The following is a 54,190-nucleotide window of genomic DNA, read 5'->3' as shown; positions in this document are numbered from 1 at the left end:
ATGATATTCACGAGGGACGATCCTGCCAGGCGCGGAAAGTCACTGATGATGGCAGCGACGTCTTCACCCCCCGGCCCGGGCGTGAATCGCGCTGACCTTTGCAACTCCTGACCCCAGCGCACCGTTGACCGGCCAGAGCGCCACGGCGCCTCGTCGCCCAGGACTTGCGTCTTCCTGGCGGCGGTTCCGGCTCGACTGTCGCAGCGGTGGTCCGAGGATGAGGTCAGCGACCACGGTGCCGACCAGCTTGTCCGGGCTGATACCGACGAAAACACGGAGTACCTCTGCCGGGAGGTCGAGGTATTCCTGGCCCGGTGTTGCGCTGCTTGTACGCCTCAGAGTCGAAGGGCGGTGGTCGGCTCCCCGGCTGCCTCGCTGGAGGCGGCCGCACGGCAGCCGCCTGCGGGATTGCGTCGTCGACCTCGACATGCTGCGTCCCGTAACAGGTGGTGTCGCCCTCGGTGATTCTTGCGGTTGCGGCCGCACAGCACTGGTGGACCGTTCCGTGCAGGATCGGTGCGGCCAGGTCGGCGGCGGGCACGGCCGCCGCCGACCTGGCCGCGCTCATGACTCGCTGAACGCTGCTGATGCCCAGGTGCGGGAGCAGAGCACCAGGCGGTAGCCGTCGGGGTCGGTGATCGTCACGCCGTGCTCGTCCCAGTACGGGTTGTGCGCCGGAACACGGATACCGCCGGCCGCCACCAGGCGGCCGATCAGCGACTCGTCCGCTGGCTCGCCCAGGTAGAGGACAAGGAGGTCGTCCGCTGTCGGGGTCGGCTCCAGCGGGTTGTCGGGGTCGTGGGTCAGCTCGATGTGCCAGGCGGCGCCTGGCGGACCCAGCATGAGGAGGGCACGCATGCTCGCCGTACCGACAGGGCATCCGTTCGCCCGCCGCGCGCCCCTCTCCCTCGAGGATCTGGCTCGTGTGACCCTGTTGCAGATTCCCGAGACGCTGCCGGACTCCCTGCGCGAGGACCGTACGCCCCGCCGGACCCCCGCTGGAAGACCGATCGCACTCGGTCCGTCGGCGATGACGTTCAACGAGACGCTGACCCTCGTCGGCGCAGGGGAGGGGGCTTTCGCCGTCGGCGCCCACACAAGGCGCTACTTCGCCCGCCCCGACGTCGTCTATGTCCCCTTCGAGAACGCCGTGCCAGTGGACTGGGGCCTGGTATGGCCCGCCGACGGTGCGACAGCCCGCGTTCGCGCCTTCAGCGAGATGGCACTCGACCTGGTGCAGGCACCTGCACCAACCCCCTGAGCAGCACCGGCAGCCGGACGCCATTCGGGCCATGATGGCTGCTCCGGCGGTGGATACCGGCTCCACAGCTCGGCCTTGAAGGGGCTCAGGCCGAGGACGGACTGCAGATAATCGGGTGAGGAAGACGGCCGTCCCGACCGTGGCGCACACCTGCCCCGAATGCGGCATCGGGATGGAACTCCTGCTGACCATCACCACGTTCGATTCGGCGATGCTCCAGCAGCTCTTGCGCGGCAGGTCCGACAGCAGTCCCAGCACCAAGTCCCGCATCCAACACCGGAGTTCAACCCGCGCGAACCGGCCCGCTATCCGGAATGTGGACCTCGCACGCCTCCTGCCAGCGGGCAGGGTCTACGCTGTGACTCGCGGCCACCGCATGATCTTCAGTCTTCACACACTGATGATCAACGGTGGCCGCGCCCGTCTTCACCGCCCCTCGGTCACGACGTGCGAAGACGGGGCCGCATCCCTTCCGTGTCCCGCACGGGGCACGCAGCGTTCGCCCGCCGTCTCGTGCCAGGAGGACACATGCAACGCGGTGAGGTCTGGTGGGTCGACTTCGAGAGCGACGCCCGGTCGTGCTGCTCTCGGACGAGGAGTCATCCGGCTTTCAGGCGATGCAGGTCGTTGCCCCAGCGGGCGTCGACCTCAGCGGCCTGGGCGTCGAAGTGGCCGTAGGAGCCTCGGAAGGACTGCCCTTCGAAGGCGTGCTGCGGTTCGCGTTCCCGCGTCCAGGCTTTACTCCGTGCACATGGCTCACCACCGTGGCCCGGGACGACCTGATCGAGCGGGCGGGCGTGTTGTCCTCCGTGAAGCTCAGCGAGGTTGGAGAAGCCCTCCGTGCCGCTGGACGGAGGAGGGAGTGGACCCCGATGACAGCTGCCAGGATCAGCGAGATCAAAGCTGCCCGCCGTCTCGAAGGACTCGGGTAGCGGATGCCTGTGCTGCCCAGCTCGATCTCGTCGACGACTGACCGTCGCCCCCTCTCCACCGCACTCCAGCAACTTCCGTAGCTGTGCCCTTCTCGGCGTGTTCCGTTATATGACGTGGGGCCCGGCCTGCCCGGCCGGGCCCCACGTCAACCTCTGTTACGGGCAGCGCTCCTCACGTTGAGGATCTGTGTCTACCAGCGGTACCAGCGGCCCTTGCGGCCTGCGCCGTCCGCGGACCGCATGACGAAGCCCAGCAACCACACGATCAGCACGATCACCGCGATCCACCACAGCGCCTTCAGCGCGAAGCCCGCACCGAAGAGGATCAGAGCCAGAAGAAGAACCAGAAGCAGGGGAACCATCGTTATCAACCTCCTGACCACCGGATGCCCTTACATCACTCCTACAAGCACACAAAAGAGGAGTTTCTTTCATGGGATGAAGGGCAGGTGCGCGCCCGCTCACACTTCCCCCTCTCGGGCGTCTGATGCACCGCAATCACACAGTGACGATCACTCAATGCATGGTTGTGACCTGGGGTTTGTCGGCATGGTGAGGGGTCATGCGCACAGTCAGCACCTCGGTACCGGAAACCGAGGAGGGTGAGCAGCGTGTGCGCCAGCGACAAGGCCAGGGTCAAGGCCGAGCAGGCCGCCGGCGAGGCCGCTCTCGAAGCGGCTGTTCCGGCGCGGGGCGGTGCCCCGCCGGGAACCGGGCAGGAAGCTGCTCACACGGGCGTCCACGAAGAAACGCGGCTCGCGAGGTGACGGCGCGGCGATGTCACAGCCGGGTTCCGTTGACCACCAGTGTCACGTCGATGTTGTCACGCGTGGCACTGGAGTACGGACAGACCTGATGGGCCGTCCTGACCAGTCCGACCGCCTGCTCCTCGGTGACCGAGGGCAGCGAGATCCGCAATTCGACGCCGATCTGGAAGCGGCCGCCGCCGACGGGGATCAGTGAGACGGACGAGTCGATCTCCGCGTCGTCCGCCTTTAGCTTGCCGCGCTGCCCGACCAGGGCGAGCGTCATTCCGAAGCAGGCGGCGTAACCGATCGCGAAGAGCTGCTCGGGGTTCACGCCCTCACCGTCCCCGCTGCTGGCCGCCCGCTTAAAACACCTGGAGCGCGAGGGACTGGCGCACAAGATCACGCTTCCTGCGCCCGCTCGCACCCCCGCGTACGCCCTCACCGAGGCGGGCGAGGAACTCGGACCGGCGATCCTCGAGCTGGCCCGGTGGGGCCTGAAGTGGGCGATGGGCGAACGGCGCGTGAGCGAGACGTTCCATCCGGGCTGGGCCGTGCTCGGCCTGCGAGCCTGCTTCGACACAGAGGCCGCGGCCGGACTGCACGCGGTGTACGAGTTCTGCTGTTGGCCAGGACGGTCGCGGCTCCGATGGCGTGGCAGTCGAACTCAGCCATAGGACGAGCGTCTGCCCGTCCCGGCCACCACGGTGGGCCGTCTCGGTCGGCCTACGTCACCGAAGAATCCGCGCAGCACGCGAACCAAGCCCGCCACCGCCGTGAACGGCGCCACCAGTGTGAGGGCCAACAAAGTCCACCACGTGACACTCACGGTGTTGAACGCCCAAGCGCTCATCAGGTCTTCCTCGGTAGCGTCGCCCACCCCCATGACCCAGAACATGGTCTGCGGCACCATGACCGACCACAGCAGCCAGAAGCCGCCGATGGCGGCGGCCCACGTCCGGATGCCGCCCAGGGAACGGCGCCCGAGCCGTGCACGGAAGTACTGCAGTGCTGCCAGTGCGACGATGAGGATCACCGTCAACGGCACCCGCCACCCGTCGTCCTCCATCGCCCAATGGTGCAATTCCAGCCACCAACGCGGGTTCTTGTCCGTCGTCGGATGCTCGCGCGCCTGTGCCTTGAGGGCGGGTCCCACCACCAACAGGACGGTCATCGGCAGCAAGCCGAACAGGCTCAGCAGCGGGTGGCCCAGCAGCCAGCCGCGCACCCAGGGCGCTATCCAGCACTGCTCTGCCGGGTCACTGGCCGGCGCGGTGCGTGCCGACAGCCCCGGCTCCTTCGACGGCGGCCGGGGGGACGGCGGTGGACCCGCGTACGTCGGGTGGGGGAAGCCGGAAGGACTGGCGAAGCCGGCTGGTGTGGCGACAGCGGTCGGAGGTGGGGCGACAGCGGTCGGCGGTTCGACCGTGGGTGGTGTGATCGGGGCTCTCGGGGTCGTGGCTGTGGGCAGGTCTGCAATGGGGGAGCACTCAGTGACCGTCGGCGGAGGTGGATCCGCCGTGACCGCCGCGACCGTTGTGACCGGCGGCGGGTCGGCGGTCGGTGAGACGGCGGTGGCCGGGGGAACGGCATCGACGGGTGCGGTGGCCGCAGTGCCTGGAGGAACCCCGCCCCGGTCATGTCCCGTCCCCGCGTCCCGATCGGCGGCCTCGAGGCTGAGCAGTTGCTCGCTCCTCCGGGCGATCTCCGACGCGATGGAGGCGGGCGGCCAGTGTGCGGGTCCGGCGCCGTGCTCCTCCGTCCAGGCGCACAGTTCCTCGGGGGAGGGACGGCGCCCGGGCTGCTTGGCCAGGCACTTGCGCACCACCGCCGCGAGGTCGTCCGGCACACCGCTCAGGTCCGGCTCCTCGTGCACGATCCGGTAGTCCACCCCCGCTCCAGACCCGAACGGATTGAACCCGGTGGCCGCGAATGCCAGGACCACGCCGAGCGAGAAGACGTCGCTGGCGCCCCGTATCTCCCGCCCCCGCCCCTGCCACTGCTCCGGCGACATGTAACCGGACGTGCCGACAGGAACACCCGTTCTGGTGAGTGCCACGTCTTCGGCGGCGCGGGCGATCCCGAAGTCGATCAGCAGTGGTCCGTCGGCGGACAGCAGCACGTTCGCCGGTTTCAGGTCACGGTGGACGAGCCCGCACGCATGCACCGTGCCCAGGGCCTCGGCCAGCCCCGAGAGCAGCCGCCACAAAGCGGGCACGGGCAGCGGACCATGGCCGCGCACAGCCTCGTCGAGTGAGGGCCCCGGTACGTAGTCGGAGGCCAGCCAGGGCACGGGCGCGTCCGGGTCGCTGGTCAGCACCTGCACCGTGCCCGGCCCGGAGACCACCCGCGACGCACGGACCTCGCGCTTGAACCGTTCCCGGAAGCCCGGAGAGCTGACCCACTCCTCTTTCACCATCTTGACCGCGATCCACTTACCGGTGGGCGACCGCCCGAGATACACACGGCCCATGCCGCCCGCACCCAGGCGGCGTAACAGCTGGTACTCGCCCACCTGCCGCGGATCGTCGTCGGTCAACGCCTGCACGCTCAACACCCCCGACACCACAGCGCACTTGGACGATGTGCGAATCGTGACACCACCGCGTCACTCGCGCCACCATCCAGGCGGCCCGACCACCCGGCGGACACGGCGCGAACGCCGTCGCCTCGGGACGCCGTGCCGCCATACATCCCGAGGGCCGGTCAGCGGTCGCTTCAGCTCACGAACCATTCTGCACGGCGACCGGATCGCCGACTCGTACCGTCCTTGGTTCGACCACGTCCCGGTACGCGCCGAGGCACGACAACCGGCCCAGTTCGAGCACTGGTACACGGTGTTCGCGGGCAACCGCCCGCATGATGCCCGGGTCGGCCGGAAGCGGCACGGGTCGAAGTCTCCGGCGGGATACAACGTCCGCATCCGGGTGAGGGCGGCCGTGGTCGACGACTGGATGGTGCTGGGATCGGCGGAGCTCCTGCGGCCTGGGTTGGGCACCCCGCCTTCCGGCTGGTCAAGTAGCCCAGACAGCTTCGCTGCGGAGGTGGTGCTGGGACCTGGAACGTTCGCCAGGTCGCCTGATCATGCGGCGAGAGCGGGTCGGCCGCCCCAGCGGATGCCTTTCTCGCTGCGGATATGGGCGCGTTCCTTGCGTTGGGCGACCAGGACGTCATGGTGGCGGGCATTGGCATTGCGCCAGCGGAGGTAGCCGTGCAGGGCCCCGGTCTGCACGGTGTGGTTGGGGTGGTTCGAGTTGGCGACGGTGAACTGCCGCAGCGGTCCGAAGTGCGCTTTCGGCACACTGGCCCCCGGCATGGTGAACCGGGGGCCAGTGGTCGGGCGTGAGGGTCAGCGCTCCGTCGTGCCGCTGCTTCCGTAGGAGCGGCGCACAGCCTCGGCGCCCTTGTCGGTCTGGGCGGCGTACTTGTTGCCCGTCCGCTCATCGACCAACCGCTCGGCGCCCGCAACACCCTTGTCGGCCTGGTCCGGATGGCCCTTCGCCATCTCCTTGAGCTTGCCCGCCATATCTCCCAGCTTGCCCATGGGTACCTCCCACGATCGAGCGTGCGTTGTACTCAACGTACTCAACCGCAGGTACCCCCCAGGCCCCGCCCATCACCCCCAGGCGCGAAAGGCACGTCGATAGGGGCCGTCGCTGCCACAGGCACAGGAACCCTGGCCTCGTTCCTCCGGCGCGCTGGCGGCGCCGGTGGTCGTCCCGCCTGCATGCGGCTTGCGCATGAGCTGGGGGCCACTGGAAGCTGACTGCGAAAGACACGGCCTGAGGCTCGGCGCTGGCGGGGCTACGGGGTCGCAGGGCGTTGAGATCCGGGCAGATGGCGGTCGGCGACGTGGGGCAGGGTGGTCTTCCGTCCTTGGCTGTCGCACAGACGTACGCCCTGCCTCAATGGGGAAGATCACGCCCCTCACGCCCGTCACACTCATGCCCCGTCCCTCGGGTGGCCTACTTGGCGGCCCAGTAGCCCAAGTTGTTCCGGTTCCCCTCCGCCGCTCGGCGCGGCGCGTCCGGCGATCCCAGCAGACCGTGCGGCAGATACCCGGACCGGACACCGAGTTCCCACCCATGGACCTGGACGGCGAGGCAGGCCAGGGCGAGGGTGCCGAGGGGGAGGAGGGACCGGGGCGCGGGATCACCGGCATCGTCCTCGACGCTCTCCCGGTACGCGACCAGCCGGGCGATGAGGGAGTCCTCGAAGGCGTTCTGGTCGTCGTCGAGGAGTACGCGGAGCAGCCGCTGGTCCGCGCTCAGCGCGTCGCCGACCTCGTCGAGCCGGCGGGCGGCCTCCGCGCGCTCCCCGGCGTCGGGCTTGCGCAGCGGAACCGTCGGCCAGTCGCGGGGCAGATGCCCGGCCGCTTCGGTGAGATAGGGGCACAGGGCGTCCACGGCGGCGAGGTCAGCGGGGTCGGAGACGGAGGTGTACCGGTTGTAGGGCACGCCGTCACGGATGGCGGGTGCGTAGTCGCCGCGCAGCAGCAGCCCGATGCCCCGCTCCCAGTCCCACACATGCCCGCTGACGACACACATCTCGAACATGTCGAGCCAGGTCCGCGCGGTGGGCGCCTCCTTGACGACGTCCCGGAAGGTGATGGGCCCGTCCCCGAACTCGTCGTCGTCCGGGTCCGTGCTGATCCGCTCCCCGACGAGGGGGAACCGGAGTTCATGGTCCCCGTTCGGGAAGCACATGATGCTCAGCACTCCGTGCACACACTCCGCGGCGGTGACGGCGACCGTGCCGGCCGCAGCGTCGAGCCCCGGCTCCGTCACCGTTCGCGCGGCGACATGGTCGAGCAATTCGTCCGCCATGGCCCGGATCAGCGTCGGCGAGATGCTGTCGTACCGCGTTATCAACGGCCACTGACAGCACTAGTGCGTTCTCCAGGACGCTCTCCTGGTGCAGGCCGTGGTCCAGGGACGAGCCCAGCCGGCTAACGACACGATCGTCATCGACGACGAGGACTCACTCGAGACCCAGGTCGGTCGGGAACGCGACATCCTGCGCAGGGCCGGACGCGGCGACCACTCCTGACCCGCGAATCTTGCACGCCTTCGGTCGGGGGCGGCACAGTCGCCCCCCGCCAAAGAACGCTAGGCGCCCCGCCATGTCGTGCGGCGGGGGCCGGGTGTTGGGCATGTGGATCACCGTGGTCACGCCGACTGGATGAGGGAACGAGGCGGCGGCGACCTCCGACCGAAGGGACAGGGCGTCAAGGCCGAAACTCTCGGGCCCTGCAACCGGTTTCGTGCGACGATCTACAGGCCCTCTCGGGCTCCACCCTGCCGCAGTTCCGATTCCCCGGAGAGTTCATGCGCCGCGCCCACCTCCTCTCAGCTGCTGTCCTCCTGCTGTGCACAGCCTGTTCCGGTGGTGCGGACAGTGACGCGGAGGAGAGTGCGGAGAAGAGCATGGATCACGGGGCGGCCGTGCGTGCCGCGATCGAGAGGACGAGCGCGGACAGCGCCCGCGTGGACGAGAAGATCGAGCTGAAGTCTGCCGACAGCCCCAGAACTTACGTGTTCGCGATCGCCGGCGCGTTCGACCTGGCAGGTGACAGGGGCCGGCTAACGGTGGATTTTGAGGACAGTGGCATGGACCCCGTCGAGGAGGTCTTTGTCGGCGACACCGTCTATGTGCGGGGCTCGCGGGAGGTGGGCGAGGACAGGTGGGGCTCGGCCGTCCGCAGCGAGGCGCTCACCCGCTATTTCCTGCGGGCGCCGTTGAATGACCCGGAGCACCTGCTGCGCCAGGTGAAGGCGATGCGGCAGGTGTCGAACGAGGGCAAGGAACAGGTGAATGGCGCCCCTGCGGTGCACTACCGGGGCACGATCGACCACGCCACCGCGACGCTCCGGATGACGGCGGAGACGAAGCGAGGGCTGAACGACCTGCGCGAGAAGCTGGGCGACGACATGCCCGTCTATGCGGACGTGTGGGTCGATGGGAAGGGGCGCGCCGTTCAGGTCCGGCTGTCCTGTTTCGGCGGTGTGAAGGCCATGACGACGATGACGCTGTCGAACTTCGGGACGCCGGTGAAGGCCAAGGCGCCGTCGGCCGAGCAGATCGTCCCTGTGACGGCGGGTGAGGATGTCCTACTGGCCTGAACCGGGGGGCCTGGCACGGGCTCCTGGGAGACGTCAGGCCAGGGGTCGGCGGCGGGGGCGGCGCGGAACGCTCGGGCTCGGCCCGGACGGCTTGCGCCCGGGGCGAGCGCGCCGTGCCCGACCAGGAGCCAGGCCTTCCTCACATCTCACTTGCAATGGAGTGCGCTCGAAGTCATAGCGTCGAGGACGCAACGGCGCACGAGGCTGTGTCAGCGCCCGCTCCTGCGGAGATGCCGGGTGCTGGCATCTGTGCCTGGATGGACGGGCAACTTCGTGCCGCCCGAAGGACGATCAAGCATGCAGGGAAGGCTGGGACACGACATGCAGAAGCGCAGTCTGCGGGAATTGCAGGTATCGGCCATCGGCCTGGGGTGCATGGGCATGTCCGCCTTCTACGGAACCGCCGACGAAGAGGAGGGCGTCGCGACGATCCGGCACGCCCTCGACCTCGGCGTGAACTTCCTCGACACCGCGCAGATGTACGGCCCGCTCACCAACGAGTCCCTCGTCGGCGAGGCGATCCGGGGGCGCCGTGACGAGTATGTGATCGCGACGAAGTTCAACTACCGGATGGACGACGCTGTACCGGGCGACATCAGCACGGTCGGGCCGCAGGACGGCTCGTCCGAACACGTACGCAGCTCCGTACACGGCTCCCTGAAGCGTCTGGGAACCGACCACATCGACCTGTACTACCAGCACCGGGTCGACCCGAACGTGCCCATCGAAGAGACGGTCGGCGCGCTGGGCGAACTGGTCGCCGAGGGCAAGGTGCGCTACATCGGTTTGAGCGAGGCGAGCGCCCAGACCATCCGGCGTGCGCACGCCGTGCACCCGATCACGGCCGTGCAGAGCGAGTACTCGCTGTGGTCGCGGGACGTGGAGGCCGAGGTGCTGCCCGCCTGCAGGGAGCTGGGCATCGGCTTCGTACCGTACTCGCCCCTTGGCCGCGGCTTCCTCGCCGGGCGGTTCACCTCGCCGGAAGACCTGGACGCCAGCGACTGGCGCCGCCAGAACCCGCGCTTCCAGGACGCCAATCTGGAGGCGAACCTCCGGCTGGCGGCGAAGGTGAGGGAGATCGCCGCCGAGAAGGACGTGACGCCGGCTCAGCTGGCCATCGCCTGGGTGCTGGCCCAGGGCGAGGACCTGGTGCCGATCCCGGGTACCAAGCGCCGCACCTACCTGGAGCAGAACGCCGCCGCCGTCGACGTCGACCTGGCGGAGGACGACTTGGCCCGCATCGAGTCGGAGCTGCCCGAGGCGGCCGGTGAACGGTACGACGAGGCAGGCATGCGGTCCGTCAACCGGTAGGCGAAGGGGGCGGCGCGCACATCACACGGGGGCTCCGTAGGGAACACGGGGTGGTCATCGATCTCCTGAGCGGGGCTGTGCGATGTGAGCTTGCCCCGGCACACATACCTCGGGCAACGGCCTCCACGCGGTCAGCCTCATGCCGGAGTTCCCTGGCCTTGCCCAGCCACATCCGCTCGTCGTCGGTTCGCGGCCGGCCGTGAACGGAATCATGCTCGGTGTCCTCACCTCTTCAGGACGAGCCCGGCGAGCAAGGCATGTTCGCTCAGGGGGAGTCACCACGACACCTCACGGACGTCGGCCCGGCTCTGCGGCTGGACCGTGGCGGTGATCTCCGACCGGTGGCGGCTCGCCGAAAACGTCACCGTGAGCGTCTGCGCCTCGGTCCGGCTCGTACTCACCGTGAACCCCCGGTTCGGAACCGCCGAGATCAGGCACACCGCGTCGTCGCCGAACCGCACGGTGGCCTTGCCGCCCTCGGACGGCACCGTGTAGACGCCGGCGCCGCCTTCCTGGCACCCCGAGCCGTCCGCGCCGGTCGGTGCCCCAGGGGTACTGGTGCGGGCGGTGGGTGTCGGCGTGGGCGTCGGGCTGGGACCGGCCGCCGGCTCGCTGCCTCGGGGCGGGGGGCTGGGCCTTCGGCTGCTCGCCGACGGACTCGGGGAGGGCTTCGCGGTGGTGGGGCTGGGCCGCGGGGACTTCAGAGGCTCACCCGGCGCGGACTGCGCGACCGGCGCGGTCGGCCGGGTCGACCCCACCACGAAGTGAATCGTGAGGATGACGGCGGTGACACTGGCCGCCGTGCAGGCCAGCCATATAAACAGGTAACGCAGGAGGCGGGACACGGCACCATAGTGACGGACCGGCTAACGTGCCTGCTCATGGCCTCTGTACTTGTCGTCGAGGACGACCCCGTCATCCGGGCCGCGCTGATCGAGGTCCTGACCGGGCACGGTTACGCGGTCAGGACCACCCACCAGGGTTTCGAGGCGCTGCGCGAGATCACCCAGAGCCCGCCGGACATCGTGGTGCTGGACCTGGGACTGCCCGATCTCGACGGCCTCGACGTGCTGCGCATGATCCGGGGCATTTCCCGTGTGCCGGTCCTGGTCGCCACCGCCCGTGACGACGAGAGCGAGATCATCCGGCTGCTCAACGCGGGGGCCGACGACTACCTGGTCAAGCCGTTCTCCGGCGGCCAGCTCGCCGCCAGGCTCGCCGCCGTGCTGCGCCGGTCCGTGCCCGCCGACGTGACTGCGGCTCGGCGGCCCGTCCTGCAGGTGGCAGACCTGCGCATCGACCCGACCGCGCGCACCGCCCACCTGGCCGGCCGGGAACTGCCCCTGACCCGCCGCGAGTTCGATCTGCTCGCCTACCTCGCCGCCCACGCCGACCAGGTCGTCACCCGGCAGCGCATACTCGCCGACGTGTGGCAGCAGCCGTACGTCGAGGACCAGACGGTCGACGTCCACCTCTCCGCGCTCCGCCGCAAGATGGGCGAGAAGGCGCGAAAGCCCCGCTATCTGCGCACGGTTCGCGGCCTGGGCATCAAGTTGGTCAGCTCGCCATGAGACGTGCACTCGCCGGGATCGCCCTGGCCGTCACCTCGATGGTGGCCCTGTCCTTCCTCATCCCCCTCGCCCTCCTCGTGCGCGAACAGGCACGGGACCGGGCCACCACGGCCGCCGAGCAGCGGGCGTCCGCCCTGTCTCCGGTGCTCGCCCTCACCACCCGGCGCGCCGACGTGCAGCAGGCCGCCGCCGAGCTCGGCTCCTCCGACCAGCTCGTCGTGCGTCTGCCCGATGGCGGCTTCGTCGGCACCCCGCGCGCGCCCCGGGAGGCGCTCGACCGGGCCGTGCGCGGGCGTGAGACGCTCGCCGTGGACACCGCCGGCGGCTGGGTCTACCTCCAGCCCGTCGTCCTGCAGGGCGACCGGGTCGCGGTCGTGGAAGCCTTCGTGCCCGCCGCAGACCTCACCCGGGGCGTGGCCGCGTCCTGGGGCGTCATGGCGCTGCTCGCGCTGGGGCTGGTCGGCGGCTCGGTACTCGTCGCCGACCGGCTCGGCGCCCGCGTCGTCAGGTCATCGCGCAGTCTCAAGCGCGCCTCACTGGCTCTCGGCTCCGGCGACCTGGACGTGCGTGTCGAACCCGACGGCCCGCCCGAACTGCAGGAGGCCGGTGCGGCGTTCAACACCATGGCCGACCGTGTCCTCGACCTGCTCGCCGTGGAACGCGAGCTGGTCGCCGACCTCTCGCACCGGTTGCGCACCCCGTTGACCGCTCTCTACCTGGAGGCCGACCGGATGGGGTCGACGCCCAGCGCCCGGCGGGTCGCGGAGGCGGCCGTCCAGCTGGAGAGCGAACTGGACTCGATCATCGCCGCGGCCCGTACACCGCTGGCGTCGGCGCGGTCGGCCCGTGCGGCGGCCGGCGCGGCGAAGGCGTGCGACGTCGCCGAGGTGGTCGCCATGCGCCTGGACTTCTGGTCGGTGCTCGCCGCCAAGCAAGGACGACCCTACGAGCGCTCCCTCACGCCGCGATTGGTGCCCGTCGCCTTCCCCGAGGATGACCTTGCGGCCGTCGTCGATGCTCTGATCGGCAATGTCTTCCGGCACACCCCGGAGGGCACCGCCTTCGCCGTGCGCGTGGAGCGGGCGGATCGGCACGTGTTGCTCACGGTCGACGACGCGGGACCGGGCGTGGCGGACCCCGACGCAGCGCTCACGCGGGGTGTGAGCGTTGGCGGCTCGACGGGGCTGGGCCTGGACATCGTGGCCCGGGCGGCCGGCGCGGCGGACGGCGAACTGACGATCACCCGGGCGCCATTGGGCGGCGCCCGGGTGAGGGTGTCGTTCGTACTGGCTGACGCGGGCGGGGCCGGCGGCGAGATACGGTGACCGGGGTCAGCGACCGGCGCCAAAGTTCTGCGTCCACCAGGGGCCGCCGTCGCCGAAGTGGAAGCCCACGCCCAGCTCCTTGAAGGAGCAGTTGAGTATGTTCGCGCGGTGTCCGGGGCTGTTCATCCAGGACTTCATCACCGAGGCTGCGTCCGCCTGGCCCCGGGCTATGTTCTCGCCCAGGGTCGACCACTGGTACCCCGCGGCCTCGACCCGGGTCGTCATCGTCGAGCCGTCGGGACCGGTGTGGGACATTACGCCGCTGCTCGCCATGACGTCGCTGTAGTCGTCGGCGGCCCGGGTGAGTCGGTCGTTCGCCGTGACCGGCGAGCATCCCGCCGCGGCCCGCTCCTTGTTGACCATCGCGAGCACTTGGGCCTCGAACCCGCCACCGGACTCGGAACCCGACCCGGAGCCCGATCCGGAGCCCGATCCGGAGCCCGATCCGGTGTCGCCCGACCGCATGCCGCCGGAACCGTTCGCCGCCCCGCCGCCGCTGCTGCCCTTCGCCGTCGTCCCCGCGGGTGCCTTCGACTCGGGGACAGTCGTTTTCCGTGCACGGGGGGCAGGAGTCGCCGATTGCTTCTGCTTCTGCTTCTCCTTCGCCTTCGCGCTCGGCGAGCTGCTCGCCGTGGTGCTCGGGCTCGCCGAAGCGGAGGCGAGCGGCGCCGCACCGCCGGCGGCGTCCCCGGCGCCCGGCGTCCTGTCCGTGCTGTTCGCGACCACCCGGTCCGACGCGTCGCCGTCCTTGCCGCTGACGACGGCCACGGTGATCCCGACGCCCGCGATCGCAGCGACGGCTCCCATGGCCAGCGCGGGACCGCGCGTCTTCGGCCCACCGCGGGGGCGGGCGTGGAGGCGGGACGAGCGAGCGGTTCGGCGGGAACCCATGCAGGACACCTCGGTCTGTCGGTCGGCTGACTCGGCCCCGTGTCCGGTGGCCGCGATCGCGACCACCGGACCTGTGGGGGGTGTTCGAAAGCCTAGGACCCGGACAGGGCGGAGACTTGTGTTCGAAGGTCATCTTCAAGAAGCCTTAAGAGAGCCGCCAAAGTCCGCTGAGGAACGGTGGAAGCGTCCCGGCCTGTCACGCGCCAGCCTGGTCTCCACCGTCCCCTCAGAAGGCCCAGGGCATCGTGGCGCCGAACAAGGCGAGCGGACGGCCCACACCGGCGCAGGCCTGTCAGGCCGCCTCGGGAGCGTCCGAGGGCCGGACTGCGGAGCCCCCTTTTCGAGCCCCCGCGGCATGTTGACGGGCACGGACGATGGTGGAGTCGAGCGACATCAGACAGTGGATGTCGCCGACGGCGACTGCGTTCGCCTGGGCGGCGCGGAACATCCTCTCGAACGTGCCGTGCGCCGCCCACCGGCGAAAACGGGGGTGCAGCCTGGCCCACGGTCCGTACCACTCGGGCACATCCCGCCAGGCCGTGCCCGTACGTAACTTCCACACGATCCCGTTGAGGCCCCTGCGGTCATCCAGCCGCTTGCGCCCAAGCAACACGACACGGGCAGCAAAACGAACTCCCCCTCGGCATCGGACAGTTCTGGGCGACGTATCACCCGATCACGATCCACCATTCAAGATCATTTGAAGACACGCGTACGGGAATTGCACGACTTGGCCCGGGCGCGGAAGCACATCTCAGCCCTCGCACACCGATGGCAGGGCTCGCCCCAGCCCTTCCACGTGCAGCGTGTCCAGCCGGTGCCCGTAGGCCGACCATACCGCCGCCATTCGCAAACGCGGGCCGCACGAAGGCCGCGCCCGCAGCCCCTCCGTTTCCCGCAATGCGGTCAGCAGCGCCGTGGTGATCCGGTCGAGCGCCGGTCGCACCTCCTTCACGAGGTCGGGCCGCTCGGTCGGCCGCTCCTCCGGGTGGGCGTCCCAGCGGGCGTAGAGGCCGCGCTGCACCAACTTGTTGGCCTCGATCTGGTCGCGGAACACCGCGGTCACGGCGTCGGGGTTGAGCCCGAGGCCGACGGCCCTCGCGGCGACGTCGTCCAGGATCTGCCGCTCGCGCACCGGATCGTCGATGGGCTTGTCGGTGCCGTACTTGGCGGCGGCCACCTTGTCGGCCAGCAGCAGCCGCTCGGCGAACAGCTCGGTCACCGACCCGAGGCCGGGGGCGAGGCTGGCAGCCCGTGCCGGAGTCGACGGCACCGCGGTGGCCGGGGCGGCGCCGACGAGGGTGACGGCCGCCGTGGCGCAGACGGCGACGAGGGCGGACCGGAGTATCGGGGGGCGCACGTGGGTTCCCTTCCTTGAGTGGAGCGGCGCCAGGTCGTCGCCCGCTCCGTGCAACACCGTATCGACCACGAGCCCGACTCGCCGCGTCAACCGCTGGGCAGCGCAAATGAGTTGCGGCGTTCACGCGCCTCTGATCGTCTACGACCGCACCAAGACCTCGTCCCCGCCGGCCGTACCCCTGCGTCGCGGTGCCGGAGGAGCGCGGCATCGGCGTCTTTGAGGATGAGGCCGGACGTCGATGACTCTGCCATGGGCCGGAGCGGGGAGTCGGATCGGCCAGACCCCGGTTGTGCGGGTGCGGTCCGCAGCCCATTTCATACCCCGAGAGCGGTCCTGTTGCAGAGGGAGGCAGGCGCGGGGCGTCAGGGGGCCGTCCGGTCCAGCGACGCCCCGCACCAGCCCAACTCATGAACGACTCCTCAATAGATGCTGCGAAGGGCGAGGACATCGCCCTTGCCGAGCGCCCTGGCCTTCGTGTCGCAGGTGAACGAGTTGGTGTACATGGTGAGGTCTTCGTGTCCCGAACCGACGTGTCCCAGTCCGAAGACCTACCCGGCCTCATGAGTACCAACGGAGCGGATGTCGTATTTGTTCGCCAGCCATCGGCCAGGTCCACGAGCAGGCCACGGCGACGTGGTTGCCCTAGATGGGAAGTTGGCCTTCGCGCCGACCGAAGGCACAGTGGCCTCATGACTGAACGAGGGCTGAACCGCGATGGAACGATCGCACGCGAAGGCACATTGGACCGAGTGCCGGCAGCGTTCGTCCCCGTCGTCGATGCCGCCCGCGCTCACATCACCGAGAGGTTCGGCAGACAGAGCCTGCACAGCGCCTACCTCTATGGCAGCATCCCCCGTGGCACCGCTACCCCCGGCCTCTCCGACCTCGACCTCCAACTCGCCCTTCACAACGAGCCCACCGAAGCGGACCGGGTTGACGCCAAAGCGATCGAGGCCCTACTTGACCGTGCATTCCCGCAGATCGACGGCGTCGGGATCCTGCTGACCAGCACGCGGGTTCTGCTCAGCGACGTCGAACGTCACGATGGCGGGTTCTTCATCGCCTGCCTCTGCACCCCGTTGCTGGGCCCCGATCTTGCAGAACAACTGCCCCGTTACCGCCCCACAGCCCTACTCGCGCGGGAGACCAACGGTGACCTGGCCCGCGTGCTCCCAGGCTGGCGTGCCAAAGCAGCCGAAGCCACCACGGACGCCGATCGCCGGGCCCTTAGCCGTCTCGTCGGCCGCCGCATCGTCCGCACAGGATTCACCCTGGTCATGCCTCGATGGGGCGGCTGGACCAGCGACCTCGAACAGTCCGCCGAGCTCTTCGGCCGCTACTACCCCGAGCACGTCGAGCACATGCGTGTCGCCGCATCCATTGGCCGTGCGCCGTCAACCGACCCGGCGGTGCTCGGGATGCTCATCAACGACCTCGGCCCGTGGCTCGCAGCCGAATACACAGCCGTGCACGGCGAGAAAGTCCCGCGTCCCTGACGGGCAGGGCCGGGCCGTTTCCACGATCACCGAGTACCCCAACAGCCTCGATCTGACCCCGTAGATGCTGATGGTGGAGGACTGGAGCAGATGGCAGACGGCCGGCGTCGACGTGGACAGCTCCGAGCACGCGGACCGTCCGCGGGACTTCTATTGACTCCGCGCTCTCTGATCGCGGCTTACCCAGGAGCCGGCACACCGGGTACGAACAAGACGTTTGTTCGGGCGCGATCGGTGTACACGATGACCTGACAGAACCTTTACATCACGAAGCGGAGAGGCACCATGGGCATCATCGCGTGGATCATCATCGGCCTGCTCGCCGGCGCCATCGCCAAGGCACTGATGCCGGGCAAGGACCCCGGCGGCATCGTCATCACCATGCTCATCGGCATCGCCGGCGGTCTGCTCGGCGGCTGGCTCGGCAAGGTCATCTTCGGCGTCGACTCCATCGACGGCTTCTTCCACCTCTCCACCTGGATCGCCGCGATCGCCGGCTCCGTCATCCTGCTCGCCCTCTACCGCCTCATCACCGGCAACCGGCGTTCGCACCGTCACGCATGACCGGTTGAAGGCATCACGCCTCCTGACACACCTGGACGGCTCCCTTCCCTGTTCGCAGGGCGGGAGCCGTCAGCGTGTACGGACGGGCCCCCCAGCGGCCAGCCCGCCGGTTGCTGTCACCCAGGTACTGCGCGTCCAGCCGGCGGCGATCGGCGAGGCGGCCGCGGCCTGTGCTCTTCCCAGTGCCGACGACCTCGGGGCGGCGAACCGTGACCCAGTGCACCGGGTTCTCGGCATAGCTCTCGATACAGCCGGCATCGGACGCTCCGGTCGGCATGATGGTCATGTCGAGCGCGACCAGAAGCAGATGCAGCGGGGGAGGGGTACACCGGATGCCAACCGGAGTAGCTGAAGGCGATGCCGTCGTGGACTGCATTCCGGCTGGCGAGTGAGGTAGGGGCTGCCTGGATGTCGCTGGCCGGCTCCGGCGGGCCATGAGGTCTGCCAAAGCGATATGGATCAGACTGTCAGTGCCCGGCGCCAGCATGCTTACCTGGGACATGCCCCAGATCCTCCGTCACGGGCAGGCACTCGGCGAGCAGGTCGACGACGTCGCGCCAGGCTCGCTGCGCGTGCCGTGGGTGGTAACCGACGCCGGGGACCGTGGGGTGGTCGACCGGCGGGTGGTGAAAGGCGTGCAAGGCGCCGCCGTAGACCGCGAGGCGCCAGTCGACGCCTGCGGCTTGCATCTCAGCGGTGAACGCCTCCCGTTGTGCGGGCGGCATGATCGGGTCTTCCGACCCGACGCCGGCCCACACCGGGCAGCGAATACGCGCGGCCTCGCCCGGTCGGCCCGTGGTCAGTGCGTTGACTGTCCCGATCGCGCGCAGGTTGACGCCGTCGCGCCCGAGTTCCAGCCCGACGGCGCCTCCGGTGCCGTAGCCGATGGCGGCGATCCGGTCGGGGTCGGTCCGCGGTTCGGTGCGCAACACGTCGAGCGCAGCATGGCCGATGCCCCGCATCCGGTCGGGATCAGCGAGCAGCGGTATGCAACGGGCCAGCATCTCCTCGGGGTCGCCCAAATAGCGCCCGCCGTGAAGGTCGAAGGCCAGCGCTATATATCCCAGCTCGGCGAGAGCGTCGGCCCGGCGGCGCTCGACGTCGCTGAGCCCCATGCCCTCTGGTCCGAGCAGCACCGCGGGCCGGCGGTCGACACCGGCCGGGAGCGTGAGGTGCCCGATCATCGTCAAACCGTCCGCCGGGTACTCGACCGTGCGCGTCGTAATCGTCGTCACGAGGCGGGACTGTAGTGATCACCGAGCCCGGTCCGGCCGTTCTTCTGCCGCTGGCAGAACAACGCGCGTGTCCCTCTGAAATACGGGGCCGAGATCTCGAACGGCGTGTGCAAGCAGGTGCCCGACCGGCCGCGGCCGCCGAAGGAGTGGTTCCCCCCACAACGAGGTCGACGACCGCCCCGACTCCTCCTCCTTCCCCTCCGGGCACACCGCCGCCGCGGGGGCCTTCACCGCCGCCGTGGTACCCACGTGGCCGGCCGCCGGAGCAGCGTGTGCCGTACCGGCAGCCATGGTGGCGCTCGAGCGGGTGCAAAGCGGCGCCCACTACCCAAGTGACGTGGCCACCGGCGCCGCCATCGGCCTGGCCTGCGCCTGGCTCACCCGGCGCGCTCCGCGCCTGATTCTGCGTCACTGTCCCTGGCAGGTCGGGTGAGAGCCGGGCGGACTGGCGGAAGCAGCAGCACACTGGCAATACCGCCCGTCCTGAATTCGCCTGCTCGGGGTACTCGCGCCCTCATCGGATGGTCGGGCGCATGACGCAGTCCGGCCCGCGGGAACTCAGAGGGACGGGAGGTGACCGCCATGTCGAGCACGCAACCGCACCATGCCGGGCCCGGTCAGAGCACGGACCGCTCCGGTCAGGAGCCGGTGGGCGAGCTGGTGCAGCGGGCCTCGCAGCAGCTGACTGAGCTGGTGCGCGGCGAATTGCGCCTGCTACAGACGGAGATGCAGGAGAAGGGCAAGCGCTACGGCAAGGGCGGCGGTCTGTTCGGTGGCGCCGGCGTGGTCGGCTTCCTGATGGCGCAGGCGCTGGTTGCCACCGTGATCGCCGCGCTGGCGGTGGCGCTGCCGGTGTGGGCAGCTGGGCTGATCGTCACGGCGGTGCCGGGTGTGATCGCCGCGGTGATGGCCATGAGTGGAAAGAAGCAGGTCGACCAGGCCGCGCCGCCGGCGCCCGAGCAGACGGTCGAGAACGTGAAGGCCGACGTGGCCGAGATCAAGGAGAGTGCCCACCGATGACCCAGCCGCCTCACGACGAGCCCACCGCCGCCAGCCCCGAGGAACTGCGCGAGCAGGTCGAGCAGACCCGGACCGAGCTTGGGGAGACGGTCGAGGCGCTCGCAGCGAAGACCGACGTAAAGGCGCGCGCCCAAGAGAAGGCCGCCGAGGTCAAGGAGCAGGCCGCAGCGAAGGCCGGCGAGCTGAAGGAGCGGACAGCCGTCAAGACCGGGGAACTGAAGGCGAAGGCCGCCGACCTGGCCCGCCAGGCACAGGACCGGGTGCCCGATCCGGTCAAGGACAAGGCCGCCCAGGCCGCCAACCAAGCTCGGGCGAAGGCGGCCCAGGCCGGCCAGCTGTGGGAGGAGAAGGCGCCCAACCCGGTGCGCCAGAAGACCGCCCAGGGGGCGCAGCTGGCACGGGACAACCGCAAGGTGCTGCTCGCGGCGGGTGTGGCCGTCGTGGTGTGGCTGGCCTGCCGCCGCCGGAAGGGATGAGCCGGGTGAAGGCATCGAGAATCGCCTACAAGCCGGTCGGTCTCGCGCTCGGCGCCGTCAGCGGCATGACCGCGGGAGCGCTGTTCAAATAGACGTGGAAGATACTCGGCCACGACGACGACGCCCCGGACGCCACCGACGAAGAGCGCTCCTGGCGCGAGGTGCTGCTCGCCGCCACGATCCAGGGCGCAATCTTCGCCGGAGTCAAGGCGGCCGTCGACCGCGCCGGCGCCACCGTCGTTCGCCGCCTTACCGGAACCTGGCCCGGCTGACACGCATGAAGAGACGGGATGGCCGGTACGACACGGATACCGGCCTCCCGCTTCCGGACCAGTACCCGCACGAAGGACGCTCACAGCCATGTCCGATCAGCACGCGGCTGCCGCGCTGACCGCCGCAGCAGTCATCGCCGCAATCCTGGTCGCCCGGGCAGCAGCCCTCCACCAGGGCGGCCGAACACAACGCGCCCGCGCTGCTCACCCGCCGCGTCGCCGCAGCACACCCGACGCCGACAAGTACAAGGCCCCATCACCTCCAACCGCGCTTTCCGACGACACCTCCTCCGCCGTACGAGAGGCTGAGCAGCACGTCCGCCACTGCTGGCAGCAACTCCAATCACGGGTCGACCCGCCCGAGTGACCTGAGCGCGACACGTTAACGGGGAGGTACGGGCAGACTGCCGCACCGGGTGGCGCCTCCAAGCACGGTAATCAGCATGGTCGTGGCACCGATCGAGTCATGACGCCACGCACCTTGTGGCCGACAACCGACGGCCGAGCCCAGACGGACGACACCAATGCAGAGGACGGCCTCGGCGAGCCGGCGGCACCCGTGGTGCCGCCGCGCAGCAGGTATGGGTGAGACGTGGCAGGGCATCCGGGGTGAGGAGCCGGAGTGTCGCCCGTCGACGTCATGGACTTGAAAGGGTGTAAAGGTGAAGGGCTTCCGCAGCTTCATCCTGCGCGGCAATGTGGTCGACCTGGCGGTCGGCATCGTCATCGGAGCGGCGTTCACCGCCGTCGTCAACGGCTTCGTCAGCGCCTTTCTGACCCCGCTCGTGGGGCTGGTCACCGGTGCCACCGGCGACATGGCCCGCAAGACCTTCACAGTAGGCGCCACCAAGTTCCCCTACGGAGCCTTCATCAACGCGGCCATCAGCTTCTTCCTCCTCGCCAGCGCCCTGTACTTCCTCGTCGTACTCCCGATCAACAAGCTGCACGAGCGTCTCGCTCCCCACCACGATGTCCAAGCCCCCAAGCGGGACTGCCCCGAGTGCCTCAGCCCCGTCCCGGCCCAGGCCCGACGCTGCGCCTCCTGCACCGTCCCCCTGCCCGCGGTACCCGCCCAGGCAGAGGAGACAACCCAGCGGGCCGGGTGACCGGACCTCTGATATTGGTGACAGCCGGACAGCCTCGATGCTCAACGCTTGGCCGGGTTGCCCCCGCAAGCCGCGGCACCGGCGTTCGGCAACCCCGCCCTCTAGGCCGCGGCCCTCCCGGAGACGGGCCGGACGTCCGGGCACTCCCCGGAGCGGATCACCGCCGCGACCGAGGAGGCGTTCCATCTGCGGTCCCTCGCCCCATCCGCGGTGCCGGACACGCAGATGACGACCGTGGGCGAGGCAGTGCACCTGGTCGACGTCGTCACCGGCTCCGCTGCCGCCAAAGTTCACCGACGCCATGACAAGACCACTGCTGGTCTACTACGGGGCTAAACCAGGCAGGCCGGGCCACCGCTGCCGCAGCCTCCAACCTGTTCGGACAGCACCCCTGGCTCCCTCGACACGGGAAGCAGACGCACTGTCCCGGCCCAGCACCACCGCTGCCCGCCGGGCGCCCAGCCCGTCTCCTCCCGCCTCCAGGGCGGCGGCCATCAACGCCTGGTAGTCCACCGACAACACCTCAACCCCGGCCGCGTCGTCGCGGTGAGGCACCTATTCAGGTCGCCCGACACAGCCGGGGCGCAGCCGAGGGCCGCCGGGCGCGATCTGCGGCGGCCTTCGGTTTCACGGTGCTGGCCTGGCCGAATGACGGCCAGTTCGGTCAGGCGTCGCCGGTGTCGGTCGGTATCGCCTCACCGAGCATGGCGAGGGTCAGCACGTTGCCGGAGATGCCCCAGCCACCGTCAGCGACCTCTTCGACCAGAACCATGGTGTTGTTACGGGCGCGCTCGCCGTAGATCTCGACGTACAGCTCCGTGGTGCGGGTGACGATCTCCTCCTTCTGCTTCGGGGTGAGGGTCTTCTCGGGGACCTTGAAGTTCGCGAAAGGCATGGCTGGTTGTTCCTTCTCTCAGTGGGCGTTACAGGCAGCTGCCTGCGGTAAGCAGGCTGTCCAGTCCGATGCGGCTGAAGAAATCGACGCGGACGCGGTCGGCGACCGCGAAGACGACTTCGCTGCCGTCTCGGCTGGGGTCTATGTAGGTACGCAGCGGCCGAGCGCCATGCGCCATCGCGACCAAGCGCACGACGGCTCCAGCGACCCCGGTCACATCGGCGTCCGAAGGGATGAGCGCGGCCAGGCGCTTGCCCAGATCGCACATCAGGGGCCGGTGACGCTGGTCGCCCTGCTCACGCAACTTCGGCAGGGCGGCGAGGTTGACGCGCTGAGTACCCAGGACGTTCACGTCGTACAGGTCCGCGAACTGCTCGGCGTGAACGCCTCGGCGGCGCCCAGGACCATGTGCCCGGCATTGTGCACGACCAAGTCCAGTCGGCCGAGCTCCTCGAGGATCCGGTCGACTGCGGCGCCGGCGGAGTCCTGGCAGGTGACGTCCAGCTCGACGGCGTGCACGTCGACCTGGCGGTCGGTGCCGTAGCGCGTCAGGTCGGCCGCCGCGGTCGCGTTGCGGGTCGCGCGATCCGGCGGATGCCCGCGTACACGATGTGACCGGCGAGGGCCAGAGCACGCACGGACAGCGCCCCGATGCCGCTGGGGGGGAGAGGCCCCGGTGACCATGATGACCTTTCCGGCGTCGTCGTTCCCCATGACAGGGTCCTCCGTTGATCCATGGGGCGGTCGCGGGCGGCTCAGATGATTCCGCCGTTGGCGCGGACGACCTGGCCGTTGATCCAGTGGCCGGCCGGGGAGGCCAGGAACGCGACGACCTCGGCGATGTCGGCCGGGGTACCGAGGCGCTCCAGCGGGGGCTGGGCTGCCAGGCGGGCGATGGTCTCCTCGTCCTTGCCGTCCAGGAACAGGTCGGTGGCCGTGGGGCCGGGCGCGACGGCGTTGGCGGTGACGTCCCGGCCCCGCAGCTCCCTGGCCAGGATCAGCGTCAGCGCCTCGACCGCGCCCTTGCTGGCGGAGTACGCGCCGTAGCCCGGGAAGGCAAGCCCCACCACGGACGTGGAGAACGTCACGACCGCGCCGCCGGGGCGCACCCGACGGGCGGCCTGCTGGACGACGACGAACGTGCCGCGGATGTTAGTGCGGTGCAGGTCGTCCAGGACGGCCAGGTCCAGCTCGGCGATCGGCGCCATGCGCGCCCGCCCGGCCGCGTGCACGACGACGTCGACACCGCCGAACTCTGCTTCGGCCGCGTCGAACAGGGCCGCGACGGCGTGTTCGTCGGCGACGTCGGCGCGCACCGCGATCGCCCGGCCCCCGCCGTCGGCGGCCTCCTTCACGGCTGCTTCGGCCTCGTCCTGGTTGCCGGCGTAGCCGACCACGACGGCGTACCCGTCGGCGGCCAGCCGGCCGACGGTCTGGCGGCCGATGCCACGCGAGCCGCCGGTGACGATCGCGACACGGGGTGAGACGGAGGGCCGGGCCGGCGTAGCCCTCCCGTCGAGGGAAGTGGGGATAGGCATGACTGACTCCTGTGATGGATGCGATCGGGCCGCGGTCTCGCCGTCGCCCTGCTGCGTCCTCAACGATCGGCCGGTCCCTCACCCCTAGCCAGGGCTGCGTTTACCCAGGGGATGCCACCCCCTGGCTACGGCCTGCCGCGCGAGCGACCATGAAGGGGTGAACCTTCCAGAACTCGGCGCCTTCCTCAGGACACGCCGCGACCGCATCCGCCCCGCCGAGGTCGGCCTCCCCCAAGGCCCGCGCCGGCGCGTCCCCGGGCTGCGTCGCGAGGAAGTCGCCCAGCTGGCAGGGCTGTCAGCCGACTACTACACCGAGTTGGAACGCGGCAGCGCGAAGAACGGCGTGCAGCCCTCGGCCCAGACCCTGGCCGCCCTCGCCCGGGCCCTGCGCCTGAACGTCGACGAGCGCGACCACCTGTTTCACCTGGCCGAACGGCCGGTCCCCCCGTCGGCCACCGGATCGTCGGCACATGTGCAGCCCGCGCTTCTCGGACTGTTGGACCGGCTGTCCAACACCCCCGCGCGCGTTATCACCGACCTGCACGAAACCCTGGTGGAAAACGACCTGGCCCGGAACCTGCTCGGCAAGTCCCCGGCACACCGCGGCCCGGCGGCGAGCTTCGTGTACCGCTGGTTCACCGACCCGCAGGCGCGCGAGAGGTACCCGTCCGAGGATCACCCGCACCACTCCCGGGTGTTCGTGGCCGACCTCCAGGCGGCAGCTGCCCGGCGCGGCCGGGACGCGGAGGTCACGAAGATGATCGCCGTGCTACGCCGCCGCAGCCAGGAGTTCGCAGCCCTCTGGGACACCCACGACGTCGCGGTGCGCCGCATGGACCACAAGAAGATCGTCCACCCCACGCTCGGCGTCATCGAACTCGACTGCTGCAACCTCCTCAGCGAGGACGGACGCCAACGTCTGCTGTGGTTCACCGCGCCGCCCGGAAGCCTTGGAGCCGAGCAGCTGGAACTGCTGTCTGTCGTAGGGACCCAGGACCTGGGTGTCACCGAGGGCACGGCACCACCGGAGGGGTTGTCCGCGGCGGAATCCGGATCGCAGCGCTGACCGCGCCGCAGAGGGAGGGCTGCCCTCCCGGCAAGTCGGCCGGGGCGCGGCAGTGCGGGCGTTTCCCAGGTGGTCGCTGGGACAGTCCGAGCTGCTGGAGATCATCGACCGCATGCCGGGGTGCCGCCGTGCTCGACATCGTCAGCTGGCTGCGTAGGCGAGAACGGAGAGCGCTTGTCGTCGGTTTCGGAGAGCGGTCGGAGTCCCTGGCCATCTGGAAAGTTGCTGAGAACCGGCAGCAGGGTGATCCGCTCCAGTGAGGCGAAGAAGATCGCATCGCAGAGCTGTGCTGGTTCTCCTCGCTGGTGTCCTCGGAGGCGCTACTACCTGGATGACGGCCTCACCGGGCCCTTGTCCGGACGGCGTTGTCACGCCTGAAGGGCGGTGCACTACCGCTTCGCGTCGCACAGGTCCGCGTCGAACGGGCTCGCGTCGGTCACGTTGTCGCCGAACAGCTTCGCGCCGTTCAGCTTCGCGCCGTTCAGGTTCACGCCGTTCAGGTTCGTGTCGGCCAGGTACGCGCCGTGCAGCTTCGCACCGTTCAGCTTCGCGCCGTACAGGTTCGTGTCAGCCAGGTTCACGCAGATCAAATCCGCGCCCATCAGGTTTGCGCCGTGCAGGTTTGCGCCCTGCAGGTTTACGCCGAACAGGTACGTGTCGTGCAGGTCCACGTTGGCGCTGCCGTCGTGGGCTCGGTTCCGGCTGCCGAGTGCGGTGAGGGCTGCCTGAACGTCGCTGGCCGGTTCCCGGTTGGAGGCGTCTGCGGCTTGTCTCGGTTTCTTGGCGTGGTTGCGGATGTAGGTGGACAAGACGTTGACGATGGAGGGCTGGTCGCGGGGGGAGTCCTCCATGATGCGCTGCAGGGCGTAGATGCCGCCCAGGCGCACCTCCAGGGAGTCGTCGCCGATGTTGCCGACGGCGTTGTTGTAGCGGTCGGTGACCTGTCCTTCCCGGGTGAGGGCGTGCTCGTTGCGGGTGAGGGCCTGCTCGTTGTCGACTTGTTGGAGCGACAGCCAGGTGAAGACGATCACAGCGAGGGTGCCCAGGGCGGCGATGGTGCCTGCGGCCTGCTGGATGCGCGTCCACAGGTCCGTTGGTGCGAGGACGGCTGGCTGCTGGGCGGCGGGGGGCGGGGGCCCGGTACGGGTCCGGTGTCGTCGCCCTGGCGGGCGGGACCCGATCGGTGCGGCAGCGCGGCGGGGCACGGTACGGGTTTGGCGGCGGGCGACGCGCTGCAGACGGGCGGTGCGGCCGGAGCGGCGGGGCGGTGTAGTGGCCATGAAGACGTTGATATGGGCGGCAGCGGGCCGGTGCGGCGGGTGTTGCGAAGCTGTAGCAGTGCGTGACTGAGACAAGGGGAGTGGAGGTCGGTCGGCCCAGAGGTATCGGTGAAGGCCCGCTGAAAGCGTCGATGATGTCGGTGCGGCGGAGCAGGCATCGAACACCGCGCCGGTGCGACACATCGTGCTGACATGACTAATGTGGCTCAGTGCCTGTTCCTGATCCGGGCTCGGGCTGGAGTATCTCCGGGCGCTATCCAGAAGTCGCGCAAACTTATAGGCGGATGATGACGAGAGCGATGTCGTCAGAGACACCCCCTACGACGTCGAGCCGGGTCAGCAGTGCGTCGGCCAGCAGTTCAGGGGCGAGGGTTCGGTCCTGGGCCAGGGCGGTGGTCAGGCGTTCCGAGCCAGCGTCGATGTCCTCGTCGCGGCGTTCGATGAGGCCGTCGGTGTACAGCACGAGGGTGTCTCCCGGCCCGTAAGGGAGGCCGGCCTGGGGGCGGGGGACATGGTGCTCGCGTGTGCCGAGTGGGGGGTCGGTGGCCTGGTCCAGCAGGTCGCAGGTCCCGTCGGTGTGGAGCAGGATCGGCGGTGGGTGCCCGGCGTTGCTGTAGATGATCAGCCTGCTGCGGGTGTCGATGAGTACCTTGACCGCGGTGGCGGCCATGGCGCCGTCCACGGAGCGGGCATAGAGGCTGAGGATCTCCAGGGCTTGGGCGGGGCTGGGGATGGCGCGGATGACGGCGCTCAGGGCGCTGCGGAGCATGCCCATGACCGCGGCGGCGTGCAGTCCGTGGCCGACGACGTCTCCGACCGCCACGGCGTAGCGGTCGGGTGGCAGGTCGACGATGTCGTACCAGTCGCCGCACACGTTCAGTGACGCGGTCGCGGGCAGGTAGCGCACGGCGATGTTGCTGTGCCGGTCCAGGTCGGGGACGGAGAGCATGGCTTCCTGCAGGGTGATGGCGACCTGCTGTTCGCGGGCGTGGGCCTGGCGCAGTTCCTGGTTCAGCCGGTGCAGCTCGCGAGCCCGTGCGTACAGCTCGGCGGCCATGCCCTGCGTTCGTTCGGGCGACTCCTCGCCGAGCCGACGTGCCCGGGGTGAGTGGACGAAGGACGTGACGTCCTCTATCTGCTGGATGATCCACTTCACTGTGCCGTCAGGCGCGGACAGCGGGGTGTGGACCACCGACCACCATCGCTCCTCGAACCCGTCCTGCTGATCGGGGGCGGGAAGGTCGTACCTCTGGAGCACTGCGGTTTCCGGCTCCCTGGTGTCCAGAAGCCGGTGCAGGGAGGCTTTCAGATGCCGTTCCGCATCGTCGTCGAAGCCGGGATTTTCCGGCAGGGCGTTGAAGAAGTACTTCCCTATCAACTCGTCTTTGGTCCGGCCTGCGGTCCGCAGGCAGGCCGGGTTGACGTAGCGGATCACCAGGTCCGCATCCAGCACCAGGTGCGGGCTTGGTGTGGCGTCGAAGAACGCCGTGAAATCGATGTCCGCTGTCATCACGCGCTCTCCGAGGCCGAGCGCGACTCCTGGACTTCCAATCTACGGGCGATCCAGTGCTCGGGCTCGTTCGTTCGCGTTCGTTCACCCGGCACCGCGACCCCCGGCCGGGGTCCCGGAAGCTGTTGCCCCACAGCTGGAGCTATGCCCGCCGACCAGGCCCCGGCTCGTTCAGAGTCTCCGCCGGAGGCATCGGCAAGCCTTCTGGTTTTGCCTCACCGGAGTCGGCCGAGCGTGACGTCCGCGCGGGAAGCCGCCGCCCTGACCCGGGCGCTCACGGCCGCGGTCCATGGTTCCCGAGAGCCCGCGAACGGCCGTCTAAGGCCGCGGTGGGCGCAGGACAGGGACGCTGTCGCGGAACGCGGCGGCGTGCTTGTCGATCTCCTGGGAGTCCGGCTCCCGTGAGGCGGCGCTCAGCAGTTCCCGGTAGTGCTCCTCCAGCTCCGTGAGGGCGTGGACGGAGGAAGCGGTGCCGGCGGGGGAGAAGTCGACCCGGACGTCGCCGTCATCGACGACGAGACGGCCCGCGGCCCCGCAGGTGCCGCATTCGGCGCGGCCGGCGCGCAGCACGATCAGGTCGAGGTGGCACATCGGACAGGTGCCGGGCTCCCCCAGGAACCGGACCTCGTCGTGGGACAGGCCGAGCTGCCGGGCAACCGCGCCGCCCAGCTGCTCGGCGCGCAGCACAGCCGCCGGGTCGGTGGCTATGCCGCCCAGGCCGCCGGGGGTGGGGACCTCCATCTGGTCGGCGACGGCCATGTGCAGGGGGAAGGCCAGGGCGTGCAGAGTGGGCAGGGTGAGCGTGCGCCAGTGGGGCGACGGGCAGCCGCCCACGGCGATGAAGCCGGCCACGCGCGGCTTGAGGACCCGCGGGTCGGGGGCCGTGTCGAGGCCCAGAAGGCCGCGGGGCTCCTCCTGCTCGGCCCGGCCGTGTTCGCGGCGGGCGAGGGCCTCACGGACGAAGACCACGTCCGTGCGCGGACCGAAGGCGCGATCGATGAGGAGCTTCAACGCGCCCGGTGCGCTGCGGGTGTAGGTGGGGGAGCTGACGATCACGCCGTCCGCGTCGAGCAGCCGGTCGCAGAACCAGGCCGCGTCGTCCCCGGCGTCCGCGGTGGCGGCGGTCACCAGGGACAGGTCGGTCAGCCGTACCATCTCGACGGCTGTCCCCTCGCGCTCAGCCGCGGTGAGCGCGGCCTTCAGCAGTACCTCGGCACTGCCGTCCTCCTGCCCGCAGGCAAGTCCGAGCAGACGCATCGACGACACCTCTCTGTGTGGTCGGGGATGGGGGTTGGCCCGCCGGGCCACACGGGCTCCGGCGGACCCGACGGGAGCGGATGGCGGGGTGATCAGCCGCGCAGGGTGGCGGCCAACCAGTCGGCGCTGCGGCTGATGATCTCGGGGAAGTGGTTCGAGAGGATCTCGTAGTGCTGGCCCGGGTACTCGATGACCTCCTTCGGGTCGGGGATCCGCTCATACATCTCGCGGGCCTCCTCGACGGGGGCGACGGTGTCCTTGGAGGCGAGGATCATCAGGACCGGGGCGGTGATGCGTTCGGCGTAGGCGCGCACCTCCATCTCGAAGATGCGGTCGAGGGTGGAGATGGTGATCTCGTTCCGGAAGCTGGGCAGGTCGTGGATCATGTTCTCGACGAACTCCAGCCCCTCCTGGTCACTGAACATGACCGGGTCCCCGGGCTCCGGTACGCCGTGCAGGCGGATGCTCGCGGCCGGCTCGCCGCGCAGCTGGGCCTGCCGGTCGGCGGGGATGAGAGCTTCCAGCTCCGCGAGTGTGTCGGCCGGTTGGAGGGTGCGCGCGCTCCAGCCGCTGACCGGAGGGATGAGGCTGACGACGGCTTTGACCCGGCGGTCGGTGGCGGCGGTGAAGAGGGAGTTGGCGCCACCGATGCTGATGCCCCACAGGGCGATGCGGTCGGCGTCGACGTCCTCGCGCAGGGTCAGATGGGTGATGACGTCGCGCAGGTCCCGGCACTGCTGCCAGGGATCGAACTGCTGACGGGGTTCGCCGTCGCTGTAGCCGGTGTTGCGGTGGTCGTAGATCAGGCAGGCCAGACCGGCGTCGGTGAAGCCCTGGGCCATGGCGAACATGGATTCCGCGGGACCGCCCAGGCCGCCCTGGAGGATGGCGACGGGCGGGCGTTCGGGGCCGTCGGCCGGGCGGAACAGTTTGCCCCGCAGGGTCAGTTCGCAGACGCGGAACTCGATGTCTTCGGTGACGGGCATGGTTCTCCTCGTGATGCGGCTCGTGTCCGGGAGGCGGCGGTCAGGTGTGGCTGACGGGGAGGTCGTCGGGCAGGAAGTCGATGTCGGCGGCCCGCGGGTCGGCCGAGGCGCGCAGGATGGGGAAGACCTCGGCGCGCATCTCGGTCTCGTACTCGGCCACGGCCTCCACCAAGGGTGTCTCGCCGTGTGCGGCGCGCTCCAGGGCCCGGGCGAGAGCCGCGGCGTCGCGCAGTGCCGTGTTGGCGCCCGAGCCGAACGAGGGCGGCATGGCGTGGATCGCGTCGCCGAGCAGGGTGACCCGGCCGGCCGGCCAGGGGTCCGCCGGCTGCAGGTGACGCATGGACACCGGGAAGATCGTCGTCGGGTCGACGTGCTCGACGAGATCGGCCAGGGCGGGATCCCAGCCCCGTACCGCGGTGCGCATCAGCGCGTGCAGGGTTTCGGCTGAGCTGTCCCACAGGTCGGGAGCTTCGGCGGCGACCGGGCTGCCGGGCGGAAGGCCGAGGTTGACCATGATGTAGGGATCGACGGGATCGACGGGGGCGCCGGGCGCCAGTTCGGCCACCGCCTCGGCGACCGGCCTGCGCGGCCGGTACACGCCGTACGCGAACAGCGCGCCGTTCGGTCCCACGGCGACGGCGAAGCCGTCGAACAGTGCCTCGGGCAGGCTCGCCGCCAGATCGTCGGTCAGCGGTGCGGTGGAGTACAGGCTGCGTATTCCGGTGTCCATGACGGGAACGTCGGGCAGCAACTGCCCGCGCAGGACGGAGTTGATGCCGTCGGCACCCACCAGCACGTCCCCGGTCTCGCTTGTGCCGTCGTCGAGCAGCACCCGTACCTTCTCGCCGTCCGTCTCGTAGCCGGTGACGGTGCTGTCGTAGCGGACGATGTCCTCCAGGCCCAGGCCCATGATCTGGCGCAGCGTGCGCCTGTTGACCGCTGTGTGGGGCCGCCGCGGGTCGTTGGGTGGGCCGATGTGGGGGCGGGCGCCCAGTTCGCGGGCCTGGTGGTCGAGCATGACCATGACCTCACGGCGCGGCGTCTCGCGCGAGGTCTGCATGTACAGCTCGAAGAGGTTGTCCGGCAGGCACTGCTGGAGAGCGCGGCCACCCGCGCCGTTCATGTGCAGGCGGTAGCCGGCCCGCCCGATGCCCGGCGCGCTCTCGAAGAGGGTGCAGCTGACGCCCGCGCGGCGAAGTCCCTGCGCGAGACAGAGCCCTCCGATGCCTCCGCCGGCGATCAGGACATGGAACGACGGCATTGTCGCCTCCTTGATGGGCTCGGAACACCTGCATCGATCGGTGCAGGCCCGAGCATGCGAACGTCTGGGGTGGTGGTGGCGGTTCGTCTGACACGAAGTCCCGCCGAGCCATGTCACCACTCTTGCGTCCGCCCTGGGATCAGGGAAGCCGAAATCGCCTATGCTCGGCATAGACAGGGCTGATGATCATTCGAGGTGGGTGCCGTGACTCTGGACCTCAACCTGCTGCCGCCGCTGGACGCGCTCCTCCAGGAGCGCAGTGTGACGCGGGCCGCACAACGGCTCGGTCTGAGCCAGCCCTCGCTGAGCGCGGCCCTGGCCCGGCTGCGCCGGCACTACGGCGACGAACTCCTCGTCAGGGTGGGCAACAGCTACGAGCTGACCCCCCTGGCGGAACGACTGGTGGAACACACCGAACAGGCCCTTGGCTGGGCGGACCGGGTCCTCCAGACGCGCCCCGACTTCGATCCCGCGCAGGCTCGGCACGAGTTCACCGTGATCATGGCCGACTGCCAACTGCCCACGTTCGGGCGGGCCTTGGCCGACCTGGTCCGCACCGCCGCGCCGAACGTGCGGCTGCGGTTCCAGCACAGCACTGAACGGGTCGTGCAGCAGGCGCTGGACAACCTGCGCACGGTGGACGCCCTCGTCCTGCCCCAGGGCATCCTGTCGAACATCCCCACCTTCGACCTGTACAAGGACCGTTGGGTGTGCGTGGTGTCCGCCGACCGCGCCTCGGCCGTCCTCGGGCGGGAGGAACTGGCCGAGCGCCCTTGGGTGTTGCCCTACCGTCACCCGTCGCCGGTCTTCTCCCCCTTGAACCGCCTGCACTCCGAGGGCATCGAACCGCACGCGGAGATCGTCACGGAGAACTTCCTGGCCATTCCCCACTTGGTCGCGGGGACCGACCGGATCGGCCTGATGCCCGAACGGGTCGCGATCCCTGCCCTCTCCGGGCAATCGATCACTGTCGCCCAACTCGGCTTCGAAATCGGCCACTTGGTGGAGTCCCTGTGGTGGCATCCCCTCCATGAGCGGGAACCGGCCCACATATGGCTGCGCCGCATGGCCGCTCAGGCCGGCCAGACAGTCGGGAACGGCCCTGCTTCCTCCCCTCGGACACCGGTGCACGGCCCGACCGCGGACGCGGTCGGGCCGTCATGCGGTCGCGGATGATCAGGAGCCCGATCCCAGAGCGCAGCAGGCTGTTGGTGATACGTGGCTGGGACCTGCCGGCGGAGAGCTGGATGGCAGTGCCGACATGCGGAGGCGTTGGAGGGAGTGGTAGTGGCGGGCGACAGCCTGGCGCCTGCGCCGCGACCAGTGCACTGCGTGGAGTGCACTGCGTGGAGACGAAGCAGTTGGCCAGGCCGGCGCCGGAGCGAGTTGCCGCGTCCTTCTTCGCCGCCGCTTGGCCGGACCACGAGAAAGGCGTGTGCGAGCACACCCAGAGAGATGTGCCGTATTCAGCGGACGCAGGGCGCATGTCGTCACCGCTCGGCGACGGCCAGGAGCGGGCCCTGTTCAGCGGGCTGGTCAGGCCAGGTCAGGGGAGGATGTCGGCCCAGTGGTACCGAGGTACCACTGCGATGCCGAAGTGTCCCCCCTGGTCCCAGGGACGCGATCCGTTCCGTGCCTAGCTTTGAGGCACGCGCTCCGGATTGGCCGGAGCGACGGGAGTGGATCGGGATCAACCCATGATTGAAGTACGAGAGTTGACCAAACGATATGGGGACAAGACCGCTGTGGACCGGCTGAGCTTCAGCGTGAAGCCAGGCCAGGTCACCGGTTTCCTCGGTCCCAACGGAGCCGGCAAGTCCACCACGATGCGCGTGATCATCGGTCTGGACGCGCCCACCAGCGGCTCGGCGACGGTGAACGGCCGACGCTACGCCCAGCACGCCGCGCCGCTGCAGGAGATCGGTTCGCTGCTGGAGGCACGGTCGGTCCACCCGGGCCGCACCGCCTTCGCCCACCTGATGGCCCTCGCCCGTACCCACGGGATCCCGCGTCGCCGCGTCGACGAGGTCATCGAACTGGCCGGGCTGCACAGTGTGGCTCACAAGCGGGCCGGGGCCTTCTCCCTGGGTATGGGCCAGCGGCTCGGCATCGCGGCGGCGCTGCTCGGCGACCCGGAGATCATCATGCTCGACGAGCCGGTCAACGGCTTGGACCCGGAGGGCGTGCTGTGGGTGCGCGAGTTGCTGTCGGGGCTGGCCGCCGAGGGACGGACGGTGATGCTGTCCTCGCATCTGATGAGTGAGACGGCGCTGATCGCCGATCACCTGGTCGTCGTCGGCCGGGGCCGGCTGCTGGCGGACACCACGGTCGACGGACTGATCCAGGAGGTCGGTGGCAGGGACGTGAAGGTCGCCACCACCGAGCCGGAACGGCTGCGCTCGCTGCTGTCGGGGCCGGGCGTCACCATCACGTCCTCGGCCGCGGAGGAACTGGTCGTCCTGGGCGTGGACGCGCGTGGCATCGGCGCGATCGCCGCGCAACACGGGATTCCGCTGTACGAGCTCACCCCGCAGACCGTCTCCCTGGAGGAGGCGTTCATGGACATCACCAGTGACGCGGTGGAGTACCACAGCGTCCCCGCCGACACTGCCGCCCGGAGGGCCGCCTGATGACCATCACCCTCACGCCGGACACCGCGGACGCCGCATCTGCCCGCCCCGACCGGCCCGCCTACCGGGTCACCGCGCTCGGGGTGCTTCGCTCGGAGTGGGGCAAGTTCTGGTCGCTGCGGTCCAGTTGGGTCACCCTGGGCGTGTCCCTGTTCCTGCTGACCGCCATCGGTGCGATCGCCGCCGCCACATACAGCCCGGGCAGCGACGGCGGCGGTCCGCCCGGACCGTCCGCCGGCCCCGAGGACGCCGTCGGCGTGGCCCTGACGGGCCTGACGTTCGCCTCACTGGCCGTTGGCGTCCTGGGGGTCCTGATGTCAGCCGGTGAGTACAGTACGGGCATGGTTCGCTCCACGCTGGCGGCGGTGCCCAGGCGGCTGCCGGTGCTGTGGTCGAAGAGCGTGGTCACCGGCGTACTCGTCGTGCCTGTGGCCGTCATCGGCGCGCTGGCCGCTTTCGGGCTGGGTGTTCCGTCCCTGGACGGCCAGAGCATCTCCATGTCCCTCGGGGACGACGGGGTACTGCGTTCCCTGATCGGAGCGGGTTTCTATCTAGGACTGGTGGGCGTGTGGGGTGTGGCCCTGGGCTCGCTGTTGCGCTCCACCGCCGGCGGCATCACCGTCCTGGTGGGCAGCCTGCTGATCCTGCCGGGCCTGACCTCGCTGCTGCCCGCGTCCTGGAACGACGACATCACACCGTATCTGCCCAGCAACGCCGGCCAAGCGGTGACGCACCTGCACCAGGCCAGCGACTCGCTCGGCCCCTGGGCGGGCCTGGCGGTGTTCTCCGGATGGGTGGCGCTGACACTGGCCGGGGCGGCGTACCGGCTTGTGCGTACGGACGTCTGACCGGCTGGGGGAGGGCATGCCTGTAACGGGTACGGCAGGAGGGGCGGAGGCCGCCGACGCGGACCGCCGCCCCTGCCCCGGCCGGCCGGTCCTCGCGCCGCCCCCCGGCTTGGAGACGGCCTGGTCGCATCCGCTCATGGGGCGTCTGCTGCGAGCGCAGCGGCACCTGACATGGGGCGGCCGTCGGCATCCGTGGCTGTTCGACTCGGCGATCGTGCTGGTTGTCGCCGCTGTGACGGTGTTCCAGACCTACTCCCCGGCCGAGCACGGCCCGTTCGGCGAGATCCGGACGCTCGCCGACCTGCCGCTCGGCCTCAAGACGGCCTTGTCCGCCGTGCTCGTCGTACCGCTGTGGTGGCGGCGCAGGGCGCCGACCGCCGTCTTCACAGTGATCGCGGTGTGCGCCCCGGCCCCCATGGCGCTCGGCCTGCTGCTGCCGACGGGCGGGTGTCTGCTCATCGCTCTGTTCAACCTGGCACTGAACGGCCCCCTGCGGCGGCTGGGCTGGGCGGCCGCCGCGACAGCCGTCGAGCTGAGCGCGGCGGTGTGGTTCCTCGCCTCCGCCGACCGGCTGTGGCAGGGCCTGCTGACGGTGGCGAGCCAGGCGATCGCCGCGATCGCCGTGGGCCTGACCCTGCGCACCCGGCGGGTGTACCTCGCGGCGCTGGAGGACCGGGCAGCCCGACTGGAGATCGAGCGAGAGCAGCGCGAGAGGCTGACCGCCGCCGCCGAACGCTCCCGCGTGGCCCGCGAGATGCACGACATCGTCGGCCACAACCTGTCCGTCATGGTGGGACTCGCGGACGGCGCCGCCACCCTCGCCTCCAGCACGGGCGAGCGGTCCGAAGATGCCCTGCGCATCATCGGGGACACCGGACGGCAGGCGATGAGCGAACTGCGGCGCGTCCTGGGTGTCCTGGGCGACGAATCCGACGACCAGGCCGAGCGACTCAGCCCGCAGCCCGGCGTCCGCGATCTGGACCCGCTGCTGGCCCGGGTCCGTGCGGCCGGTGTGAATGTCACCTGCCGGACGTCCGGAGACATCGACGCCCTCGGCAGCGGGGTGCAACTGACCATCTACCGCGTCGTCCAGGAAGCCCTGACCAACACCCTCAAGCACGCCGGCACCGGCTCAGCCGCACACGTCACCGTCACCGCCGGGAACGCGGACATCCGGATCAGCGTCTCCGACACCGGGCCGCCCCCCGGCGCCCGAACATCTGCGCCGCCCCTGGCAGAGGCCGACGGTCCGGGACACGGACTGGTGGGTATCCGGCAGCGGGCCGCCATGTACGGCGGCACCGTCACCGCGGGGCCACGGGACGACCGGCCCGGCTGGACCGTGGACGTGACACTCACCGATCCGCCGGCGTCCACCCCGCCCCCTGCACGAGCCCCCGCCCCAGGAGACCCGCGGCCCCAGGGAGAGCAGACCCCATGACCACCGTGCTGATCGCCGACGACCAGCCTCTGCAACGCCTCGGCTTCCGCATGCTGCTCCAGGGCACCCCGGGCATGGAGTGCGTGGGCGAGGCCGGACACGGCGCCGAAGCCGTCCGCATCGCCGCCGACCTGCGCCCCGACGTCGTCCTCATGGACGTCCGTATGCCCGGCATGGACGGCATCGAGGCCACCCGGCGGATCGTCGCCGCCGGCGGCCGTACCCGCGTGCTGATCCTCACCACCTTCGACCTGGACGAGTACGCCTACGAGGGGCTGCGCGCCGGAGCCAGCGGCTTCCTGCTCAAGGACGCCCGCCCCGAGGAAGTCGTCGCCGGGATCCATGCGGTGGCGACAGGCGACGCCGTCGTCGCTCCGAGACTGACCAGACGCCTGCTGGACGCCCACGCCCATCGGGTGCTCTCTCCCGCCTCCCCCACAGAGCCGCACACCGATCCCAGGCTGCGGGCGCTGAGCGAACGCGAGCACGAGGTCCTGGTGGCGATCGGCAAAGGCTGGACCAACGCGGAGATAGCCGAGCGGCTGGTCCTCACGGAATCCACCGTCAAGAAGCACGTCGGCCGGGTCCTCGCGAAGATCGGTGCGCGCGACCGCATCCAGGCCGTGATCATGGCCTACGATGCCGGGTTGGTCAGGCCCCGCTCCTGAGCCGCCGCAACGGCTCGCAAGGGGTTCGGCGGCTACCGCCGCTGTCACGAGATGGTGCAAGGCATAGCCGCCCGCTCAGTTGATGGGGCTCGCGGGTGCATTGAGGGGTGGTGACGGGGGAGGCCGCTGGTCCTCTCTGCGCCGTTGCGCGTCACCAGGAAGCGAGGGCGGCGGCTGATCGAGGCCGTCGAGGGCGGCAACGGCAGGACTGTTCGAGTTGCCGGGCGCCGCCGTCGTCGTTGCACGCGGCACGGCGTCGGGTGGCCGTCGGCCCGCCCCGCGGTGATCGCCGGCGCCCGGGGAACAGCGGAGCTGCGGCCGGCACGGAGGGCCGCCGTCAGGTCATGAGCGTGTCCCGGGCCGCACCCAGGGCGGCGAGCACGTCCTGGGCCGCCTCACGGAGTACGGCCTCGTCCGGCGTGACGGAGGTTTCCAGGGCTGCTTTGATCGTGTGGCCGAGCAGGTCCGCCCGATGGTCCGGGCGGACGTCCTCGCCCGGGAAGGCGAGGCCCCCCGTGATGAATCCGGTCAGCACCGCGTCGATCGTGTAGATCTGGTCCGCCGCCGGGGCCGTGACGGCCATCAGCCCGTGCGCGCGCCATACCTCGACGAGGCGGGCGAGCAGGGTATGGAAGCCGAGTTCCTGGATGACGGGACGGCCGGCCGGGGTGACGGCGAGCGCGCCGAGGATGTCGCTGTCACCGGCGTGGATGGCCCGCGTGACGGGGTTGCGGGTCTGCTGCAGGAACACCTCCCGTACCACCTTGCTGGGCAGGGCGGCAGCGGAGTTTTCTCTGATCTCGGCAGCGAGGACGCCGAGCGCCTCGTGGAGTTCGCGCCGCAGTAGTTCGGCGAACAGCATCTGTTTCGTCTTCCAGTGGAGGTAGACGGTGCCCTTCCCGATACGGGCGCGGCGCGCGATCTCATCCACGGTGACCCGCTTGTAGCCCCATGCCAGCAGCAGTTCGCGCGCGGCGGCCAGGATGCGCTCGGCGCGTGCGTGGTCGGCCTGCGGGGCAGCGGCCGAGCGGTCCAAGGTCATGAGCACAGCATCCCACCCCCTTCACTGGATGACCAAATTTCGAATCTGGTCATCCAGTACGGATCAGGGGTATGGTCGAGGCATGACCTCTTCGTCACTCCCCCCGCGGGGCGCCCGTCGCGCTCTCATCGTCGGATCCGGCATCTCCGGGCTGGCCGCGGCGCTGAGCCTGCACCGGGCCGGCTGGCAGCCCCTGATCGTCGAGCGGGCCCCCGAGCGCCGCACCGGCGGCTACTTCGTCCGCTTCAACGGCCCCGGCTACACCGCCGCCGAACGCCTGGGCATCCTGGACTCGCTCCCGGACCGCCGCGACCCCGACGGGCGTATGTTCGAAGTCGATGCCCGCGGCCGTCTCACACCGGGCCTGACCTTTCCCGAACAGGTCAACGGCACCCCGATGCGGATGCTGCTGCGCAGCGACCTGGAGCGTGTCCTGTACGAGGCCGTGAAGGACCTGGTGGAGATCCGCTACGGCACCGGGCCCGCGACCATCACCCAGGACCGCGACCAGGTGACGGTGACCCTCACCGACGGGTCCGTGGAGAGCGCGGACCTGCTCATCGGGGCCGACGGCATCCACTCCACCGTCCGTTCACTGGTCTTCGGCCCCGAGGACCTCTACCGCAAGGACTTCGACCACGTCGTGGCCGCCTGCCTCATGGACGGCCCGCTGTCCGGTCTGCAAGAGGGCGACAGCGCGGTCGCCACCGCCCCCGGGCGCTCCGCCTGGATCAACAGCTATCGCGACCACCCTCCGGTCGCCTTCCTGCTCTACCGCACCGACTGGCCCGCCGCCGAGATCCGCAAGAAGCCCTCGGTCGCCCTGCGCGAGGCCTTCGCCGGCTTCGGCGGGGACCTCGTGCCCGCCATGCTGGAGGCGATGGACCGCTCCGAGTCCGTCCTGTTCGACCAGGTCAGCCAGATTCACATGAGCCGCTGGAGCCAGGGCCGGGTGGTCCTGCTCGGTGACTCCGCCTGGTGCATGACCCTGCACTCCGGCCAGGGTTCCGGCATGGGCATCGCCGGCGGCGAACTGCTGGCCCGGCTGCTCACCGAACACGGCGACCTGCCCACCGCCCTGGGCAGCTGGGAACAGCACATGCGCCCGCATGTCACCCGCCACCAGAAGGAAGCCCTGCGGATGCGGCACTTCTTCATGCCCGCCAACCGCTTCGGCCGCGTCGCTCGCAGCACCCTGATCCGCGCGATCTCCACCCCGGCCGGCGCCAGGCTCGGCAAAGCCCTGATGGGCTGACCCACCACACGAGAAGGAAGACATGCGATGACCCAGACGACCGAGACGGTGGCCGACCGCTACATCACGCTTGTGGACCGCGCCGTGCACGAACCACAGGCACTGCAGGAACTGGGATCGGTGTTCGCGCCCGGGGCCACCGTGCAGTTCGGCGACCTCCCGCCGGTGACCGGCCTGGCCGACATCACGGAGTTCTACCGGAACTTCTACTCCGAGATGGCCGACAGCAAGCACGTGTGGACCACCACGGCGCTCGGCGACGGGACACTCGAAGTCCGCTTCATAGCGTCCTGGCGCACCACCGACGGGCACCTCGCGTCCCAGGGCGCCGTCGAGTGCGTGACCGTCGACGCGAACGGGCTGATCACGCAGCTGCGTGTCCTCGGCCCCGAGACACAGAAGGCGGGATGAGCGCGTTCCACCCCACCCTGACCAGCGCGCCGCCGACGACCTCGCCGCGACCGCTCCCGGCAAGAGCGACTCCTGGTGGATCGCCTCCAGGCTGCTCGACGAGGACGACAACGTCGTCTGGGCGAAGATCCACGTGATGGACTCGGACGGAACCTGTCACAGCACGTCGCGCTGCTGCGGAAAGCGGACGGCCACACCAGCAGACACCGTCGGGACACGGAGGCCAGGACGGCATGTATGACATGCGCTTCCCCGGCGAGGACACCACCGGTCTGACCCTCCAGCAGCTCCGTGGCCGCGAGGGCACCCGCATCCTCCGGCTCTACACCCAGCACGCCGCACGGACCGGAGTGCCCTGGACCAAACGCGAATACAAGCCAGGCGAAGCCTTCGCTGCTGGCGATGACGTCAACAGGCTCCTGTCCGCCGCAAACTCAGCCCTCTACGGGAGGTGCGCAGCCCTCGCCTGGGCGTGAGCGCTCGGGCGGGCAGTTCGAGGGCTCGGAGGATCGCGTCGACGGCTTCTCGCTGGTGAGGTCGTAGGTCCACGCAGGCTCTTCCTGTTGGTTGGGGCTATGGACTGTCTGCGTTTAGGTGGCGTTGTAGGCGAGCTCGGCCAGCTGAAGGGCGTCGGCGAGGCTTGTCTCGTCGGTGAGGTCGACGCTGACGCGGTACTCCCGGTGCCCGGTGGTGAGGGTCCGGGCGGACCTGATGCCGAGCTCGTCGAGTTGCTGCTGGCTGTAGTTGAGCCGGAGGTTAATGGTGCTGTACTCGGCGTAGACGTAGGCGAAGCCGCCGAATTGGGATCCCTGCCGGCGCAGGCGCAGGTAGCGGCTGTAGTCCAGGGGAGCGTCGGGTAGTGCGTTCTTGCGCTTGATGCCGTAGACGCCGACGTTGTCCCACCGGGTCGTCTCATCGAGGAACCGGACGAAGAGGCCGGGAGCCGGGCTGCGGAGCAGCAGCTGACGCACCGTCTCCTGTCCCTCGTCAGCCACTCCCGGAATCCGGGCCGGCAGAGTCCCGCTGTCGCGGCCGCCGTCGGGGACTACCGAAACGGCACCCCGGTGGTGGCTGGTCAACTCCTTCAGTACCTGCGAGGCATCCAGCTCCTCAGGAGTGCCCTCGAACTGGAACACGGTCACCTTCATGAGATCCCCTCCAGGCTGACTTCCGTGCACTCTACCGCTTACTACGTGTAGCTAGTCCAACTATGTATAGTTGCTCCAGATGCTTGTCGGGCGGACATTGTTTCTGTCGCTATCGGCCCAGATGGTGACGTCAACCGGTATGCCCAAGGAGGCACTTGTGCCCCTACCCCGCACCCGGAGCACCCTGTCCGGACGAAGACTCGCAACTCGGTCTCTGCTCGTCTCTGCGCTCGCCGCCACTGCCGCCTTCGCGGGGAGCACCGCCTCGGCAGAGTCGACGCCGCCGGGAGCATCGAAGGCCCGCCCCATAACGACCCTGACGGTGGAGGACGCCAAATCGCCCGCACACGTCATCACATGCACGCTGTTCGCGAACAAGCCCAACTACAGCGAGGGCAAGATCACCGGCACGGGCGGAATCAGCGGCTGTGCTCCGAGCACTCCCGACGCCTGCGCCAGCGAGGCCGACCTTGAGCTCTACCTCCCGGGGCCAGACGAGTGGACGACTGTGGCCGCGAGCTCTCGGCAGCACAGGTGCCCGCCACCGGCACGGTCGACGACGGCAGCGCTGAGCTGCGACTCGACTTCGACCACGTACATCTATCGCACGAAGACGCTGGGAACGATCGTCCACGAAGGCACCGACAGCGGCACCGCCACCAGCCGCACACTTCACGTGAGGTGTCTCTGACAAGCACCGTTGGTGCGGGCAGAATGCTGATCCGATCACCGCAGCGGCCCGGCTTGCCGGCGAGGTGATGCGTACGCGCCCGGCCGACCCCGTCTTCGCCCGTCGGCTAGGCCAGCGCCTGCACACCTGGGACGTCGATCAGGACACGTTTCTCGCCCAGGTCGAGAGCGTCGTCCTCGCGGCACTGCTCGCGACAGCCGATGAGCCAGCCGCCAGTTTGCCCGGAACCTGGTGCCCGGCCGCGGCAGCCGTTCTACGGCGGCAGCAGGACGTGCAGATGTTCGCCGCCCTGCCCGCAGCCCTGCCGGACCTGGTCAAGGGGCGGATGCACCAACTGCGGCTGATGTCCACCGGTCTGACCTCATGCTCGGGCCGCCGATGGCTCAGACTGTGCGACACCGCCTGCGAGTTCCTGGCGCCTGCCGCACTGCTGGAGAATGGCGGCGAGCCTCCACTATCGCAAGACTGAACGGCATGGCTGGACCTGTCGGTTGGCCGCGTCCCCACACACCAGGAGCAATGACCGGACACTTAGGCGTCGTCCGGTGTGGGTTTCCTCGGCCAGCTGGGTGTAGCGCCTTTCCGGGCGAGGCGCCTGGTCATGAGGGTGATGGCCGCCCAGGTGATCAGCGTCTCGGAGTGCTGGATGAGCCGCTCGTAGTCCCTCGCGTGACGGCGGGCGTGCATCATCCACGCAAGACTGCGTTCAACGACCCAGCGGCGGGGCAGCACGACGAAGCCGGAAACGTCCTTGGGACGGCTGACCGGCTTGATGGTCAGGTTGAGGTGCCGCTTTGCCCAGTCCACGAGCTTCCCGGCGTAGGCCGAGTCGGCCCACACGATCGTAATCTCGGGGTGCATCAGCCGCAGGCGGAAGAGCACTTCCTTCGCCGCCGCGGCATCGTGCAGGTCGGCAGGGGTGACCATGACCATCAGAGGAAGGCCGCGAGTGTCGACGACCAGGTGGCGCTTGCGGCCGTTGATCTTCTTGCCTGCGTCGTAGCCGCGGGTGGCCTTCGAGACGGTCTCCGCGGCCTTCACGCTGTGGGAGTCGATCACGGTGGCCACCGCCCGGGGGCCTCTGCCCATGTCGCGGCGGATCCGCCCGGCGAGCTGGTCCCGGATCTGACCGATGGTCCCGGCCGCTGCCCAGCGAGCCATGAACCCCCAAACTGTGCGCCAGGGCGGAAAGTCCGCGGGCAGGGCCCGCCATTTGCAGCCCGTGTCCACGACGTAGCGGATCGCGTCGACGATCTCACGGCGGGGATGCTTCTCCGGCCGGCCGCCCTTGCTGGTTTCGCAGGCCGGTGTGGGCAGCAGCGCTTCGAGCAACGCCCATTCGGCGTTGGTGGTGTCCGAGGGGTAGCGGCGACGACGCATGGCAGGTCTTCCGCGGCCGAGGGGCGCCCGCCGTCCGGGCGGCCCCCGGCCGCAGGTCAGGAGCTGGCGATGAGGGCGAGGGTGGATTCGATGGAGTTGAGCTGAGCGACGATGTGCTTGACCCACTTGTCGTTCGGGTGGGCGGCGGCGTGGGGGGCGATGGTGCCGGTGATGAACCGGCGGAACTCGGTCAGCTTCTCCCTGACCACCGCCCGTTCGTATGCCTCCAGCACCGCTCGGTCGGCGCCGAGCTGGTAGCCGGCCGCCCGGGTCCAGGTCAGCGGGGGCCAGCCCCGCGCCGCGGCCTGGTCCTTCAACGCGGCAAGCCCCGAGCGGACCTGGCTCGGGCTCAGGTCGCTGGCGCGTACCAGCTGATGGAATTCGAGGCCAGCGGGTCTGGCCTCGAACAGCACGAACCTGAGGGTGTCCGCGTGGCGTCTGGCTGCGTCGCCCTGTCGCCGTGAAGCGCGGGGCATGCCTACTCGCCCTTCAGCAGCCGGGCCAGCTCGTCATCCATGTCCACCTTGCCCGTGTCGACCGCCTGTTCGATCCAGTCGAGGGTGGCTCGCACCTTGGCCACGTTCTGGTGCACGATCGTGCGTTCGTCGTCCAGGGTGCGGTCGCGCAGGCCGGGAACGGTCCGGCCGGCCGCGGCGACGAAGGAGTGGCAGGCGGTGACCAGGTCCAGGAACTCCACCGACCGGTCGATCGCGCGGACCGCCGGGGCGACGGGGCTGGTGGGGTCGAAGTCCTCGCGGGCCTGCCGGCCGCGTTCGGCCTGGGCCTGGTTTACCTGGAAGCGGGCAGTGTCGTCGCTCATCGCCTTGAAGGCGACGTCCGGCCTGCGCAACAGGCCGGTGACCGCAGTCGTGGCCACCGACTCGTCCCGGGTGAACTTCTCCACCACCCGGACCTTCTCCGCAGCAGGGACCTTGGCCGCGACCGTCGGCCGCTTCAGGAAGTCCGTGGTCACCGTCGCGGCAACCTCTTCGTCCCGGGCCAGGGAGTGGATCGCAGTAATCTTCTCCTGCGGGGAAGTCGGACGCTCCACCTGGCGGCCCACCCTGCGGTTGGCCTCGTCCACCGTCCACCGCATCCTGCCCGCGGGAGGTTTGGCGATGGTCGCGAACCGCTCGGCTTCGTCCTCGATCTGCCCCAGGATCCGGTGGACCCGGAACGACACCCCGGCCTGTCGGTGTTCGGCGGGCCACCGGGACGCCGTCCACTTGGCGCTTTCCGCTTTCCACTGTCTTATAGGCCAGGCCGATGTCCTCGGCCAGACGGAACAGCGTCTCGCGGACCGTGAACAGTTCCTGACCCGGCGCGGCATGCTGGCCACCGCGCTCACGCCATCGGCTCGATCTCCAGTGCGCGGTCGCCGATCGTGAACGAGCCCCGCGTCTGCTGTTCGACGACCTGCCGGAGCTCGGCCACGATCTCGTCATAGCGGGACTGGCTGACGGAACCGACCTTCTCGGTCTCCTTCGGACATGGCTCTCACCACCCCGAGTGCGGGCCCGGGCACGGCACTTCGCCGTGACGGGACAGGGCCCGCGTCCGCCACCGAGAGTCAGACTAAAAATCCTAAGATCACAATGAATGACCGCAAATGACCGATTCGCGACAGAAGTTGCACTCACGATGCGTTCGCTCAGCAGTCACTGTGACCGGTCCGCGAACGCTTCCTTCCGGTGCCGCCAAGCCCTCACCACGCACCGCCGGGAGCAGTACCGGGGCGTCCGACCGGCGATCGACGCCGGCCACCCAGCGGGCCCCGCACTCCGGGCACTCCACCTCGCCAGCCTTGCCCTGGATGGCCGCCAGGCGCTTGCGCAGCCGTCGTTCCTTCCGCCACTGCCTGGAACGACACACCGACGAACAGAACACGGCCCCGGGCCGGGCGTCCGGCCTCAGCCGTTCACCACAAGCCCGGCAAGTCCTCTCCCCGGCCCGACCGGCACCCTCGGACACGGCGCCAGCGTAGAGCTCAAGACCACTCAGAACCGGGGTTCAGAAACACGCACTGAGGACCTGGCGGATGCGCGGCCGGTGGAGGATGCCACGACGCAAGGGAGAGACCGGGGATGATGACCCAACACAGGCGCCCGCCGTACCCTGACCGCGCCGCCGACCGGCGAGCCGCGCCCAGCGCCGGGAGGGCTGGTCGGCCAGGCAAGCCGCCGCGGTCTCCTGCTGCCGGCGCTTGCGATCCCACTGCCGTACCCACTTCCGTTGCCCGGCACGAGCGCGGACCGTATTTCCCCTGGCCACCTCGGCTTTTCCAAGCTCCAGCGCGTCGTCACAACCCTCTTCTCTCCTCCTCTCACTGACCAAGCCCTGGGAAATAGGTGGGGGTGGGGTGTCAGTGGTGGAGGCGATCATTGGCTTCAGGGCGCGCCTGGTGCCCTCTGCGGCCGGGGGCCGGCGCCCGGCCGGTGGCCGGACGCGGACGACGGGAGGGCGGGGCTGATGGCGAAGCGCAAGGAGAACGAGGCGGGATCGTCGACCGGGCACCGCGCCGATGCGCTGCGCGCGCTCGGGGTGCTCAAGACCGCGACGGCGGACCAGATACAGCGTCTGTCCTCACCGCACCTGACGTACCGGCACACCACCAAGGATACGGCGGCCAAACGGAAAGAGGCGCGCACCGCCTCCCACCGCGGCGCGCTCAACGATCTGCGACGGCACGGCCTGTCCGTCGACGGCGGCCGCACCCGAGGCGGAGAGGAGGTGCGCCTGCTCACCAAGGACGGACTGGCCGCCGCCGGCCTCGAGTTGGACCGCGGGCCGGAGGAGATGGGCGGCATGCCCGAGAGCGCGGGCCGCTCGGGAGCCTCGCACGCGATGACGGTCAACGAGACGGTCATCGCGATGATCCCCCCGAAGCCCGACCTGGACCTGGTGGCAGGCGAGCCGGCCGAAGCCGTCGCGGCCGCCCAGGCCTGGGTCGACGCGCCCGACGGGATCGGCAGCATCACCTCCTACGCCGCCGAGGTCGCCCTCCCGTCGACGGGCACGTGGAAGAACCCCGGCGTGGGATGTGCGTGGGCCGACATAGCCCTCGTTGCCCCGGAGGCCGGGCTGCCGCTGTTGTTCATCGAGGCCGACAACTGCACCGAGGACGCGAGCGTCATCGCCTTGAAGTTCGACAAGTACATGCGCCACTTCCACCGCAAGGCGAAGGACACCGACGGCCAGGACAAGCCGATGTGGCGCACCCGCTGGTCCGCACCCGATCCCCAGTGGGGCGATGCGACACACCCGCCGGTCCTGCTCGTCTTCAACCAGGTCGGAAGCGGCCCGCGCTGCAGCAGATGAAGAAAGTCGCCGCCCTCACCCGCGAGCACTGGCAGGGCCAGTGGGCCGACGGCTTCCACCTCTACAACGACAAGATGCCGATCGTGGCGACCACGCTGGACCTGCTGCGCGAGCACGGCCCGGCCGGGTCCGCGTTCTGGCTTCGGCCGCGACGACCGACAGAACATCTGGGAGGCGATCGGCAACCCGCGCCGGGACGCCGCGCTCGCCCGCCGCGCCGAAGACGCGCGGCGCCGCCAAGAACGGGAAGCCGCTGAACGCGAGGCTCAGCGTCCGGTGTGCACCGACTGCGGGACCAAGTTCACCGACGACCAGTGGAAGGCCAGCATCGCGGTCGACTGGGGCCGCGAGGACAGCCACCCGCACCTGTGCGACGACTGCAAGACCCGTGCTCTCCAAGCGGAGCGGCAGGCGGAACAGGCCGAACGCGAGCGCCAGGAGCAGGAGCGCCAGGTGGCGGAGGCGGCGCAGGCCGCGCACAAGGTCGGCAGCTGGCTCTCTCGGTTCCGCACCTGAACTGGGCGGCACGCCCATCACCTGCGCGCGCTCGTCATGCTCCGCCTCTCTTCTCACGTCCCGACTGGCTGGGGCCCGTTGGCTTGTAGAAGGCTCGTGATCCAGGAAGAACGCGATCATCGGATCAGCGTCCTGAAGAATCCGAGACAATGGTGACTGGGCGGGGAGTTGCAACTTGGGGGTGGGCGTGTTCGACAAGTGGCTTCAGACGGAGCCGGTGCAACTGCCGGCAGGACCACTGCAGTACGAGGCGCTCGTCGAATCGGGGCAGATTGGTGAGGCGGAGCTGCTGGAGCAGCTCGGACGTGAGGTGGCCCGGAACTACGTCACGCCCGGCGAGCTAGCTCTCGTTTTTGACGACCTGGGCGCGCCCGAAGTCGCTCGTTACGTGCGCACGAACATGTTCCCGGCTGAGACCCGAACGCGGCACGGTGACTTCGGGGAGATCGTCACCGGGGCCTTGTACAGGAGGGTGCGCCGATGGTGCGTGCCGATCTTGAAGCTCCGCTGGAAGCAGACTGCGAACCAGGCGGTCCAGGGCACGGATGTCCTTGCGTTCCGGCTCCGCCAGAACCCGCCCGTTGTTGCCGTGCCGGAGGTGAAGACCCGCGCAACGCGCAAGCTCGACCTGGGGCAGGAGGCGCACGAGAGCTTGGAGAAAATCCTGGACAAGGACCGGCTGGATGAGAGCATACGGTTCGTCATGGTCCGCTGCTTTGAACGGCAACAGGGCTTCCTGGCCCGCCGGATTGCCGAGGTGCTGAGGCAGCCGGAACATCGCTCCGTCGAGCGGCACATGGTCTTCGTGCACGACCACGCGGCGTGGAAGGAGGAGGTTGTCACCCGTCTCGCCGGGATCGTCAAGCAGCCGACCGAGCTGACCGTGGTGAAGATCAGCAACCTGCAGGACTTCGTCGCCCGCGTGTACAAGGCGGCCGAAGCCCAAAGCACGCCCAAAGACCACAGCAGGGACGCTGCCGCGTGAGGGGCTACAACGGCATCCTGGCTCGGCTGGGTCATGATGCCCTTACTGAGGGGGAGGCCGCCCCGCTGCTGCGCGCCCAGCTGCGCTCGCACGTGCTGGCTGAGCAGATCAGCATCGACGGTGCCACCGCCGCCTACACCTACAACCTCAGGGAGCTGCGCCGCGGCCTGACGCTGGCCCGGCTGGGGCAGCTCACCCGGACGCCCCGTGAGCGGCGAGAAGACCCAGGACCGCTCACCGAGATCGCCCAGGCTTACGCCGACCTCGCGGCGCGGTACGAGACCACCGACCCGCAGCGCATCGAGCTGCTCGCGATCGCCGCGACAATGTGGAGCCTGGCCGGCTATCAGGCCAACTCCGCCACCATCGCAGCAGAGTTCCGTACCGAAGTCGTGCGTGCCTTCGCCGTAGGCGAGGAACTTGCCTCGGCCGCCGCGACCGCAGCCCCGTATCGAGTGGCCGCGTTGACCGGCGCGGTGCTGCAGCGTGACATCGACGAAGCGGCCCGCCTCGGCGCACAGGCTGAAGCCGACTTACCCGCTCTCGGCGAGCAGCTGGTCCAAGCAGCCAGTGAAGGACGCGCCGACCAGGCGGACGCCGCGGTCCTCGCCGCGTACGGGCTGGCCGGACGCGCCGCACGCTCCCTCGCCGCCCTGTGGCGTCTGGGGGACCGGGCAGCGGGCCGCGCAGCCGTCACCGACCTGCGCAAGGCCGCATCCGTCCTCCTCGACGCCTCCGTGGTCGACACGTGGACCCTGATCGACTCCCTCGCGTACGTCGTCGAGGACATCGTCGCCACCTCGCCGTGGATGCTGCTGCGCCGCGCGGCCACCTGGGGCCGCCTGTGGGAGCGCTATCTCAAAGCCTTGATCGTTGCGAAACGGCCCATGACCCAAGTCTGGCCCTCCCAGCGAAAGGCCCTGGAGAAGGGGCTCGTGGACGCCGCGGCGACCAACCTCGCGGTCACCATGCCCACCTCAGCGGGCAAGACCCACATCGCCGAGTGGGCCATCCTCCACGCCCTCGCCCCCCGCCCCACAGAGAAGGACACATGGTGGAACCTGCCCCGTCTGGCCGTCTACGTCGTCCCCACCCGCGCACTGGCCGCCCAGGTCGAACGGCACCTGGCTGCAAGCCTCGAACTGGTTGGCCTGCGCGTCTCTGCGATGTTCGGCGGCGTCGAGCACGTCCGCTACGAAACCCAACTGCTGGACTTCACCGACGTCCTCGTCGTCACCAGCGAAAAATTCGACCTCCTCCTGCGCAACGTCCCCGAACTCGCCCCCCGGCTCGCTCTGGTTCTGGTCGACGAAGGACACAGCCTCGACCGCGCCGAAGGCGAACGGGGCCTGCGCCTGGAGATGCTTCTCACCCGCATCCGCCACACCGCCCCCGCCGCACGCACCATCCTGCTCTCCGCCGTCCTGCCCAACGGCGACGACCTGGCCCGATGGCTCGCTCCCGCCGCCGACGGCACCAACCACGCCAGCACCCACTGGACCCCCTCCCAGCTGCGCACCGGCGTCTTCTACTGGCGCGGCCGCGACGTCGACGGCCAGAGCGGCACCATCGAGTACGGCGTCCACGGAAGCAGCGACTTCTTCCTCTCCCGAGTACTCACCCGCCACTTGAAGAAGACCCGTCTGTTCCCCCGCGAACGCAAGGACGTCACGGCCGCTCTGGCCCTTCACTTCGACCGGCTTGGCCCCGTGTTGATCGCCTCGCCCACACGCGTAAAGGCCCACGCGGCCGCCAAAGCCCTCGCCACAGCGCTCAACGCCGACGGCACCCGATCCCTCGGCACCGCCGAGGACGGCACGATCGATCCCCAGATTCTGATTGACCGTCTGAAACTACGCACCGAAATCGCCAGACACGTCGGCGACGGCCACGACCTGACCACCATGGTCCTGCGCGGCTTTGCCTACCACCACGCCGAAGTACCGCAAGCCGTCCGCCACTGCCTGGAGCGCGCCTACCGGGACGGCATCCTGCGCGTGCTGTGCGCGACCAGCACCCTGTCCCAGGGCATGAACCTGCCCACCAAAACCGTCCTCGTCCCCGACGTCCGCCGCAGCAAAGAGGAAACGATCAAGGTCCGCGACTTCTGGAACACCGCCGGCCGAGCCGGCCGCGCCTTCCAGGAAACCGAAGGCCACGTCGTCCTCATCGCCAACGACCAGACCGAGGCACGGCAGCTGCGCCGTCGCTACCTGGACCGCAGCAACATCGAACCGGTCATCTCCACACTCGCCGACCTGTACGTCCAACTCGTGCGTGCCCGACTCGGCACCAACCCAACCCCCGGGCAAGACCTCACGACCCTGGACCTTGCCGACCCTGAAGACGACAGAGCGATCTTGTGGACCGAGGGGCTGGACATCCAACTGCTCGCCCAGCTTGCCGATGAAGTCGTTGACACCTCCGACCAGGGCCTCCTCGAAGAAGCTGCCCACACCCTGCTCGGCCAGACCCTAGCTGCCCACCAGCTCGGCGCCCGCCGCTGGTCGCTTCAACCACTGGCCCGCTTTTCCGCACGCCGTGTGCGGGCCATCGGCCAACGACTTCCCGACCGAGCCATTCGTGCCAGCATTGTCCGCACCGGCCTGAGCGTCCAAGGCGGCGTCGACGCCCTCGCCGCTGCCGACCACATCGCGACCACCCTCGAGGCACGGCCTGATCTCCTCGACCGCGATCAGTGGCCCGAACTGCAGCAGCTCTTCGTGACCGCAGCCACCACGGTGCTGGAACTGCAGCGGGGCGCCCGTAAAAAGAAGGTCCCCGTGGCCGCCATCGCGCCCGTCGCAGCCGACTGGATCGCTGGCCTTCCCCCGACCGACATCCACGACCGCCACAAAGACACGCTGCACACGTCCGACATCACCAAGACCGCCGTCGTCATCGACAGCGTCATCGGACACGACCTTGCCTGGGCGATCTCCGCGATCCTCCAACTCCTCGAACACCGCCGTGGCATCCCCGCCGAAGGACGTCTCGCTGTCCTCCCCGCCATGACCAAATACGGCGTCGATACGCCCGCAGCCTGCTACGCCTCTACCATCGGCATCCACGACCGCGCAGCCGCCATCGCCCTCGCCCCACACTGCCCCTACATAGACCCCACCTTCAGGGTCTTTCTTGACTGGCTCAACCACCTCAGCACCGACGACCTCACCGAGATCACCACGCCGGACATCGCTGCCCTCCTCATTCGCAGCGCTGAACGCCGAAGCCCCCGCGCGGCCCAGGCCACCATCCTGCGCGGCCACGGCACATTCACCTGCCACCTACGCGGCGTACGCCACGCCCACAGCGCCAGCTACCTGGCCCACCTCACTGCTGGCAACCCGCTGACTCTCCACCGCGACGCCAGTAACCGCACGGACCCGAACGCAATCCGAGTCGAACACGAAGGACTCCTCCTCGGCTGGATCCCGCGCGAGATCGCCCGACCACTCGCAATCGCCCTCGATGACACCCCTAGCCCTACAGTCACCGCACACCTCGCAACGGACACATGGCGACTTGCCTGGGCCGCCGAAGGCAGCACCCAGCTGGTAGCGCCTGACGCAGTGGAGCTAAGGATCACCATCACGTCGCAGTAGCCAGAAAGGGCCAGGCCGCCGCCCACCGTCAAGGTGGGGGAGTTGACGTTGTCGTGGCAGCAACGACCTTGTCGCTGAGGGTGCGCTGTCCGGCGGTGTCATATTGGAGACCATCGCAACGATCCGCGGCACCGAATTCGACCTCCCCGCGACGGGCGCGTGGAAGAGCCCCGGCATCGGCAGTGCGTGGGCAGACATCGTCGTCATCGCTCCGAAGGCCGGGCGTTGTACGACCAGTGCCCCTACGGCCCGTGACTGGGGCGGCGACAGCCTCTGAAGGCTGCACTCGGTCGGGTGAAGACATCACCGCGGCGGAACCCTGGCGCGCGCCTCGCGGTCGGCGGTCCTGCTGCGGCACTCTGCCTGACGTCTCGTCTGGGATGGGAAAAGTCTCGATCTGCCGGTACCGTGCCCGGGCTGTCGACATCGACCGCCTGGGCGAGCGTCTCCTGCGCAAGCAGCAGGCGCTCGACCTGACGCTTTCCGTACAACAAGGCGCGGTGAGCCCCGTAGTCACCCCGGACGAAGCCCTGGACCGCGTCGTCAACGCGGAGCACGAGCGTCTCGTCAGCCGCCTGAAGTCTGCTTCGGCGACGCCGACTGTGGAGCAGATGATGAAGGACCTCGCTTCACAAACGACCCCGGATCCCCGCAGCCGCGAAACGTATCTGGAAGAGGTGGACCAGTACCTGGAGGCGCTCAGGCGAGCCCTCCCGAGAACACTGCCGGAAGTGGCGGCACTCGCCGCATCGCGCATCGCGCTGCGTCTGCACAATCACACACACATCCACCTCAAGGACGTGCAGGTCGGGCTGGAGTTGCCGGATGGCGTGCTCGCTCTGCCTCCGACAGACCCTGATGACCGGGACAAGAGGAAGCCGTTTCCGAGCGGCCTCCCCAAGGGCCCCGCCCCTACGAGCCGGTGAAGCGAGAGCCATTCGTCGGCTTGCCGGCCACTCCCGCCTGGCACCGTGCCTTCCCGGCCGTCATGCCTGGTGTCCTGCCGCCTGCATGGGAGATCGAGGTGGAGGGGACCACCGTCGTTTTCCCTGCGGAGGACGTGCGCGTCGGCTTGTCCGAGGACCTGGCGCCGTTCGTGGCCGTGACCGGACAGCCTCTGCCCGGGACGCTGCAGGTGCCCTGGACAGCCACGGCCACGAACATGGAAGGCACCGCTCAGGGAATCGTGTCCCTGCCGGTCTCCCCGGTGCGGTCGTTGTTGGATCTCATCGCGGCCGCAGACTCAGCTACCCACGATGCCGAAGATGAGGACGACACCTCCGAGGAATGAGCGCCGCCTCGAGGCCTGTCCCGCCGAACCATGCGTCTTCGGCACATTCCACAGGCGGTGTTCGCTGTCGGCTATGATCCCGAGCGAGGCGGCGCGCACGCCAGACTCCCCGCGGACCAGCACCCACGCCCCGCAGGCGGAGAAGGTTCTCCGAATCGCGCACAATCATCGAACTTTCCTCGCTTCGGCGCGGGCGTGGGCGTGCCGAGGAGGACTCAGCGATGACCCGCAACCGCCGCCGCAAGCTCGACACCCGTACTGCAGCAGCCGCTTCCGGCATCCGCTACACGCAGGCCCGCCGCCAGGCCCTCGAAGCGCCCGGCGCCAGCATCCGCACCTACCAGGGCTTGATCAGCATCTGCAGCGCCTGCGGCCAACCCGCGTACGACAGCGCCAGCGGCGCCAGCCACTTCGCCGAGCAGGAAGGCGCGGTGTTCTGCCCGGCGTTCCCCGGCCGCGGCCGGCCTGCTGAGTATGGACTGGCATGACCTCTCGCTGCGCCTGGTCCAGGAGCGGTACCCGCGCACGGACGACACCTTCTTGGGGCAGCAGTCGGGGCTGAGCCATAGGGACCGGCTCCAGGCCTTCAGCGGTCCTGTCGTCGTATGCGCCCATTGCGGCCAACCCGCCTACTACAACAGGGAGGTCGGCATGGCGCACTTCACCAACCAGTGGGACGGCATCTTCTGCCCGCGATTCCCACTCGCAGGAGAGACCCTGACCATCAAGTGGCATCCGCAGTCGCTAGCCGACTGGAAGGCCGGATAGGTCTGTACTTACCCGCACATGTAGATCGCAGCGCCTCCGATCCGGAGCACCCGCCACTGACAATGGGCGCAGCCGCCTCGCCGGGCAGGGTCGGGCCCCTGCCCGGCGAGGCGACTAGTGGTCCCACGGGCGCGGCAGCATGTGCCATAGGGCTCTGAGCCAGTCGGGCGGGTTGGTCAGGACTTGTCCACCAAACGGGTGGTGAGGGACCGAGCGGCGCCTTGGGCGGCGCCCTGGACTATCGCGGCGGTCAGGCCGGGACCGGCAGCGGGCTGCTGTCGAGCGGGTGACGGGTCGGGCGGCTGGACGGGCGCGGGCACGTTGTCCCGGGTCATGGCTTCGCAGGGTCTCCCTTCGTCGTCTGAAGGGCCTTCGGCCGTTCAGACTCTAAGCCCCGGCAGTGACACTCGCGGGTTCCGCGCGTACCGTCAGGCGCTGCGAGTTCGTGTCTCACAGGTGGCAGATTGAAGCCGTCGGTCAGCGAGACGGGTACGTGCGTCGACTCGAACTTGCAAAGCGTGTCGTTCGCGCAGCTCGGCAATGAGCACCGCGGTGAGGAGATCCTCGCCGTCTTCGACACCGCCCTCGGCGAGCTCCTGGCCGCCGACCCGGCCGCGTTCCGCGTGAAGTTCCGGAAGATGGCGGCCTCGGCCTTCGCCTTCTACCGGGGGACGGCGTGCCTCTTCTACCACGACCTCGACGAAGCCGGGCG

Annotated in this window: 60 protein-coding genes and 10 pseudogenes (1 of these 70 cut by a window edge); 40 read left to right on the top strand and 30 right to left on the bottom strand. The window is 69.5% G+C overall.

The annotated features are described in order from the left end of the window. Positions 1 to 11, bottom strand: the beginning of a protein-coding gene (locus tag IE212_RS23800) for a peptidase inhibitor family I36 protein (RefSeq protein WP_229864561.1). Its footprint begins 727 nt before the window's first position; the window shows 11 of its 738 coding nt (coding positions 1–11); it begins with the start codon at positions 9 to 11; the stop codon falls past the left edge of the window. 553 nt (positions 12 to 564) lie between these two features. After that, positions 565 to 858: a hypothetical protein gene (locus IE212_RS23795; protein WP_308430243.1), complete on the bottom strand. Its 294-nt coding sequence runs from the start codon at positions 856 to 858 to the stop codon at positions 565 to 567. On the opposite strand from IE212_RS23795, the gene IE212_RS23790 reads away from it, so the two are divergent. Then, the gene (locus IE212_RS23790) at positions 857 to 1,261 is read left to right on the top strand and encodes a LysR substrate-binding domain-containing protein (protein WP_229864559.1); all 405 of its coding nucleotides are present in this window, start codon (positions 857 to 859) and stop codon (positions 1,259 to 1,261) included. The genes IE212_RS23795 and IE212_RS23790 overlap by 2 nt on opposite strands. A gap of 204 nt (positions 1,262 to 1,465) precedes the next feature. Here the strand turns inward: IE212_RS23790 and IE212_RS35750 are convergent. After that, positions 1,466 to 1,634 (bottom strand): annotated as a pseudogene (locus tag IE212_RS35750) (IS701 family transposase); the annotation flags it as partial. A 155-nt stretch (positions 1,635 to 1,789) separates the two neighbouring features. On the opposite strand from IE212_RS35750, the pseudogene IE212_RS23785 reads away from it, so the two are divergent. Continuing rightward, positions 1,790 to 2,193: pseudogene (locus IE212_RS23785) on the top strand (type II toxin-antitoxin system PemK/MazF family toxin). Between the two features lie 191 nt (positions 2,194 to 2,384). Here IE212_RS23785 and IE212_RS23780 read toward each other — a convergent pair. Next, positions 2,385 to 2,555, bottom strand: a complete 171-nt coding sequence (locus IE212_RS23780) for a hydrophobic protein (RefSeq protein ID WP_190199956.1) — start codon at positions 2,553 to 2,555, stop codon at positions 2,385 to 2,387. Positions 2,556 to 2,973: 418 nt separating this feature from the next. Next, entirely contained in the window at positions 2,974 to 3,273 is a 300-nt protein-coding gene (locus tag IE212_RS23775; protein WP_229864557.1) for an Ohr family peroxiredoxin, read from the bottom strand. Here IE212_RS23775 and IE212_RS35075 point away from each other — a divergent pair. Beyond that, positions 3,248 to 3,616, top strand: a complete 369-nt coding sequence (locus IE212_RS35075) for a winged helix-turn-helix transcriptional regulator (RefSeq protein WP_308430244.1) — start codon at positions 3,248 to 3,250, stop codon at positions 3,614 to 3,616. The genes IE212_RS23775 and IE212_RS35075 overlap by 26 nt on opposite strands. Here IE212_RS35075 and IE212_RS23770 read toward each other — a convergent pair. From IE212_RS23770 to IE212_RS23755, 4 genes and pseudogenes are all read right to left on the bottom strand, one after another. Continuing rightward, the gene (locus tag IE212_RS23770; protein WP_190199954.1) at positions 3,607 to 5,487 is read right to left on the bottom strand and encodes a serine/threonine-protein kinase; all 1,881 of its coding nucleotides are present in this window, start codon (positions 5,485 to 5,487) and stop codon (positions 3,607 to 3,609) included. The genes IE212_RS35075 and IE212_RS23770 overlap by 10 nt on opposite strands. Positions 5,488 to 6,021: 534 nt before the next feature. Next, positions 6,022 to 6,234: pseudogene (locus IE212_RS23765) on the bottom strand (IS630 family transposase); the annotation flags it as partial. Positions 6,235 to 6,288: 54 nt separating this feature from the next. Next, positions 6,289 to 6,483: an antitoxin gene (locus IE212_RS23760; RefSeq protein WP_190199953.1), complete on the bottom strand. Its 195-nt coding sequence runs from the start codon at positions 6,481 to 6,483 to the stop codon at positions 6,289 to 6,291. A 421-nt stretch (positions 6,484 to 6,904) separates the two neighbouring features. After that, on the bottom strand, positions 6,905 to 7,765 hold the full coding sequence (locus IE212_RS23755) for an immunity 49 family protein (RefSeq protein WP_190199952.1): 861 nt from the start codon (positions 7,763 to 7,765) through the stop codon (positions 6,905 to 6,907). 88 nt (positions 7,766 to 7,853) lie between these two features. Between IE212_RS23755 and IE212_RS35455 the strand changes: the two genes are divergently transcribed. From IE212_RS35455 to IE212_RS23745, 3 genes are all read left to right on the top strand, one after another. Then, on the top strand, positions 7,854 to 7,988 hold the full coding sequence (locus IE212_RS35455) for a hypothetical protein (RefSeq protein WP_268250790.1): 135 nt from the start codon (positions 7,854 to 7,856) through the stop codon (positions 7,986 to 7,988). Between the two features lie 278 nt (positions 7,989 to 8,266). After that, positions 8,267 to 9,061 (top strand): SCO4651 family lipoprotein, encoded by a 795-nt coding sequence (locus tag IE212_RS23750; protein ID WP_190199951.1) that lies wholly within the window; start codon positions 8,267 to 8,269, stop codon positions 9,059 to 9,061. Positions 9,062 to 9,382: 321 nt separating this feature from the next. Then, positions 9,383 to 10,372: an aldo/keto reductase gene (locus tag IE212_RS23745; RefSeq protein ID WP_190200074.1), complete on the top strand. Its 990-nt coding sequence runs from the start codon at positions 9,383 to 9,385 to the stop codon at positions 10,370 to 10,372. Between the two features lie 275 nt (positions 10,373 to 10,647). Here the strand turns inward: IE212_RS23745 and IE212_RS23740 are convergent, their stop codons facing one another. After that, on the bottom strand, positions 10,648 to 10,860 hold the full coding sequence (locus tag IE212_RS23740; protein ID WP_190199950.1) for a hypothetical protein: 213 nt from the start codon (positions 10,858 to 10,860) through the stop codon (positions 10,648 to 10,650). Between the two features lie 70 nt (positions 10,861 to 10,930). Between IE212_RS23740 and IE212_RS35070 the strand changes: the two genes are divergently transcribed. The 3 genes from IE212_RS35070 to IE212_RS23725 all read left to right on the top strand — a co-directional run bounded on the left by IE212_RS35070 (position 10,931) and on the right by IE212_RS23725 (position 13,268). Further along, a complete protein-coding gene (locus IE212_RS35070) occupies positions 10,931 to 11,140 on the top strand; it encodes a hypothetical protein (RefSeq protein WP_229864553.1) in 210 nt (69 codons plus the stop codon). Positions 11,141 to 11,253: 113 nt separating this feature from the next. After that, on the top strand, positions 11,254 to 11,943 hold the full coding sequence (locus tag IE212_RS23730; protein ID WP_190199949.1) for a response regulator transcription factor: 690 nt from the start codon (positions 11,254 to 11,256) through the stop codon (positions 11,941 to 11,943). Then, a complete protein-coding gene (locus tag IE212_RS23725; RefSeq protein ID WP_190199948.1) occupies positions 11,940 to 13,268 on the top strand; it encodes a sensor histidine kinase in 1,329 nt (442 codons plus the stop codon). Before IE212_RS23730 ends, IE212_RS23725 begins: the two co-directional genes overlap by 4 nt. A gap of 6 nt (positions 13,269 to 13,274) precedes the next feature. On the opposite strand, the gene IE212_RS23720 is transcribed toward IE212_RS23725, so the two are convergent. From IE212_RS23720 to IE212_RS23710, 3 genes are all read right to left on the bottom strand, one after another. Further along, the gene (locus IE212_RS23720) at positions 13,275 to 14,159 is read right to left on the bottom strand and encodes a CAP domain-containing protein (protein WP_190199947.1); all 885 of its coding nucleotides are present in this window, start codon (positions 14,157 to 14,159) and stop codon (positions 13,275 to 13,277) included. 292 nt (positions 14,160 to 14,451) lie between these two features. Continuing rightward, the gene (locus IE212_RS35670) at positions 14,452 to 14,772 is read right to left on the bottom strand and encodes a transposase (RefSeq protein WP_190199946.1); all 321 of its coding nucleotides are present in this window, start codon (positions 14,770 to 14,772) and stop codon (positions 14,452 to 14,454) included. A 141-nt stretch (positions 14,773 to 14,913) separates the two neighbouring features. Then, entirely contained in the window at positions 14,914 to 15,519 is a 606-nt protein-coding gene (locus tag IE212_RS23710; RefSeq protein WP_190199945.1) for a chorismate mutase, read from the bottom strand. Positions 15,520 to 16,208: 689 nt separating this feature from the next. Here IE212_RS23710 and IE212_RS23705 point away from each other — a divergent pair. Together IE212_RS23705 and IE212_RS23700 are read left to right on the top strand one after the other, a co-directional pair. Beyond that, positions 16,209 to 17,015 (top strand): nucleotidyltransferase domain-containing protein, encoded by an 807-nt coding sequence (locus tag IE212_RS23705; protein ID WP_190199944.1) that lies wholly within the window; start codon positions 16,209 to 16,211, stop codon positions 17,013 to 17,015. 285 nt (positions 17,016 to 17,300) lie between these two features. Beyond that, complete coding sequence (locus tag IE212_RS23700) at positions 17,301 to 17,579, top strand: GlsB/YeaQ/YmgE family stress response membrane protein (protein WP_190199943.1); 279 nt, start codon at positions 17,301 to 17,303, stop codon at positions 17,577 to 17,579. A gap of 13 nt (positions 17,580 to 17,592) precedes the next feature. On the opposite strand, the gene IE212_RS23695 is transcribed toward IE212_RS23700, so the two are convergent. Both IE212_RS23695 and IE212_RS23690 read right to left on the bottom strand, forming a co-directional pair. After that, positions 17,593 to 17,865 (bottom strand): hypothetical protein, encoded by a 273-nt coding sequence (locus tag IE212_RS23695; RefSeq protein ID WP_190200086.1) that lies wholly within the window; start codon positions 17,863 to 17,865, stop codon positions 17,593 to 17,595. A gap of 181 nt (positions 17,866 to 18,046) precedes the next feature. Further along, positions 18,047 to 18,814, bottom strand: a complete 768-nt coding sequence (locus IE212_RS23690; RefSeq protein ID WP_190199942.1) for a dienelactone hydrolase family protein — start codon at positions 18,812 to 18,814, stop codon at positions 18,047 to 18,049. 223 nt (positions 18,815 to 19,037) lie between these two features. Between IE212_RS23690 and IE212_RS35065 the strand changes: the two are divergent. From IE212_RS35065 to IE212_RS35060, 7 genes and pseudogenes are all read left to right on the top strand, one after another. Continuing rightward, positions 19,038 to 19,247, top strand: a pseudogene (locus tag IE212_RS35065) (phosphatase PAP2 family protein); the annotation flags it as partial. Between the two features lie 149 nt (positions 19,248 to 19,396). After that, positions 19,397 to 19,834 carry a phage holin family protein gene (locus IE212_RS23680; protein ID WP_190199941.1) on the top strand — a complete coding sequence of 146 codons (438 nt, stop codon included), beginning with the start codon at positions 19,397 to 19,399 and terminating at the stop codon, positions 19,832 to 19,834. Beyond that, positions 19,831 to 20,310, top strand: a complete 480-nt coding sequence (locus IE212_RS23675) for a DUF3618 domain-containing protein (RefSeq protein WP_190199940.1) — start codon at positions 19,831 to 19,833, stop codon at positions 20,308 to 20,310. Before IE212_RS23680 ends, IE212_RS23675 begins: the two co-directional genes overlap by 4 nt. Before the next feature lie 5 nt (positions 20,311 to 20,315). Then, positions 20,316 to 20,582: pseudogene (locus tag IE212_RS23670) on the top strand (DUF4235 domain-containing protein). Positions 20,583 to 20,670: 88 nt separating this feature from the next. Beyond that, positions 20,671 to 20,949: a hypothetical protein gene (locus tag IE212_RS23665; RefSeq protein WP_190199939.1), complete on the top strand. Its 279-nt coding sequence runs from the start codon at positions 20,671 to 20,673 to the stop codon at positions 20,947 to 20,949. 295 nt (positions 20,950 to 21,244) lie between these two features. Then, positions 21,245 to 21,688, top strand: coding sequence for a large conductance mechanosensitive channel protein MscL (gene mscL, locus IE212_RS23660; RefSeq protein WP_190199938.1), 444 nt, complete (start codon positions 21,245 to 21,247; stop codon positions 21,686 to 21,688). A 72-nt stretch (positions 21,689 to 21,760) separates the two neighbouring features. Continuing rightward, positions 21,761 to 21,970 (top strand): annotated as a pseudogene (locus tag IE212_RS35060) (ATP-grasp peptide maturase system methyltransferase); the annotation flags it as partial. 42 nt (positions 21,971 to 22,012) lie between these two features. Here the strand turns inward: IE212_RS35060 and IE212_RS35665 are convergent. The 5 genes and pseudogenes from IE212_RS35665 to IE212_RS23645 all read right to left on the bottom strand — a co-directional run. After that, positions 22,013 to 22,243: pseudogene (locus tag IE212_RS35665) on the bottom strand (hypothetical protein); the annotation flags it as partial. Between the two features lie 109 nt (positions 22,244 to 22,352). Beyond that, entirely contained in the window at positions 22,353 to 22,583 is a 231-nt protein-coding gene (locus IE212_RS23655) for a tautomerase family protein (RefSeq protein WP_190199937.1), read from the bottom strand. Between the two features lie 28 nt (positions 22,584 to 22,611). After that, a complete protein-coding gene (locus IE212_RS35660; RefSeq protein WP_373301423.1) occupies positions 22,612 to 22,935 on the bottom strand; it encodes a hypothetical protein in 324 nt (107 codons plus the stop codon). Next, positions 22,932 to 23,297 carry an SDR family NAD(P)-dependent oxidoreductase gene (locus tag IE212_RS35655; RefSeq protein ID WP_373301422.1) on the bottom strand — a complete coding sequence of 122 codons (366 nt, stop codon included), beginning with the start codon at positions 23,295 to 23,297 and terminating at the stop codon, positions 22,932 to 22,934. Before IE212_RS35655 ends, IE212_RS35660 begins: the two co-directional genes overlap by 4 nt. 41 nt (positions 23,298 to 23,338) lie before the next feature. Then, positions 23,339 to 24,121 (bottom strand): SDR family oxidoreductase, encoded by a 783-nt coding sequence (locus IE212_RS23645; protein ID WP_190199936.1) that lies wholly within the window; start codon positions 24,119 to 24,121, stop codon positions 23,339 to 23,341. 157 nt (positions 24,122 to 24,278) lie between these two features. Between IE212_RS23645 and IE212_RS23640 the strand changes: the two genes are divergently transcribed. Beyond that, the gene (locus IE212_RS23640; RefSeq protein ID WP_190199935.1) at positions 24,279 to 25,187 is read left to right on the top strand and encodes a helix-turn-helix transcriptional regulator; all 909 of its coding nucleotides are present in this window, start codon (positions 24,279 to 24,281) and stop codon (positions 25,185 to 25,187) included. A 389-nt stretch (positions 25,188 to 25,576) separates the two neighbouring features. Here IE212_RS23640 and IE212_RS23635 read toward each other — a convergent pair whose 3' ends face one another. The 5 genes from IE212_RS23635 to IE212_RS23615 all read right to left on the bottom strand — a co-directional run bounded on the left by IE212_RS23635 (position 25,577) and on the right by IE212_RS23615 (position 31,481). After that, positions 25,577 to 26,467 carry a pentapeptide repeat-containing protein gene (locus IE212_RS23635; protein ID WP_190199934.1) on the bottom strand — a complete coding sequence of 297 codons (891 nt, stop codon included), beginning with the start codon at positions 26,465 to 26,467 and terminating at the stop codon, positions 25,577 to 25,579. Positions 26,468 to 26,741: 274 nt separating this feature from the next. Further along, positions 26,742 to 27,977, bottom strand: a complete 1,236-nt coding sequence (locus tag IE212_RS23630; RefSeq protein ID WP_190199933.1) for a PP2C family protein-serine/threonine phosphatase — start codon at positions 27,975 to 27,977, stop codon at positions 26,742 to 26,744. Between the two features lie 318 nt (positions 27,978 to 28,295). Further along, complete coding sequence (locus tag IE212_RS23625) at positions 28,296 to 29,234, bottom strand: flavodoxin family protein (protein WP_190199932.1); 939 nt, start codon at positions 29,232 to 29,234, stop codon at positions 28,296 to 28,298. A 92-nt stretch (positions 29,235 to 29,326) separates the two neighbouring features. Next, positions 29,327 to 30,220 (bottom strand): alpha/beta hydrolase, encoded by an 894-nt coding sequence (locus tag IE212_RS23620; RefSeq protein WP_190199931.1) that lies wholly within the window; start codon positions 30,218 to 30,220, stop codon positions 29,327 to 29,329. A 40-nt stretch (positions 30,221 to 30,260) separates the two neighbouring features. Continuing rightward, complete coding sequence (locus IE212_RS23615) at positions 30,261 to 31,481, bottom strand: FAD-dependent oxidoreductase (RefSeq protein WP_190199930.1); 1,221 nt, start codon at positions 31,479 to 31,481, stop codon at positions 30,261 to 30,263. Between the two features lie 204 nt (positions 31,482 to 31,685). Here IE212_RS23615 and IE212_RS23610 point away from each other — a divergent pair, with 204 nt between their 5' ends. From IE212_RS23610 to IE212_RS23590, 5 genes are all read left to right on the top strand, one after another. Continuing rightward, the gene (locus tag IE212_RS23610) at positions 31,686 to 32,657 is read left to right on the top strand and encodes a LysR family transcriptional regulator (RefSeq protein ID WP_229864549.1); all 972 of its coding nucleotides are present in this window, start codon (positions 31,686 to 31,688) and stop codon (positions 32,655 to 32,657) included. A 521-nt stretch (positions 32,658 to 33,178) separates the two neighbouring features. Beyond that, entirely contained in the window at positions 33,179 to 34,111 is a 933-nt protein-coding gene (locus IE212_RS23605; protein WP_190199928.1) for an ABC transporter ATP-binding protein, read from the top strand. Then, on the top strand, positions 34,111 to 34,959 hold the full coding sequence (locus IE212_RS23600; RefSeq protein ID WP_190199927.1) for an ABC transporter permease: 849 nt from the start codon (positions 34,111 to 34,113) through the stop codon (positions 34,957 to 34,959). Before IE212_RS23605 ends, IE212_RS23600 begins: the two co-directional genes overlap by 1 nt. A 16-nt stretch (positions 34,960 to 34,975) precedes the next feature. Next, positions 34,976 to 36,400: a sensor histidine kinase gene (locus tag IE212_RS23595; protein ID WP_229864547.1), complete on the top strand. Its 1,425-nt coding sequence runs from the start codon at positions 34,976 to 34,978 to the stop codon at positions 36,398 to 36,400. Further along, positions 36,397 to 37,068 carry a response regulator gene (locus IE212_RS23590; RefSeq protein WP_190199926.1) on the top strand — a complete coding sequence of 224 codons (672 nt, stop codon included), beginning with the start codon at positions 36,397 to 36,399 and terminating at the stop codon, positions 37,066 to 37,068. Before IE212_RS23595 ends, IE212_RS23590 begins: the two co-directional genes overlap by 4 nt. A gap of 337 nt (positions 37,069 to 37,405) precedes the next feature. Here IE212_RS23590 and IE212_RS23585 read toward each other — a convergent pair whose 3' ends face one another. Then, positions 37,406 to 38,110, bottom strand: a complete 705-nt coding sequence (locus tag IE212_RS23585) for a TetR/AcrR family transcriptional regulator (protein WP_190199925.1) — start codon at positions 38,108 to 38,110, stop codon at positions 37,406 to 37,408. A gap of 82 nt (positions 38,111 to 38,192) precedes the next feature. Here IE212_RS23585 and IE212_RS23580 point away from each other — a divergent pair, with 82 nt between their 5' ends. The 3 genes and pseudogenes from IE212_RS23580 to IE212_RS23570 form a co-directional block, all read left to right on the top strand. Beyond that, positions 38,193 to 39,365 (top strand): FAD-dependent monooxygenase, encoded by a 1,173-nt coding sequence (locus IE212_RS23580; protein ID WP_190199924.1) that lies wholly within the window; start codon positions 38,193 to 38,195, stop codon positions 39,363 to 39,365. A gap of 27 nt (positions 39,366 to 39,392) precedes the next feature. Then, positions 39,393 to 39,776, top strand: coding sequence for a nuclear transport factor 2 family protein (locus IE212_RS23575; protein ID WP_190199923.1), 384 nt, complete (start codon positions 39,393 to 39,395; stop codon positions 39,774 to 39,776). A 233-nt stretch (positions 39,777 to 40,009) separates the two neighbouring features. Then, positions 40,010 to 40,240 (top strand): annotated as a pseudogene (locus IE212_RS23570) (type I-E CRISPR-associated endonuclease Cas1e); the annotation flags it as partial. 126 nt (positions 40,241 to 40,366) lie between these two features. Here the strand turns inward: IE212_RS23570 and IE212_RS23565 are convergent. Continuing rightward, a complete protein-coding gene (locus IE212_RS23565; RefSeq protein WP_190199922.1) occupies positions 40,367 to 40,924 on the bottom strand; it encodes a hypothetical protein in 558 nt (185 codons plus the stop codon). A gap of 139 nt (positions 40,925 to 41,063) precedes the next feature. On the opposite strand from IE212_RS23565, the gene IE212_RS23560 reads away from it, so the two are divergent. Beyond that, positions 41,064 to 41,615 (top strand): hypothetical protein, encoded by a 552-nt coding sequence (locus tag IE212_RS23560; protein WP_190199921.1) that lies wholly within the window; start codon positions 41,064 to 41,066, stop codon positions 41,613 to 41,615. Positions 41,616 to 41,682: 67 nt separating this feature from the next. Then, a complete protein-coding gene (locus IE212_RS23555) occupies positions 41,683 to 42,084 on the top strand; it encodes a hypothetical protein (RefSeq protein WP_190199920.1) in 402 nt (133 codons plus the stop codon). On the opposite strand, the pseudogene IE212_RS23550 reads toward IE212_RS23555, so the two are convergent. The 3 genes and pseudogenes from IE212_RS23550 to IE212_RS23540 form a co-directional block, all read right to left on the bottom strand. Continuing rightward, a pseudogene (locus IE212_RS23550) lies at positions 41,999 to 42,995 on the bottom strand (IS5 family transposase). The gene IE212_RS23555 and the pseudogene IE212_RS23550 overlap by 86 nt on opposite strands. Before the next feature lie 56 nt (positions 42,996 to 43,051). Beyond that, a complete protein-coding gene (locus tag IE212_RS23545; protein WP_190199918.1) occupies positions 43,052 to 43,471 on the bottom strand; it encodes a RacP protein in 420 nt (139 codons plus the stop codon). Between the two features lie 2 nt (positions 43,472 to 43,473). Next, positions 43,474 to 44,432 (bottom strand): annotated as a pseudogene (locus tag IE212_RS23540) (DUF6192 family protein). A 1,032-nt stretch (positions 44,433 to 45,464) separates the two neighbouring features. Between IE212_RS23540 and IE212_RS35055 the strand changes: the two are divergent. The 11 genes from IE212_RS35055 to IE212_RS23495 all read left to right on the top strand — a co-directional run. Next, the gene (locus IE212_RS35055; RefSeq protein WP_229864545.1) at positions 45,465 to 46,313 is read left to right on the top strand and encodes a replication-relaxation family protein; all 849 of its coding nucleotides are present in this window, start codon (positions 45,465 to 45,467) and stop codon (positions 46,311 to 46,313) included. Continuing rightward, positions 46,310 to 46,570 (top strand): hypothetical protein, encoded by a 261-nt coding sequence (locus tag IE212_RS35050; protein WP_229864542.1) that lies wholly within the window; start codon positions 46,310 to 46,312, stop codon positions 46,568 to 46,570. The genes IE212_RS35055 and IE212_RS35050 overlap by 4 nt, the downstream gene beginning before the upstream one ends. Before the next feature lie 19 nt (positions 46,571 to 46,589). Continuing rightward, entirely contained in the window at positions 46,590 to 46,829 is a 240-nt protein-coding gene (locus IE212_RS35045; protein WP_229864540.1) for a hypothetical protein, read from the top strand. Between the two features lie 187 nt (positions 46,830 to 47,016). Then, on the top strand, positions 47,017 to 47,814 hold the full coding sequence (locus IE212_RS23530; RefSeq protein WP_190199917.1) for a Hachiman antiphage defense system protein HamA: 798 nt from the start codon (positions 47,017 to 47,019) through the stop codon (positions 47,812 to 47,814). Continuing rightward, on the top strand, positions 47,811 to 51,419 hold the full coding sequence (locus IE212_RS23525) for a DEAD/DEAH box helicase (protein ID WP_190199916.1): 3,609 nt from the start codon (positions 47,811 to 47,813) through the stop codon (positions 51,417 to 51,419). The genes IE212_RS23530 and IE212_RS23525 overlap by 4 nt, the downstream gene beginning before the upstream one ends. A 103-nt stretch (positions 51,420 to 51,522) precedes the next feature. Next, the gene (locus tag IE212_RS23520; RefSeq protein WP_190199915.1) at positions 51,523 to 51,696 is read left to right on the top strand and encodes a hypothetical protein; all 174 of its coding nucleotides are present in this window, start codon (positions 51,523 to 51,525) and stop codon (positions 51,694 to 51,696) included. A gap of 103 nt (positions 51,697 to 51,799) precedes the next feature. Next, positions 51,800 to 52,345 carry a hypothetical protein gene (locus IE212_RS23515; RefSeq protein WP_190199914.1) on the top strand — a complete coding sequence of 182 codons (546 nt, stop codon included), beginning with the start codon at positions 51,800 to 51,802 and terminating at the stop codon, positions 52,343 to 52,345. A gap of 98 nt (positions 52,346 to 52,443) precedes the next feature. Beyond that, on the top strand, positions 52,444 to 52,710 hold the full coding sequence (locus IE212_RS23510; protein ID WP_190199913.1) for a hypothetical protein: 267 nt from the start codon (positions 52,444 to 52,446) through the stop codon (positions 52,708 to 52,710). 221 nt (positions 52,711 to 52,931) lie between these two features. Continuing rightward, a complete protein-coding gene (locus IE212_RS23505) occupies positions 52,932 to 53,198 on the top strand; it encodes a hypothetical protein (protein ID WP_190199912.1) in 267 nt (88 codons plus the stop codon). Further along, on the top strand, positions 53,185 to 53,478 hold the full coding sequence (locus tag IE212_RS23500; RefSeq protein WP_190199911.1) for a hypothetical protein: 294 nt from the start codon (positions 53,185 to 53,187) through the stop codon (positions 53,476 to 53,478). Before IE212_RS23505 ends, IE212_RS23500 begins: the two co-directional genes overlap by 14 nt. Before the next feature lie 518 nt (positions 53,479 to 53,996). Then, positions 53,997 to 54,190, top strand: a 194-nt coding sequence (locus IE212_RS23495) for a DUF2252 family protein (RefSeq protein ID WP_190199910.1), incomplete at its 3' end; no start/stop codon positions are given.

This window comes from Streptomyces djakartensis (genome assembly GCF_014651075.1).
In the GTDB taxonomy this organism is placed as follows: domain Bacteria; phylum Actinomycetota; class Actinomycetes; order Streptomycetales; family Streptomycetaceae; genus Streptomyces; species Streptomyces djakartensis.
The sequence above is the reverse complement of the archived record's forward strand: the minus strand, read 5'-3'. Positions and strand labels throughout refer to the sequence as shown.

Bases quoted from the DNA above. Each gene is read 5' to 3' on its own strand.
- IE212_RS23790 (WP_229864559.1), top strand. From the start codon at position 857: ATGCTCGCCGTACCGACAGGGCATCCGTTCGCCCGCCGCGCGCCCCTC.
- IE212_RS23795 (WP_308430243.1), bottom strand. From the start codon at position 858: ATGCGTGCCCTCCTCATGCTGGGTCCGCCAGGCGCCGCCTGGCACATC.
- IE212_RS23780 (WP_190199956.1), bottom strand. From the start codon at position 2,555: ATGGTTCCCCTGCTTCTGGTTCTTCTTCTGGCTCTGATCCTCTTCGGT.
- IE212_RS23760 (WP_190199953.1), bottom strand. From the start codon at position 6,483: ATGGGCAAGCTGGGAGATATGGCGGGCAAGCTCAAGGAGATGGCGAAG.
- IE212_RS23755 (WP_190199952.1), bottom strand. From the start codon at position 7,765: ATGGCGGACGAATTGCTCGACCATGTCGCCGCGCGAACGGTGACGGAG.
- IE212_RS23750 (WP_190199951.1), top strand. From the start codon at position 8,267: ATGCGCCGCGCCCACCTCCTCTCAGCTGCTGTCCTCCTGCTGTGCACA.
- IE212_RS23745 (WP_190200074.1), top strand. From the start codon at position 9,383: ATGCAGAAGCGCAGTCTGCGGGAATTGCAGGTATCGGCCATCGGCCTG.
- IE212_RS23730 (WP_190199949.1), top strand. From the start codon at position 11,254: ATGGCCTCTGTACTTGTCGTCGAGGACGACCCCGTCATCCGGGCCGCG.
- IE212_RS23725 (WP_190199948.1), top strand. From the start codon at position 11,940: ATGAGACGTGCACTCGCCGGGATCGCCCTGGCCGTCACCTCGATGGTG.
- IE212_RS23720 (WP_190199947.1), bottom strand. From the start codon at position 14,159: ATGGGTTCCCGCCGAACCGCTCGCTCGTCCCGCCTCCACGCCCGCCCC.
- IE212_RS23705 (WP_190199944.1), top strand. From the start codon at position 16,209: ATGACTGAACGAGGGCTGAACCGCGATGGAACGATCGCACGCGAAGGC.
- IE212_RS23700 (WP_190199943.1), top strand. From the start codon at position 17,301: ATGGGCATCATCGCGTGGATCATCATCGGCCTGCTCGCCGGCGCCATC.
- IE212_RS23695 (WP_190200086.1), bottom strand. From the start codon at position 17,865: ATGACCATCATGCCGACCGGAGCGTCCGATGCCGGCTGTATCGAGAGC.
- IE212_RS23680 (WP_190199941.1), top strand. From the start codon at position 19,397: ATGTCGAGCACGCAACCGCACCATGCCGGGCCCGGTCAGAGCACGGAC.
- IE212_RS23675 (WP_190199940.1), top strand. From the start codon at position 19,831: ATGACCCAGCCGCCTCACGACGAGCCCACCGCCGCCAGCCCCGAGGAA.
- IE212_RS23665 (WP_190199939.1), top strand. From the start codon at position 20,671: ATGTCCGATCAGCACGCGGCTGCCGCGCTGACCGCCGCAGCAGTCATC.
- IE212_RS23655 (WP_190199937.1), bottom strand. From the start codon at position 22,583: ATGCCTTTCGCGAACTTCAAGGTCCCCGAGAAGACCCTCACCCCGAAG.
- IE212_RS35655 (WP_373301422.1), bottom strand. From the start codon at position 23,297: ATGGGGAACGACGACGCCGGAAAGGTCATCATGGTCACCGGGGCCTCT.
- IE212_RS23645 (WP_190199936.1), bottom strand. From the start codon at position 24,121: ATGCCTATCCCCACTTCCCTCGACGGGAGGGCTACGCCGGCCCGGCCC.
- IE212_RS23635 (WP_190199934.1), bottom strand. From the start codon at position 26,467: ATGGCCACTACACCGCCCCGCCGCTCCGGCCGCACCGCCCGTCTGCAG.
- IE212_RS23630 (WP_190199933.1), bottom strand. From the start codon at position 27,977: ATGACAGCGGACATCGATTTCACGGCGTTCTTCGACGCCACACCAAGC.
- IE212_RS23625 (WP_190199932.1), bottom strand. From the start codon at position 29,234: ATGCGTCTGCTCGGACTTGCCTGCGGGCAGGAGGACGGCAGTGCCGAG.
- IE212_RS23620 (WP_190199931.1), bottom strand. From the start codon at position 30,220: ATGCCCGTCACCGAAGACATCGAGTTCCGCGTCTGCGAACTGACCCTG.
- IE212_RS23615 (WP_190199930.1), bottom strand. From the start codon at position 31,481: ATGCCGTCGTTCCATGTCCTGATCGCCGGCGGAGGCATCGGAGGGCTC.
- IE212_RS23605 (WP_190199928.1), top strand. From the start codon at position 33,179: ATGATTGAAGTACGAGAGTTGACCAAACGATATGGGGACAAGACCGCT.
- IE212_RS23600 (WP_190199927.1), top strand. From the start codon at position 34,111: ATGACCATCACCCTCACGCCGGACACCGCGGACGCCGCATCTGCCCGC.
- IE212_RS23595 (WP_229864547.1), top strand. From the start codon at position 34,976: ATGCCTGTAACGGGTACGGCAGGAGGGGCGGAGGCCGCCGACGCGGAC.
- IE212_RS23590 (WP_190199926.1), top strand. From the start codon at position 36,397: ATGACCACCGTGCTGATCGCCGACGACCAGCCTCTGCAACGCCTCGGC.
- IE212_RS23585 (WP_190199925.1), bottom strand. From the start codon at position 38,110: ATGACCTTGGACCGCTCGGCCGCTGCCCCGCAGGCCGACCACGCACGC.
- IE212_RS23580 (WP_190199924.1), top strand. From the start codon at position 38,193: ATGACCTCTTCGTCACTCCCCCCGCGGGGCGCCCGTCGCGCTCTCATC.
- IE212_RS23575 (WP_190199923.1), top strand. From the start codon at position 39,393: ATGACCCAGACGACCGAGACGGTGGCCGACCGCTACATCACGCTTGTG.
- IE212_RS23565 (WP_190199922.1), bottom strand. From the start codon at position 40,924: ATGAAGGTGACCGTGTTCCAGTTCGAGGGCACTCCTGAGGAGCTGGAT.
- IE212_RS23560 (WP_190199921.1), top strand. From the start codon at position 41,064: ATGCCCAAGGAGGCACTTGTGCCCCTACCCCGCACCCGGAGCACCCTG.
- IE212_RS23555 (WP_190199920.1), top strand. From the start codon at position 41,683: ATGCGTACGCGCCCGGCCGACCCCGTCTTCGCCCGTCGGCTAGGCCAG.
- IE212_RS23545 (WP_190199918.1), bottom strand. From the start codon at position 43,471: ATGCCCCGCGCTTCACGGCGACAGGGCGACGCAGCCAGACGCCACGCG.
- IE212_RS35055 (WP_229864545.1), top strand. From the start codon at position 45,465: ATGGCGAAGCGCAAGGAGAACGAGGCGGGATCGTCGACCGGGCACCGC.
- IE212_RS35050 (WP_229864542.1), top strand. From the start codon at position 46,310: ATGAAGAAAGTCGCCGCCCTCACCCGCGAGCACTGGCAGGGCCAGTGG.
- IE212_RS23515 (WP_190199914.1), top strand. From the start codon at position 51,800: ATGGGAAAAGTCTCGATCTGCCGGTACCGTGCCCGGGCTGTCGACATC.
- IE212_RS23505 (WP_190199912.1), top strand. From the start codon at position 52,932: ATGACCCGCAACCGCCGCCGCAAGCTCGACACCCGTACTGCAGCAGCC.
- IE212_RS23500 (WP_190199911.1), top strand. From the start codon at position 53,185: ATGGACTGGCATGACCTCTCGCTGCGCCTGGTCCAGGAGCGGTACCCG.